Here is a 49,312-nt window from a genome sequence, read left to right as displayed (position 1 = left end):
GTTGTAGATGTATTAGCTTTGCAGGGAGCCGGATGCGGGAAAGCTGCACGTCCGGTTCTGAGAGGGGTAAGCCCCGTAAGGGACTTACCTACTTACCAAAATTCGGAGAAGTTTCCTATAGAACAAGAAAAGTGTGCGTCTTGACGCACACTTGCGCCGGAGCGCGGCTGCAGCGGATATGAAAAAATGTCGGGAAAATATGAAAAAGCGCCGGATTTGTACGATTTTAAGTAGATTGATGGTAAAAAACGTCGGGTACATATGAAAAAACTACATTCAAAAAGGGATTCCCATTGTGTATCATAGGCTTATAAGATACAGGGAGCGAACAGGAAGGACTGCCGGCCGCATGTGAGGAAGGGCGGCGGAAAAAAGAATTGACCCTGTATCAAATAAAGAGAAAGGGAATGAAGCAAATGAGTAATGAAGTAACAAAAACCCAGGCAAAGCAAGGGAAACTCGGCAAACCATTTATCTGGTTCCATGCCACATCCGTAAATGGCGGCGCAATGGCGATCGCGGCGACAATCGCAAGTTATTTTTCACTGTATGTACAGGAGACCATCGGAATCACGGCCGCGCAGTTGTCGGTTATTTTGCTGATCTGTACCCTGTGGGATGCCATCAATGACCCGATCATGGGAGTGATCTGTGATACGGTAAAACCGAGATGGGGGCGGTACCGCACCTGGTTTACATTTACACCGATCTTTCTGCTGGTTGATATGTTCCTGCTGTTCAGCAACCCGGGATTCATCCAGGGAAGCCCGATGAAAAAATGTATTTACGTGTGCATTACCTACATGTTCTATGGGATGATCGTAACGGCATATACCATGCCGCAGATGGCAATCCTTCCGGCTATGACGCTGGACGATGAGGAGCGCAATGATGTGGTCGCAAAGGGCGCTGGCGTATGTGCTCTGATGTTTACAATTGCTTCTACATTTTCCACACAGCTGGTTGAAATCTTCGGAAGCTACCGGAACCTGATGTGCTTTTACGCCGTATTCGCGATCATTTCCTTCTGGGGCTTGTACAAGACATCGGAAGAACGCTATGTCATGCCGAAGGAAAAAGGGGAAGGCGGATTGAAGCAGCTGGTTTACGTGTTCCGTCATAAAGAAATCTGGCCGGTGATGGTAGTATGGTGTCTGGCAGCGGTTTCTTATGGATTTATGTTCACCTCCTCCGTATATTATGCACAGTATATTCTGGCAGGGCAAAGAGTCGATTTTGCGACGATGGACGAGGCGGCGATCGGGGCAACGATCGGAGGCACCATTTCCACTTATATGGGATTCATCTCCATGGGCGCGCTGATTTCCATGGTAGTGCTGATGCCGATTTTCCTGAAAAAGTTCAAGACAGGATATAAGGCGATGATCATTTCACAGATTCTGACGATTATATGCTATGTAATCCTGTATTTTACAGGGCGTATGAACTTTATGTACTGCTGTATCCTGTCCTTTGTGGCAACGGCAGTAGGCTCTATGGTAAACGCGTTGGTGAATGTGCTTGTAAATGATACGATTGACTTCATTATGCTCAAGGAAGGAAAACAGCTGAACGGCATCATCTCATCCGTGAAGGGATTTGCGCAGAAGTGCGGCAATACCATTACCAATTCCGGTATGCTGGCAATTCTGGCGATCTGCGGATTCGACGCGCAGTTAGGACCGTTCGGACAGTCCCAGACGGCAGTTACGGGTACCAATATGGTTCGTTTTCTCGTTCCGGCGCTGGTTTCCGCTGCGATCCTGGTGATCATGATCTTCTATCCATTGAAGAAATATTTCCCGGAGATTGCGGAGATGAAGAAGAAAATCGCGGCAGAGCACGAAGCAAACGGAGCAGAATAGTATTGATATCCGATTGCGGATGGAAAGACGGGAATGGAGAGTATTTCACAGGGATCGACCGGTGGGATACTCTTTTCCCATATCCGCAGATTGCAGATTTGGGGAGAAGAGGAGAGGAGAAAAGAAATGCAGATTCAGGATTTAAAAATCAATGGAGTAAATAATCCGGTGGGATTCCACATGGACAGTATCATCTGTTCGTGGAAAGTAACACATGCGAAGAGTCAAAAACAGGCAAATGTGAAAATAGAGGTCAGTGCAGATGAAGATTTTTGCGAAATAATTTTCACAAAGGAAGGCGCGGACTTAAAGCAGCAGGGGGAAACCCTGTGTATGGAGCTTAAGCCCAGGACTACATATTATTACCGGGTCGCGGTGACCGGGGACCAGGGGGATTCGGCGGTCAGCGGCACATACGTATTTGAGACCGGAAAGATGGAGGAGCCGTGGAAGGCACAGTGGATCTCGGCGAAAAAAGAGGACCGCTTTCACCCGGTGCTGCGCAAAGTATTTTCCGTGGAAAAGCCGGTTAAAAGGGCCAGGATCTACGGCACCGGCGTAGGATTGTTCGAGTTGTATATGAACGGGGAAAAGCTGGGGCAGGAATATCTTGCGCCTTATGTGACCCAGTATGAGACCAACATCCAGGTGCTGACCTTCCCGGCGGAAGGATTGGCGCAGGGAGAAAACACGCTGGAATTTCTCCTTGGAAAAGGCTGGTACATGGGCGTATTCGGCCTGGAGCTGCAGAAACACAACTACGGGGATCGGATGGCGGCGATCGGGGAGCTGCACATCGAATACGAGGACGGCACAGAGGATCTCATCTGTACGGACGGAAGCTGGGAATACAGAGGCTCTATGATCGAGGATTCCGGCATTTATGACGGGGAAATCTATAATGAACTGCTCTGGGAGGGGAAGGAGAACCCATGGAAACCGGTGAATGTCCTGGAGCATCCGGAGGAAAATGAGGGGACGAAAAATCTGGTGAAGAGTCACCTCATGGATCGCTTAAGTCTTCCGGTGCTGGCCATGGAAGAACTGGCGGTACAGGAGATCATTCACACCCCGGCGGGAGAAACCGTGCTGGACTTCGGACAGAACTTTGCCGGATTTGTGGAATTTGACACAGCGTTTCCGAAGGGGACAAAGATCACGCTGGAATGTGCAGAGATCCTGCAGGAGGGGAATTTTTACCACGGCAATTACCGGGACGCAGTATCCACATTTACCTATATTTCTGACGGCACAGCGAAAAAAGTCCGGCCCCATTTTACATTTTTCGGATTCCGCTATATCCGTCTCACCGGATGGCCGGGAGAATGCAGAAAAGAAGCGTTTACAGGAAAGGTGCTGTATTCGGATATTGAGCGGACCGGTTATATCCGGACAAACAATGAGAAGATCAACCGCCTGTATGAAAATACGGTGTGGGGTTTAAAAGGCAATTTCATCGACATGCCCACGGACTGCCCACAGAGGAGCGAACGCCTGGGCTGGACAGGCGATGCCCAGGTCTTTGCGCCTACGGCAAGCTACCATATGGATACCAGGGCATTTTTCCACAAATTCATGAAAGATCTGCGTGATGAGCAGAGATTTCTGGACGGCGGGATTCCCAACTATGTGCCCAACATCGGACACAAGCCGGACTGCGGGAGCGTGTGGGGGGATGTGGCCACATTTGTCCCCTATGTGCTGTATCAGTATTACGGAACCGCCGAAGAGCTGGAGTATTGCTACCCGATGATGCGGGACTGGGTGGAGTATATCGACCGGCAGGACGCGGTCAGGGGCGGCAGGCAGTACCTGTACAACTTCGGATTTCATTTCGGGGACTGGCTGGCACTGGACGGGCCGACGCCTACCAGCTTCAAGGGCAGCACCAACGACGACTTCATTGCATCCGTTTACTATTACCGCTCCGTGCAGATCGTCCGGGAGGCGGCCGGGCGTCTGGGAAAAACGGAGGACGAGAAGCGGTATCAGGAGCTGGAGGAGAAGATCTATGAAGCGGTTCTGCGGGAGTTCTATACACCCAGCGGCAGGCTTGCCATTGATACCCAGGCAGCTTATGTGATTGCGCTGAAATTCCATGTATACAAGGATCGCCAGAAGATGATCGGCCAGTTTAAGCAGCGCTTGATGCAGGACTGCCATCAGATCAAATGCGGCTTCGTGGGGGCGCCCCTTTTGTGCACCGTGCTGGCGGAAGCCGGATTGTTTGAGCTGGCCTATGATTTTCTCTTAAAGGAAGGTTTCCCAAGCTGGCTCTACAGCGTCAACCTGGGGGCTACCACCATCTGGGAGCGGTGGAACTCTGTGGGAGAGGACGGGACCATCAGCGACACCGGGATGAACTCCCTGAACCATTATTCTTACGGCTCCGTGATGGAATTTGTATACGCTTACGCAGCCGGCATCCGTCCGCTGGAGCCGGGATTTGCAAAAGCGGTGATCGCGCCCCATCCGGACATCCGCCTGAGAAAAATGGAATGCAGTTACAATTCGGTTTCTGGAAACTATGTCTGCAATTATGAGATCTGCAGGGACGGAAAGATGTGCGTGCAGGTGGAAGTGCCGTTCAACTGTGAGGCGGTTGTGGAGCTTCCGGGCTATCAGGAAAAGAGCGTGACACTGGGGGCGGGGGTCTATGAATACTGCTATGTGCCGGAGACGGATTACCGGAAGCCATACAGCAAGGATACCACGTTGAACCGAATCGCGGCGGATGGAAATGCTATGAAAGTGCTGGCAAAATATGCGCCTGCAATTGCGGGAATCGCAGCGTCCGGCGATCCGGAGCTGGGGGCGAATACGCTGGAGGATATTTCCCATAAAGGATTTCTGCCTTTTGAGCCGGAGAAGCTGTGGCAGGCGGTTGAGGAATTGTCGGAGCTGGCTGTGGAGTGACGGATATGGGTTAGAGCCATTTGGCGCTGACTGTATATGCAATGTTTGGAACAGGATCGCTCAGGCGCTGCGCGGTTTTGTTCTGTAAAAAAGAAAAGGAGAAAAAGCGATGCAGAGTAATGTAATCTATTTATATGACGACAGGAAGGATGTTACATTGACAACATACATCTTGCAGGATTCCCCGGAGCTTCTGAACGGGAAAGACCGGCCGGCAGTGATCATCTGCCCGGGCGGCGGATATTTTAACTGCTCGGACCGTGAGGCGGAGCCGATTGCGTTAAAATTTGCCTCCATGGGATATCATGCGTTTGTACTGAGATATTCTACGTATTGTGAAGGCACGGGCGCGTTTCCGGATCTGTCGAAGCCTTTGACAGCGAAAGCACATTGTCAGAATCCTGTGCCTGTGCGGGAGATCGGACAGGCTATGCTGATCGTGCGGGAGCATGCAAGGGAGTGGATGGTGGATGTAGACCGAATCGCGATCTGCGGCTTCTCTGCCGGGGCGCACAATGCCGCAATGTATGCGGCAAACTGGCATACGGATATGATCAGCGGACATTTCGGAAAAGAGAAGGAACTGTTCCGCCCTGCGGCAGCCATCCTGGGGTATATGCTCAGTGATTATATCTACATGAAAGAGGCCGTAAAGGGCGCCAGTCCCATGGATCAGGCATTTTTTGCGGCTTCCAATACGGCGTTTTTGGGAGAGGCGGAGTCTTCGGATGAGATTCTGGCAGCAGTGAGTCCGGCAAGAAATGTGACGGAGCATATGCCGCCTGTCTTTCTGTGGGCAACGGCAGAGGATGAACTGGTTCCGGTGCAGCATTCGATCCGGATGGCACATGCGCTGGCAGACAAGAAGATTCCGTTTGAACTGCATATCTTTGAGAAAGGCCCCCATGGTCTGGCGCTTTCGGACCAGTCTTCGGCAGAATCCCTGTCGCAGGTATATCCGGACGCGGCAAAATGGGCGGATCTGGCGGGAGAGTGGCTGAAACAGAGATTTACGCTGCCGCTGCCGGAGAAATCCTCTTTCGAGAAATTGCTGGAGAATGGTGGGATATAGAGGCTGATAAAAATAGATGAAAACATTGCGCATACATTTGATATTATTAAGAACTCAGCGGATGGAAATGAGTTTTATGCCAGACAGGCAAGAAATCGTATATGGCTTATTTGTGAAGAAAAACAGAAATTACCTGAGGAGACATGCGCAGTCGGGTGCTGAGAGCTTATGGATTATTCGGAATAAGTTAGCTCTAATATTTCACTGTCCGTACAAAAAAATCCAAACTACTTTATTCAAAATCTGCACATGTAAAAGATGCGGAAAAAGTGGTTTGGATTTATACTTATATTGTGCTAAATAATTTGGGCAGCAGTCCAATAAAGCAAGTATATATGCCATGAATAGTTTCATCAAAATCAAATTACCGTTTTTTATATATTCTAACACGATCACTTTACACTGACTGAAGTTCTGCGAGTTGCTCCACTTCCGCAACGCTAAGACCTGAATCTTCAGCAATTTCCTCAACCGTCATTTTTCCTCTTTTCAGCATTCTAAGTGCAGTTTCCTTTTTTGTTTCACTTATGCCTTTGTTCAAAATTTTTCGTGCTTCTGTTTCAATCAAAGCCCCGCCCATCATATCACCTACACCTTTCTGTACATTCTCATATTTCTGCGCAATCTCTTTAATTACATCTCTGGAAAGCTCTATGATTGTCCGTTTGTCAAACGCCCCAATCACTCCCTGCTGTTCCAGTTCATCAAGCCTTTCTAAAATTTTCTGATACTCTGCTTTCAATTCTACCAGTTTCTGCTCATTACTATTATACTCTGGAAACCCTTTCTCATGTGAAAAAATATAAAACGGAATCAGCATCAACAGACCTTTTTCAAAAATATCATCCAGTGAATAGGTCTGCGCTTTCATAATCGGCACATCATACTGAACTGTTCCTCCCGGTGTGACAATCACGTATTTCATTTTGTCCGGCGTCTTTTTGTAAGTCCGTAAATACAGAACCGCCGTATTGGGAAATGTCACAGTCAGCGTTTCCTCTGTAACCTCGCCCTCGTCAAGAGCTATCTGTGCGTCATATTCAAAAAGCCTTATCGTGATTTTCCCATCTGGCAGGCTGCTTTCACACTCAACATGGTATTTCTTTGGTATCTTCCCGAAAACCGTAAAATTTGTGTCCGTAATCCGTTCCTTGTCCGCTTCGTCCTGCTGGTCTAAAAAATGTTCATTGGGAAAAAATCGTATTTCTTCATCCCCTGTATATGTTTCACCGAAAATTTCATTGATTACGGGGATAATCAGCTTACGGCAGTCATTCAGGATTGTCCGGAATGCTCCGTCATATATATTTGCCATATCTTATTTCCTTCCTTTTTGTGCCTTTATCATATCATTTTTGTATCTTAAATTCAAGAATTTCACAGCATTTCACGTGGTTTATGAACTGTTCACGTTACATGTCACACCCCGACCAGACACCATGCTGATTGGTCGGGAGGATGCACATAAAAGCTGGGATTCAGGCCGCCCATTGCCGAAGGCAATTTTAAATGGCGGCCTGAGTTACAGGGCACGCCTGGTCAAGGTGTGACCTGTAACGTGCAAGTTATACGGTTCAGCGGTTACAGGAAATCAGGTTGACAATAGATACTTCTTGTGACATGATAAAGAAAAGGGACAGCATTTATGATTTAGGCATGATAGCAGGAAGGTGATCCGGTATGTCCGCAGAATTAAAAATCAAACTGCCTGTTGGCATCGAAAGTTTTGAAGAGATCCGTACAGAAGGCTTTTATTATATCGATAAGACAAATTTGATCAGGGATTTGTTGGAAGGATGGGGAAAAGTGAACCTTTTTACACGTCCAAGGCGGTTTGGAAAGTCTTTGAATATGAGTATGCTGAAAAGTTTTTTTGAAACAGGCGCAAAAAAAGAACTGTTTGACGGCCTTGCAATTTCAGGGGAACATGCGCTGTGCGAAAGGTATATGGGAAAATTTCCAGTGATTTCCGTCACATTTAAGGGCATTGAAGGAGCGGATTTTCAGACTGCAAAAGGAATGCTGCGCTATGAATTGAAAAGGGAAGCCGAACGGTATCAGCTTCTGGCAGACAGCGACAGATTAACGGAGACAGACAAGCGCAATTATTTTGAACTGCTGAGGATGGAAACACAGGAAACGGTGATGGTGTCGCTGGCTTTATTATCCAGGCTTCTGTACAAACATTTTGGTAAAAAAACCTTGATTCTGATTGACGAGTATGATGTTCCTCTGGCAAAGGCACAGCAGAGCGGATATTATGAAGAAATGGCATCGCTGATCCGCAGTATCTTTGAGCAGGCTCTGAAAACCAATGACAGTCTCTATTTTGCGGTACTTACCGGCTGTCTGCGCGTGTCAAAGGAGAGTATTTTTACAGGGCTGAACAATCCGAAGATATTTTCTATAGCAGATGTAAGGTGCGATGAATATTTTGGATTTACGGATCATGAGGTCCGGCGCCTGCTTGACCACTATGGATTCCCGGAACAGTATGGCACGGTAAAGGATTGGTATGACGGGTATCATTTCGGCAATTCGGATGTATATTGCCCGTGGGACGTAATCTGTTATGTGGATGACCTGTGCCAGAATCCGGAAGCATGTCCGCAGGAATACTGGATGAACACAAGCGGAAATGATATCATCCATACATTTCTTTCGAAGGCAAAGCCTGCTACGGTGAAGCGGCAGATTGAGCGGCTGATGGATGGGGAAGCTGTAACAATGACCATCCAGGATAAACTGACCTATAAAGAAATGTATGACTCGATTGAAAATATGTGGAGTGTGCTGTTTATGACCGGATATCTGACACAGCGCGGAAAAGCCCAGGGTAGAAAGCGGCAGCTCATAATTCCAAATACAGAAATCAGAAATATATTTTCAGAACAGATTTTAGAACAGTTTTTTGAAAATGAGAGGCAGGATGGAAGAGAAGAACTATACAGCGCTGCTTCAGGCAAAGGGATGTAAGCCTGTTTTGAAATATGGGATTGCATGTCATAAGAAAAAATGCAGAGTCGTTATGCAGGAGCTTCTGTAGCATCTGCCTGCCGCTCAGGTTTAGATCCTGCTTGGAATCCCTCTGCGGTACGAGGAATTTCTGTCCCGCATATCCGGCGGTTCAGAGTAAAATGAACGTAACAAATTTCAATTCGTTTCAGCCGTTTTTACGCGGCAGAAAGGAGTCGCTATGGAAGCGGAACGTCTATTGTATATGTTTGCTATGATCCTTCCCGTATTTGGCCTGGCGCGGCTGGTCTGGGAAAGGAAGCTGGAGGTTTCAAGAAAAGCGGTTACCGGTACGAACGCTTTTTCCTCTACAGTGCTGGGAGGCATTGTGGGGACAGGCGCATTGTGGAAGCTGACAGGCAGTTATATCTATGCGGCCATCTATGCGGCGATTATCGTTGTATGCTACGGGGTCATTTGCGTGGTTGTGAAAAAGAAGGAATATCCGGAGGAAGAACGGTTTACGAAAGAAGAGTAATCTTGGGAAATATGGAATCCGATTAGGGAAAAAGACGAAGGCTGGTCAGAGGATGACCAGCCTCATTGCCAGATAAACTACGTTTCTTTATAATGGCCTCGACAATGTGCAATATAAATTCGTTCGTCTTCCATATGGTACACAAGGCGGTCTTTATCATTGATATGACGGCTGTATTCCCCTTGCAAATCGCCTGTCAGAGGTTCTGGTTTTCCAATTCCATTCATACAGCCATTTCGTTCAATATCCTTGATAAGCTGATTGATACGTTTTATTGTTTTTTTATCTTGTGTCTGCCAGTAGAGGTAATCATCCCAGGCATCATCAGACCATATTTTTTCACTCATCGTCCACCTCGATCAGTTCATGGGATTTCCCTTTTCCGGCTTTCAGTTCCTGTACAGATTTTTTTACATAAGCGATGTTTGCTTCAGAAAAAAAAGGATCAGGTGACTGTGTAATTTCAAAGGGAATCCGATTTTCACGTAAGACTGCTTTCACAAAAAGGTTAATAGCAGTGGAGGTATTTAAACCGACATTGGAACAAAATGTGTCAAAGCTGGTTTTATCATTTTCATCTACTCGTGCGGTTAAAGTTGCCAGTGCCATAGATACATCTCCTTTCACTCTTTATATGTCTATTATATTACTATTGTGTGCTTAAAGCAAGCGTTTGTAATACGGAAATTTTTTGATTATAGTTATAGTTATAATTCACGGCTTAACTGGATGCGATTAGTAATGAATCAGATACTAAAAGGGAATGTTTACGAAACTGGAATCTCAATCTGCGTAATATAATCCTCCATCCTCTCGATCACATTTTCATTGATCCCCATTTCATAGGAAAAGCCGTACAGCGTCAGGTTCTGCGCTTCGGCAAAATCCAGGATTTCCCGATATTTGCGGGGAATCTCTTTCCATGGCCCCTTGTGAAAAGCCTGGATATACCTGCCGGCGGACTGTATATGGAATGCGCTTTCCCGGGGGCGGGGTTCTGCGGATTCTTCCGTAAAAACCGATGCCGTGGGATCGGGAATTTCAATGAAGAGGCGGGTATAGTCCTCAAAATGCCCCCCGTAAATGCTTTCCACCGGAAGCATGGTCCCGTAGGAGGCGTCGTGCAGGCGGCGGAGCTGGCATTTTTTCGTTGCGGCGGTGATCATTTCCACCTCTTTTTCAAAAGAAGTCTCCCCGGTGATCTCAACGGTCACTAAGGCCCGTTCTTCCTTATCCACAATACGAATCTGGGACAGGTCCATAGTCAGCAGGGTCTCCATATGTTCATGATAGCTGCATAAGGTTTTCCGGAGCGACCTCAGATGTTCGATACTCTGATCCAGGGCCGTTATTTTTTCTTCCAACAGGATTTTCAGGCTGGCGGCGGAACGGTTTTTCATAAAATCCTGAATCTCGCTGACAGATACGTCCAGTTCCCGAAGCAGGAGAATGGTCTCTAAGACGGCGCTTTGTCGATAGCTGTAACAGCGGTATCCATTTTCCGGGTTGACGGCCGCCGGCCGGAACAGCCCGATCTCGTCATACCACATCAGTGTTTTCTTATTGATTCCGTGCATGGCCGCAAACTGGCCGATGGTGAGCAATTTCTCGTTTTGAATCATTTTTTAAAAATCTCCTTGACCATACAGTTACTGTACGGTCTATGATACTATATACAGATTATAAAAGCAAGGAGAAAAAAACACAATGGAAAATCAAACCTTATACGAAAAACCGGTTACATTGAAGCATATTCTGAAATTTGCCGTCCCCACCATAGCCATGACGGTATTTATGTCCTTCTACACCATGGTTGACGGCCTGTTTGTGTCCAACCTGATCGGTACAAACGCGCTCTCTGCGATCAACCTGACGGCGCCGATCATCCAGGTTGTGACCGCTGTTTCCACCATGCTGGCCACCGGAGGCAGCGCGGTGATCATGAAAAAAATGGGAGAGCAGAAGGTCTCGGAGGCAAGGGAGGATTTTACCTTTTTAATCCTGGTCAACGCGGCGGTGGGATTTGTGATGTGCGCTCTGGGCTATCTGGCGATGGGGCCGGTTTTCGCGGGGATGAATCTGTCTGCGGAGGTGGCCGGATACTGTGTGGAATACTTGAGCCGGTATCTGCTGTTTACGGTTCCGATCCTGCTGATGAACAACTTTACACTCTACATGATCGCCAGCGAAAAGGCAACGCTTTCCCTGGTATGCTCCGTGACGGGGGGCGTTTTGAACATGGTGCTGGACTATGTATTTATAGGGATGCTGGATATGGGGATCGGAGGCGCGGCCGTGGCGACAGGGATGGGATACTCTGTGACAGCAGTTGTGGGACTGGTCGTGTTCAGCCGGAAAACAAGCCTTCTCCATTTCCGCAAACCGGTGCCCCGTATTAAGGTGCTTGTAAACGCGGCGTCAAACGGATGCTCGGAGATGGCCACAGCACTTGTTACCGGGATCATCACGATGATGTTCAACTGGACGATGCTGAGATATGTGGGGGAAAACGGCGTGGCGGCGGTGACGATCATCATGTATGTGCTGATGTTTGTCAGTTCCCTGTATACCGGATATTCCTACGGGGTGGCGCCTATGATCAGCTATTATCACGGGGAAGAAAACCACAGAAAACTGAAAACGCTGATCAGGATCAGCCTGAAAGTGATCGCCTGCATTTCCGTCCTGTCGCTGGCTGCATCCTTTGCGCTGACAAAACCGCTGGTATCTGTGTTTGCAAGGCCGGACAACCCGGTCTATGACCTGGCCGTGACCGGAAACCGGATCTGTACCATAGCGCTTATATTTATCGGATTTAATATTTTTGCAAGCGGGATGTTCACCGCACTGTCCAACGGAGTGGTGTCGGCGGTCCTGGCATTTTCCCGATCCTTTGTATTCATGCTGATCACCATGCTGGTGCTTCCGCTGTTTCTGGGGGTCAGCGGAATCTGGCTGGCCACGCCTGCGGCGGAGCTGATGGCGCTGGTGCTGTCGGCGGGGATGTTCTGGAAGCATAGGAAAACGTATGGCTACCTTTGAACGATCTCAGCGTTTTCCATAGTAAGCAGATGCAGCTTTTTCTCAATCCCGCCGGCGTAGCCTGTCAGGCTTCCGTCTGTTCCCACCACCCGGTGGCAGGGAATGATCAGTGAAATGGGGTTGTGCCCCACCGCGCCTCCCACCGCCTGGGCAGACATATGGGGAAGCCCCATCTGCTTTGCGACGCGGTCCGCAATCCCGCCGTATGTCAGGGTCTGCCCGAATGGAATCGTGAGCAATAGTTCCCATACGGCTTTGCGGAAAGGCGTTGTTTCCATTTTCAGCGGCGGCGTGAAATCCGGAGCCTTGCCGCTGAAATAGATGTCAAGCCATTTCTTAGTTTCTTCAAACACAGGGAGGGGCTGTTCCTCATATTCTTTTGGCAGCGTACTGCCGAAATACTTCTGGCCGTCAAACCATAGTCCTGTGAGTTCGTTTCCAATGGCGGAAATCGTAATACCGCCCAGGGGCGAATGATAATGATAAACAGATGTCATGATATGATACCTCAAAATATATGTTATTTGCTTTGTTCACTTGTTATTTGGTTCATACTGCAATAGTATCATATATCTTGTGCGAGTTCTATCTGTTTTTCATTGGATATGATCGGAAGGCAAGGTATTGTTGCAGCCTTAAACTGGTAGATATAATATTTGAGCCGGTTTTTTGTTTACTTATGAAAATGTTAAAAGTGAAAAAATCGTTTAAAATAAAAAAAGTAGGATAAAAATAGATTTGTGGCATTGACAAAAGTGAAAAAAATACATATGGTATAAATATCAAGTATAGGAGGCGCTATAAATTGCTTATTCGATTTAATGTAAAAAACTTCTTGTCATTTTCAGAAAGAGAGGATGGAAAATCAGAAGAGTTTTCTATGATTACTGGAAAAGTAAGGAGCAAAAAGGAACATGTATATGAGGATGGAAAGATTAAGCTTCTAAAATTTGCTGCAGTTTATGGAGCAAATGCCGCTGGTAAATCTAACCTGGTAAAGGCACTGGATTTTATGCAAAGAATCGTAGTATCAGGTTTACCAAAAGGACACACCGATCATTACTGTAAAGTTACTGAGGAAAGTAAAGAGAAGGAAAGCTATTTTGAATTAGAAATTTTATTAAATAATAAATACTATGCTTATGGGTTTGAGGTGATTTTAAACCAAAGCCGATTTATATCAGAATGGTTAGTGGAGCTAACATCGGATAATAGGGAAAAATTAATTTTCAGCCGTGATATCAACGAAGGGACTTATGAACTTGGCGGAGAAGTAAAGGCAAAAGGATTAATAGAAAAATTGAATGTTTATGCAGAGGATATACAGGAGGATGGCAGTGCATTATTTTTATCAGTTATGAATCAAAATAAGAAGACTTTGTATCAACAGTTTAAGCAGGCTGCCATATTTCAGGATGTATATATGTGGATAAAAAATAATTTGGATATTAATTATCCAAACAGACCTATTTCCGATTACTCCTACATGGCGGAAACAGAAAATGTAGAAAAAATCTGTAGAATTATAGCAGCGTTCGGGACAGGGATTACAGATTTTCAGATGGTGGAAGTTCCTGTTGAGAAGGTATTAGGACATTTACCAAAGAAGATTCAAGAGGACTTGCTTGCGGATATTGAAAAGAAAATGGTGGAGATGAAGGAGGATATGGATTTAGGTGGATTTGGATTTGTAATGCGAAGTTACAGAAATTTTTTCATGATCAACATTGATAAGGAAGAAAACATTATTTGCAAAACAATTAAATTTTCGCATGAAAAAAAGAATGTTTTGTTTGAATTGTCAGAGGAATCGGATGGTACTGTAAGACTTTTAGATTTATTAGAAGTGCTGTTATCAGGTAAAAGCAAAACGTATATCATTGATGAACTGGATCGATGTCTGCATCCCAGTCTGACATATAAATTTGTCGAAACATTTTTAGAACTGGCATCCGAGAAAAATATTCAATTAATTGTAACAACTCATGAATCACGCTTATTAGATTTTGATTTGCTGCGCCGTGATGAAATTTGGTTTGTAAATAAAAGGAAATCCGGAGAAACCGATATTTATTCTTTAGAGGAATACAATGCCAGATTTGATCAGAAAATTGATAAAGCTTATTTGGAAGGACGTTATGGGGGGGTTCCGGTTTTCAATACTATATTCCCGATTCGAGAGGTATAGGGATGAGAGAGAAAAGAACATTTGCAGAGCGGACACAGGTATTCGCGTCGGATAAAACTCTAAGAAAGTATTTCCTCGTATACGAAGGTTCTGAAACAGAAGCGATCTATTTTGATGCAGTTAGTTCCCTGCGTGAAAAAATTGAGATAAACCCGTTGATTGAGATTATTCCAATTATTAGAAGCTATAGTGAAGACGGATGGAGTAATCCAAAAAAAATATTGGATCGGGTTATTGAAAACTTGGAAGAAAGCAGAACAAATCATATTTCTTATGAAACATTGCTGAACCGCATTATGGATTACTTTTATGAAATAAAAGTAATAACATCCAGTAGGATACAGGCAAGAAGCATTTGGAAAACAATGTGCAGGATTTGTGAAGAAAAATGTTTGAAAAAGCTTGATACATTTGTGGAAGATATAGAAAAGAGCTGCAATTTAATTTTAAAGGCATTACAGGAAGAATATGATCTACAGCATGTGATTGCAGATATTTCAAATATTATAAAAGAAGGCGGATTCACCTATGCAGAAGGATTTGACAGGATTTGCTTAATTATAGATCGCGACAGAGAAAGCTTTGTTTCTTCATCAAAAAATAATCAGTATCAGTATGTAATTGATAAGTGTGAAGAAATGGAATTTGGGTTATATGTTACAAACCCATGTTTTGAATTTTGGCTGTTGTTACATTTTGATGGAGTATTTGAACTGGATAGAGAAAAACTGTTGAAAAATCCAAAAGTGACAGCAAAAAGAAGGTATGTAGAACAAGAACTTCGAAGACTTTGGCCAGGGTATAAAAAGAGCTCTTATAAGGCAGAGAAATTATTGAAGGACATTGATAAGGCTATAAGTAATGAAAAGGAATTTTGTGAAGATGTTGCAGAGTTAGAAAATTGTGTAGGCAGCAATATAGGAAAGCTGATCACTGATATGCGAGCACAATGAAGGTGCCGTAAAAGAGAACTGGAATACTCGGTAGAGGATGCATCCTATGATGCCTTAAAATAAAACAAGCATAAAAGGTCTGCCGGGAAACCCCGCTGTTTCCCGGCCGCCACAGTTACAAATCAGGCAAGCGCATCTTTTGTACCTCTGCCGGCAAACGGCCACCTATGTGCTGGGGATCATTCCGCTACCGCAAGCACCGCCATATCCTCCCTGCCCGGCAGGGCAATGGTGACTTTGCCGTTGACATGCTCTTTTAGAGTCTCGCGGGTCATGTTCCAGGTATCGATCAGCTCCACACGGTAGGTATGGCTTTCGGGAAGCGTGACCGTATCCTCGGCGCAGGTCCTGGTGTCGTAGAAATACAGGTAACACTCTTCGCCGCAGTGCCCCTGGTACAGGTATTCGGCCGCGATAAAATCATGCAGGTCTTCCGCACTCATGCGGGAAACCGCTTTTACCACGTTGCGGAATATGGGCTCCGCATGGCTAAAGATCTCTTCCTGCTGCTGGGGCGGCATGGAGGCGACACGGGCAGCGCCTTCGATCTGGATTGGAAGCGCCTCCAGAGGTTCCGGAAGGCTTTCCAGAATTTCCTTTAAAAAACCGATCCGTTCCGGGCTTTCCCCTTTCAGGCGGCCGCCCTTTGCCCACCAAAGGATCTCATGCTCCGGGTCCAGGAAGGTCTCGCCGTGGGTACAGTAGGCGCCCACAGCGACCGCTCGCCAGAACCTCCGTGCCATTTCGTGGCCGGAGATGCTTCCCCAGAACATAGGCAGGTTGCCTTCATAACAGCATTCGTCCAGGATAACAGGCTTATGATACGTTTCCCGAAGCTTTGCAAGATTCCAGAACACCTTTGTCTGGATGGAGATGTGGGTAATGTTCTTTCGGGAAGCATCCCACATAGGGAAACAGTTATGGCAGGACAGAAGATGATGCCAGGGATCGTTTGCTGCCACAAATTCTTCGATTTCTTCCCAGTCCTCCAGACTTTTGCTGCTGATATCGTATTCGTTAGCAAGGCTCCACCAGATATTTGGAAATGCGGAAAGTCTTCGGATCACATAGTCCAGGTACACCAGATTGTCCTTTTGCGGGAGTGCGTCAAATCCCCACCGGTCGTAGGGGTGGAAGAGGATCAGGTCTGCTTCGATCCCCATCCTGTCGAGTTCCCGGATCCGATCTTCCAGCGCGTCCCAGAATGCGAGGCAGGGGGAATGGACATCCCAGTTTCCGTCCGCATCCTTTTCAAAAGCGTACCGCTGCGGTTCATTGTGATTGTAATCGTAGCTTTTTGGGAATACACAGAACCGGATTTTGTTAAAGGGCGCTTTGGAGAGGGAGTCCATGGTCTGGCCGATCAGCTCTTCCGTCTGGTGGACCAGGGCGTACACCGTGGTTCCGAAGGGGGAATAGGGGGTGCCGTCCTCATAGGCAAAGTGTTCTCCCCGCGCCTGAACCATGCCGTGGCGGCTGCTGTCCGCGGGCTCTACCAGAAAGGTTCCTTCCCCTTCGACACATCCAGAGACGCGGTACTGGAAGGTGCCCGCCTTTGGGGGGAGAAAACGGACTTTATAAATGCCGTTTCCGGCATAAAAGCCTTTGAGCGTTTGCTGAAAGCCCTCTCCGGTGATGACAGCGGTCACATCCACGTCTGCGCAGCTGCCCTGGGGTTCTGCGCCCCGCAGGGCAAATTCTGCGGTTTCAAATTGTTTCATGATCTTATCCTCCTATGTGATTGTAATGCATACCCGGAAACTCTGCCTGCTTTGCAGGGAAGATCCCGGGTGTGCAGGAACTTCCTCATCGGATATCTGATGTTTTACTAAATTTCTATAATAAATCAAGTGTTTATTACTGAATTAGTTCTAAATATCTTCTTATTTTGGCAAAGGGTCCCGCCAGCGGCACAATCTCCCGTTTTTCTCCAAAGTAATCATATGCAAACACAATCGGCGTCCCGTCAGGCTCTTCGAACTTCTGCTCCGGTTCAAATGCCTCCCCCAGTGTTTCCGTGCTGACAAAGGGAATCTCAAATTCCGGGAGATGCTCGTACAGGTTGGTTTCGAGACGGTATTTGCCGTTTTCCTTCTTCAGAGATACCGTGACGTGATGTTCCCTGTCAACCCGGTAATTTTCCTCGCAATCGCAGGGCTGCGCGCCGTTGAAGTACACATTCCCCCCTGTATACACCGGAAGATGGTCATAATAGATATCCTTTCCCCAGTGATCCACCGCAGATTCCGGCGTGAATCTGGAAAAATATTCCTCCGCCGTGGGATAGCCGTCATAAGGCATGGTGCCGCACACGAACTGATACATTGCGGCCATGCCGCTGTTTTCCGCATATGTGGTCAGATCCTGCCGGATCTCCTTCTGTACGAAGATGTTGTTGTAAAACCGGGCATCCCCGTGAAGGATGGTCATAAACCCGGCTACCTCCGTGCGGTGGGGCACATGGTAGGGCGTGTAGCGCGGTGTGGGAAGGCGGCGTCCCCCGTTGTCCGTCCCCTGTCCCACCCAGGTAAAGGAGCCGGTGATCAGGTTGTGGACAAACGCGATCCCCTGGGTGCTGATGCGGGCGGCGCAGTCGGAGAGCAGCAGGTTGTTGTCGATGAGAGTGGGGCCGTGGGACACTTCGATGAAAATGTCCTCCCCAAGGGCAAGTCCGTCCGCAATCTCTGTGCCCTTCGGCGGTACATTGTCGTGGAACAGATTCTGTGTAACACGGGTGCCCTGTGCCTGCCAGTCCAGCCAAAGCCCCCGTGTGCAGTGGTGGAAATGGTTGCGGCGAATGGTCACGTCAATGGCCGCATGCATTTTGATGCCCCCGATCTCGGCTCCGGCAAGGTTCTGCTTGTTGTTGATATGGTGGATATGGTTGTCCTCGATCACAGAGAACACGCCCCCCAGATGCCCCACGATTCCGGTCTGTCCGCAGTCATGGACATTGCAGCGGCGCACAATATGGGAGCCGATCCGTTCCTTCGTCCAGCCTTCCCTCTGAGCCTGGCAGATGGCGTCCCGCTCGGTCTGGGTGCCGTCCTTGTAAAGCCGGGTGGTCCATTTGTTTTCATTTTCCGGCTGCAGATATTTTCCCAGAGAAATGCCGGAGCACTTGGAATGGGAAATCTCGCAGTCCTCGATGATCCAGCCCTTTGACCAGTGAGGACCGACCATGCCCTCCTGATAGGCAGTGGGCGGAGCCCAGGTGGTGGCGGCCTGCTTTACAGCAAATCCGGACAGGGTGATGTATCCCACTCCGGTCTGATCCGGATAAAAGCAATTGCGGCGTACATTGATCTCCACATTCTCCGCATTGGGATCAGCGCCCTGGAAATTAGCATAGATCACGGTGTGATCTCCGTCCTGTTCCGTATACCATTTGTAAATCGTAAAATCCGGATCCCAGGAACTGAGATATTTGGAAGGATGGATCACGCCCTCCAGAGAGGCGGTTTCGTAGAGTGACTTTCCGTTCAGGTAGACCTCCCCGGTATGGGCCGGAGTGACCGCATTGTACCAGTCTCCGCAGATCACGGTTGTGTAGGGATTGTAGTTTCCGAACAGGCCGTTCGGAATCCGTGCCGTCCATACATTTCCTTCATATCGGGTCCAGTGCTTAACAGGCTCCGCACCGGTGATGACCGCCCCCAAAGGAATCTCGCTGCGGTATACGATCCGATGATTTTCGTCGGTGCCGCCGCGGAATGGATTCACATATTCGCGGTAGATTCCGGGAGCAACGATCACTTCATCTCCCGGGCGTGCGATTTTGGCAGCTTGGCTGATCGTGGGGAAAGGGTTTTCCTTTGTGCCGCTTCCTCGATGGGAAGCATTTGCAGATACATAATAAATCATAGATGACAACCTCCTGTCTTTGGTTTATAATATATCATGATACTGCAAGGAACGATTGTTTTAAATAAGGATACAGACAAAAAATATAAAGATTCTGCCAGAAAAGCTGTCAGACTTTAAAATCTACTTTATGGCGTTTTTTAAGGAAGGATCAGCTGGCAAAAGAGAGAAAGACTCTGCCACCAAAAACGCATACTGCAGAATCTGAGAGAGGAACAATGGAAGAGACGTCAAAATTCCAGATTGACAAAACAAAAAAAGAAAGGATCATCTACCAGAACCAGCTGCTGCACTATGGACTGTACATGCCGGAACCGGAAAAATGCTACTGGACGGACATTCCGTGGCACTGGCATGATGAGTTTGAATTTGGCTATATCGTGGGCGGCTCGATCCTGTATAAGACGAATCATCATGAGTACACCCTCCGCAGAGGAGACGGCATCTTTATCAATTCCGGTACGCTGCATTCACTGCATCGGCAGGAGGCGGCGGAAGAGATGGCGCTGTGTTCCCAGTTTTTTGACCGGTCTTTCCTGGCAGGCAGTTCCGGCAGCATATACGACCTGAAATACATGATGCCCGTGCAGGAACGAAAGCGATTGGATGCCAGGCCCCTGTATCAGGGAAATCCATCGGATGCGGTATTTTTGGAGAGACTGCAGGAGGGCATCCGGCTCAGTCAGGAAAAGGCACCTTTTTTCGAATTGCGTGTCAGAAGCCTTTTTTCCGAACTTTGGGAGACGGTGTATTCCTGGGCAATGGAAGGCAGAGAAGAAGACAGTGCATTTGATTCGGAAGAGGATGAAAGGATCAAGAAAATGCTTTCCAAGATCCGGGAGAATTACAGTGAAAAAATAACTGCGGCCATGCTGGCAGACGCGGTGCACATCAGCGAGCGGGAATGCTACCGTGTCTTTCGGAAAATACTGGGCATCACGCCCGGGGAATTTCTGGTCTCGATACGGCTGCAGAAGGCCCAGGAGCTTTTGTGGAACACAGACCAGAGTATCCTGGAGATCGCCCTGGAGACCGGGTTTGGGACCTGCAGCTATTTCTGTAAGATTTTCAAAGAAAATCATCATATCACGCCGAACCAGTACCGGCGGCTGAAAAGAAAATAAGAAACTGCCTCGGCGTTCATTTCCTCCGGGCCTGTACAATCCGCCTGGCCTTTTCGATATCGTCCTTATGGACATAGAAGATATATTCATACATCAGACCAGGATTTTCGCCAAAGCTTCCCGTACGGGCCCTGGAGCCTGCATCCGCAGGAGACGGGCTCTTTCGGTTGATCACCTTTACAGAATAGTCAATCCCGCTTTGCGCCAGTAAGCTGCGGATCTCGCTCTGCTCCTGCATGGAATAGGTGATATAGGCTTCTCTACGGTTGAAAAGGGTAATCATGGTTTTCCTCCTTATCTCTTTGCCACTTCATGCATCTTTTCATTCCAGTATAGACGGATTGGCAGAGTCTGTCAAATCCTTGCGAAGGGAGCCGGCGTTTTTATCCTGTTTGTCTTGTGATGGAACTCCGGATAAGATATAGTAAAAACAAAAACGGATAAAGTAAGGAGATTTCCCATGGCAAAACAAAAGAAGACCCCCGCAATTCAAATCCGAACCGGCGATGCCGAAATCATCTGCCGGGATTTTGAAGCGTTCTGCAAGTATCTCGTTGAACATAAGGCAAAGCTTTCTAAAACCACTGCGCATATCGGAAAAAAAGATTGCTTTGAACTGAACAGGCTTTTCCATCGAAAAGAAGAATATGAAAAAGCAACCCGGTTTCAGAAGCATTATCCTGTGATTCACTTTTTTTACTACGTTGCCTTAAAGATATGTTAGCGAATGCTTTTGTTGACAATGCAAAGGTCATGGCAAAAGGACAGGTTACAATTCCGAAAGATGTCCGTGAAGTGCTTGGCGTGGCAAGCGGAGACCGTATTTCTTTTATTGTGGAGGGTGGCACTGTCCGTATCGTTAATTCGGCTGTCTATGCCATGCAGATGCTCCAGGGGGAAATGGCAGGCGAAGCAGAGCGGGCCGGTCTCACATCTGACGATGATGTTATGGCGCTTGTAAAAGAATTGAGAAATGAGGATGAAAACGCATGAGGGTTCTGATTGATACGAACGTCCTCGTATGGCATGGCCGGAAACTGTAACAGCTTCCGACCCTGTCTTTTTACACCTGCCGCCTCCCAACGCATTTCTTACAGTGGATAAGTCCATCAGAAATCAATTCACCTGGGCCATGGGCTGGAACAGATCCTCCGCGCTCTGGTGCTTCTTTCGGTATTCCTGGGGCGACATCTGGTATTCCGAACGGAAGATCCGCGAAAAATGATCTGCCGAATTGTAGCCCACGCACTCTGCGATCTCGCTGATCTTCATTTTCGTATTGATCAAAAACGAGGTGGCATCGGCCATTCTGAGCTGCTTGATCAGCGCTGTAAAGCCGCAGCCGGTATTCTGCTTGATCAGCGTACTCAGATGGGGCTCACTGTAGTGGAAAAATTCTGCCAGCGACGCCAGCGTCAGCGTCTGGTAATTGTGCTGGATGTACTGTAGGATCAGAGAAAAATCCGTTCCAAGCTGGTAATTGTAGAACTGCACCGTTTTACTGTAATCCCGCAGCAAATGTGAAAAAAACAGGTGAATCCAGTTGATTGCGTTGCTGTTGCTGAACGTATCCTGTTTGTAGCACTCGGCCATGGCGTTTCGGACGATGATCTTCAGCCAGTGGATATCGTCGGAGTAAAACAGCAGGTAGTTGGAGTGGGCGTCCCCCTGCAGGATCGTGCGGAAAAAGTGGGAGAGCAGGTTTTTCTGCGACATCAGGGAGAAAAAAGTCGTGTTAAACGTACTCTTCCGGATCATGATCGTGAATACAACGGATTCGTCGTCATTGATGATCACGTCATGCTTAGAGGAGGGCGCAATGATACACAGCTCTCCGGCCTTTAAAACTCTCTGCTCATTTTCAAATGCCAGATCGCATTCCCCGGAGGCGACGAAGTTGATCTCAAAATAATTGTGCGTATGTTTGTACGGCCGAGTATAACGGGGATGCCGGATGATGTAGACGTCCCGTGCCAGAGGGATGATATCATGCTCCGGAACATCGGAGGAGACGGACTGGTATGGAGTCAGCGCAAGGACAAAGGAATTGACAGCCTTGTCAAATTCCTCATCCGTCAAATCTCCGAACATTTTATTCACGGGAAGCTCAGGGGGAGGAGTCTGGGACATCATCCCCTTGCGGAACAGATAGTCCGTCATCTCCGGAAACTGCATCCGGCTTCCCGTTCGTTTAAAGTAGTCTTGCAGGTGATACTGAAATTCACCGTAGGTTATATAGTATGGCATAATACCTCCCAGTTGTGTATAAGCAGAAAAAATGTGCTGCCAGTATATTTCCATTATAGCAGATGGCATCTCTTTTGCAAGGAAAAATCATTTTGCGGCTACAGAGCGCCGCCGAACCAGCTCCGTACCGAGCCGGATTTTTTCCATCGGCGCCCCCGGCTGCTCCAGCCGTGTCATGAGGCGGGAAACGGCCGCCTCCCCCATGGACTGCTTGGGCACCCGGATGGTGGTAAGGGACGGCTCAATGACGGTGCAGAAAGGGATATCGTCAAACCCGACCACCGCCACATCATCCGGAATCCGGTACCCCATCTTTTTAAAGGCTTTCATGGCGCCTAAGGCGATCCAGTCGTTGTCCGCAAAGTAGGCCGAAGCGGTGGGCGTCCCGGCCTTCAAAAGCTCCAGCATATCGCTGTAAGCGCCGTCCATGGACGGGGGCAGCCGGTGGACGATGGAGCTGGAGGTGGACAGGCCGTGGGTGCGGAGCGCCTTGTAAAAACCGTCCTGCCGTTCGTTAAAGTTGCTGATCGGATAGAAGGAATGCAGGTAACCGGGCTGGCAGCGGGTACGCTTGATCAGGTGGCTGACCGCCTGGAACGCCCCCAGGACATTGTCCATCAGTACACAGTCGCAGGCAACCCCTTCCATGGACGTATCCAAAAAGATCACCGGAAAAGGCAGATGGGAGAAATGGGTATAATCCTCCGGCGTCATCTCGGTTCCAAGCAGGATCATGCCCACACAGTCAGAGAACTGGATCTCCTCGATCTCCCGTTCCAGCTCCGAATCCTCATACAGATAAGTCACCTTCATCCGGAACTCCGCTTTTTTACAGCCGGAGGCAATCCCCTCCGAAACCTGGGAAAAGAACGGCGTGTCCCCCACCACGGCGCCGTGCTTTTTATAAATACAGAAATAGACCGTTCCGGAGGCCCTCTTTTTCTCCGAGATCCTTGTAAAATCATAGCCGTACTTTTCTGCGGCATCCAGCACCCGTTTGCGGGTCTCTGTGCTGACCCCGTGCCGGCCGTTTAAGGCAATGCTGACAGCGGCAGGCGATAAATTCAGTTTTGCTGCGAGTTCTTTTGCGGTAATCTTCATCTAAAATCTCCTTCATAATTCAGCGGCAGGTTTTCTTTGCTTTTGTTACGATTCACAGCCAGATAAAAACTGCCAATCCGCTTTTTACAAGCTGCGTTTGACGAATCTGACTGCCGTTTTTTATCCGACTGTGAATTGTAACGTGTTTTTACAATCAGTATGCATGATTTGCCTGAGAAATGCAATAGAAACACAAAAAGTTTAGAGATAATTTAGTTAAAAATACTAAATTATTGGATGCAATTTAGAAAATAATGGATTATGATTGCTTTAGATTCAAGAAGGCATTGGTTACATATTAACGGAGGAACAGAAAATGACAAGGATTAAAATCGGCTACGCACCAACAAGAAGAAGCATTTTCAGCGCGCCCGACGCGGTAAAATACCGGGGGCTGACGGCGCGGCGTCTGAAGGAACTGAACATTGATTTTGTGGACATTACGGATATCAACGAAGAGGGTCTGCTCTACGACGACGGGGACCGCATCAAAATTGCGGAAAAATTCAAGCGGGAAAACATCGACGGACTTTTCCTTCCCCACTGCAATTTCGGAACCGAATTTGAATGCGCCCGCCTTGCGAAGGACTTAAACGTACCGGTCCTTTTGTGGGGGCCTCTGGACGAGCGTCCGGAAGCGGACGGTACCAGGCTTCGGGATACCCAGTGCGGACTGTTCGCGACAGGAAAGGTACTGCGCAGGTTCAATATCCCCTTTACATACATGACCAACTGCCGCCTGGAAGACCCGGTATTTGAGCGGGGCCTGCGGGATTTCCTGGCAGTCTGCAATGTGGTGAAAACCTTCCGGAACATCCGCATTTTACAGATTTCCACAAGGCCCTATGAATTTTGGTCCACCATGTGCAACGAAGGAGAGCTTTTGGAGAAATTCAACATCCAGCTCACCCCCATTCCCATGCCGGAGCTGACCGATGAGATGAAGAAGGCAAAGGAGGAGGGCACGGAGGTAGCGGAAGTGATTCAGTACTGCCGGGACCACATGGAGATCTGTGTCAAGGACGAAGAACTGGAAAACGTAGCGGCCCTGAAGGTGGCAATGAAGCGCCTGGTAAACAAATACGGCTGCCAGGCAGCGGCCATCCAGTGCTGGAACCAGCTCCAGTCCGAGATCGGCATTATGCCCTGTGCGGCAAATGCGCTGATGAACGAGGAAGGGATTCCGGTAGTCTGCGAGACCGACATCCACGGAGCCGTCACCGCTCTGATCACCGAAGCTGCCAGCCTGGGAGAGAAGAGAAGCTTCTTTGCAGACTGGACCATCCGCCATCCGGATGCGGCAAACGGGGAACTGCTGCAGCACTGCGGTCCATGGCCCATTTCGGTGGCAAAGGAAACACCGAAGATCACCTATCCTTTGGCATTTGATCATCCCGGCAGCATCACCGCGGAGGCACAACACGGCAAGGTGAGCCTGGTGAGATTTGACGGAGACCACGGCGAGTATTCCCTGCTCCTTGGAAACGCGAAGGGAATCGAAGGTCCGAAGGGCATGGGCACCTACCTCTGGGTAGAGGTGGACAACATCAAGCGCCTGGAGGCGAAGATTGTGGAAGGCCCGTACATTCACCACTGCGTCGGCATTCATGAAAATGTAGTGCCGGTATTATACGAAGCATGTAAATATATCGGAGTCACGCCGGATCTGTACGATCCGATCGAGGAAGACGTAAAAGCATACCTGAGAGGGGAGGACGTTGTATTATGAGCAATCTGAAAGCATTGGCTTATGAAATGCGGGAACGCACCATTGATATTATCGTAGAAGGGAAAACCGGACACATCGGCGGCGACATGAGCGTCATGGAGATCCTGACAGAGCTGTATTTTGACCAGATGAATATCAGTCCGGAAAATATGGACGATCCAGACCGGGATAAATTTGTCATGAGTAAAGGCCATTCCATGGAAGCCTACTATGCGGTGCTGGCGGAAAAAGGATTTTTCCCGATTGAGGAAGTGATCGAAAAATTCAGCAAATTCGGCTCCAAATACATCGGCCATCCCAACAACAAGCTGCCGGGTATTGAGATGAACTCCGGTTCTCTGGGACACGGGCTGCCGGTCTGCGTGGGCATGGCGCTGGCGGCAAAGATGAACGGGCAGGGATACCGCACCTATACTGTGATGGGCGACGGGGAGCTGGCGGAAGGCTCCGTATGGGAAGGCGCAATGGCGGCAAGTCATTACAAGCTGGATAATCTGTGTGCGGTGGTAGACCGAAACCGCCTCCAGATCTCCGGAAATACTGAGGATGTGATGGCTCACGACGACCTTCACGAACGATTCCGGTCATTCGGCTGGCATGTCATTGACGTGGCGGACGGCAACGACATTTCCCAGCTTAAGGCGGCCTTCGAGGAAGCAAAAGAAACCAAAGGAAAACCTACGGTACTGATCGCCAACACGGTTAAGGGAAAAGGCTCCCCGGTGATGGAACATAAAGCAGGATGGCACCACAAGGTGCCGAATCAGGAGGAACTGGCGCAGATCAGAAAAGATCTGAAGGAGAGAAAGGAGGCGCTGCTCCATGAATAAGATAGCGAACAGACAGGTCATTTGTGACGTATTGGTTGAGGCGGCAAAAGAGGATAAGGATGTGGTGGCGCTCTGCAGCGATTCCAGAGGAAGCGCGTCCATGACGAAATTTGCGGACACCTATCCAGAGCAGTTCGTGGAAGTGGGGATTGCGGAGCAGAACCTGGTGAGCATTTCCGCAGGTCTGGCAAAATGCGGGAAAAAGCCTTACGCGTCCTCGCCGGCCAGCTTCTTAAGCACCAGAAGCTATGAGCAGTGCAAGGTGGATGTGGCTTACTCCAACACCAACGTAAAGCTGATCGGGATCAGCGGCGGCGTCAGCTACGGGGCTCTCGGCATGAGTCACCATTCCGCCCAGGATATCGCGGCTATGTGCTCCATTCCCAACATGCGGGTCTATATCCCCAGCGACCGCCTGCAGACAGAGCATTTATTCAAAGCATTGTTAAAGGATGAGAAGCCGGCGTACATCCGGGTCGGCAGAAATCCGGTGGAGGATGTCTACGAAGAAGGAAACGTGCCCTTTGAAATGGATCGGGCAACGGTTCTGAGAGAAGGTACAGATATTGCTATCATAGCCTGCGGGGAAATGGTAAAGCCTGCGGCGGATGCGGCAAAGCTTCTGGAAGAGAAGGGCATCCATGCCGCAGTCGTGGATATGTACTGTATCAAGCCTCTGGATAAAGCGGCCATCGTAAAGGCTGCGTCCGGGGCAAAGGCAGTGCTCACGGTGGAGGAGCATGCGCCCTTCGGAGGACTGGGCTCCATGGTCAGCCAGGTGGTGGGAAGCGAATGCCCGAGAAAAGTGGTCAACCTTGCCCTGCCCGACGCACCGGTGATCACCGGAACGTCAAAGGAGGTATTTGACCATTACGGACTGAATGCGGAAGGAATCGCAAAGAAAGCCATGGAATTGCTGTAAAGACGATCATAGATAGCCACATCAGAAGGATGCTGTCCGTAGATTCTGATGTGGCTTCAATCAAAATAGGAAGGGATGGCAGGAATCAGCATACTGGCATCCAGATGAAGGATGGGGTGAATGATGTCAGAACAATATATGATCAGCATTGATCAAAGTACCCAGGGAACAAAAGCATTATTATTCAATTCGGCTGGAAGCCTGATCTGGAGGGTGGATCAGGCCCATCGGCAGATCATCGATGAGAAGGGCTGGGTGTCCCACGACCCAATGGAAATTTACCAGAATATCATTGCGGTGACCGCCAGGCTGCTGGAGGAGACGCAGATCGACAGGGACAAGGTGGCCGGTGTGGGGATCAGCAACCAGCGGGAAACCTCCCTGGCATGGAACCGGATCACCGGGGAGCCTGTGGGGCTTGCGGTGGTGTGGCAGTGCGCCCGGGCCGCGGATCTCTGCGACCAGGTGGCAGCGGCGGGCCATGGGGAGAAAATCCGCCGAAAGACAGGCATGAACCTGTCCCCCTATTTTCCGGCATCCAAGATCGCCTGGATCTTAAGAAATGTGGAAGGCGCCAGGGAACTCTCAGACGCAGGTAAGCTTTGCCACGGAACCATCGACAGTTGGGTGATCTACAAGCTGACCGGCAAAGCCTCCTATAAAACCGATTTTTCCAATGCGTCCCGGACACAGCTTTTTAACATTTTTGACCTGAAATGGGATGAGGAAATCTGTGATATATTCGGAATCGATCCGAACAATCTTCCGGAAGTGTGCGACTCCAATTCTAACTTCGGAGAAACGGATTTTGACGGGCTGCTTCCGAATCCGGTTCCGATTCACGGCGTGCTGGGCGACTCCCACGGCGCGCTGTTCGGACAGGGCTGCCTGCAGCCGGGGATGATGAAATCCACCTACGGCACCGGATCGTCCATCATGATGAACATCGGTGAGAATCCTGTGTTAAGCACCCACGGGGTGGTCACGTCCCTGGCATGGAGCATGGACGGCAAAGTCAATTACGTGCTGGAAGGAAACTTAAATTATACAGGAGCTGTGATCACCTGGCTGAAAGACGACCTGAAAATGATTGACAGTCCCCAGGAAACACAGGCCCTGGCAGAGCAGGCGGCGTCAGACGATCCGCTGTATCTGGTTCCGGCATTTTCCGGATTGGGTGCGCCCTATTGGGACAGCCGGGCCACCGCCATGTTCACCGGAATGACCAGGACCACCGGCCGGGCGGAGATCGTAAGGGCCGGTCTGGAATGCATTGCCTACCAGATTCAGGATGTGATCGGGGCCATGAGCGAGGATTCCGGGGTGGAGGTCCATGAGCTGCGGGTGGACGGCGGGCCGACCAGAAATACATATCTCATGCAGTTTCAGAGCGACATCGCCGGAATCGACGTACAGGTGCCGGATTCCGATGAACTCTCCGGGATGGGGCCTGCCTATGCGGCCGGGCTGGCGCTTGGCATCTGGGATGAAACCATTTTTGAAAAGCTGGGCCGTACAAAATATACACCGAACATGCAGGAAAAATTGCGGAATAAAAAATATGAGGGATGGAAGCGTGCTGTAAAAAAAGTTCTGTCCTGAGCTGTGATGTAAAGTACTGTATCAAAATCGGTCCTGCTGGCTGCTTATAAAGGAATAGATGAAAATCTGTTTTGCAGATTGCTTATAAAGTAATGGATGAAAATCTGTTCTATCGATTATGTATAAAGTATTGTACAAAGAGCTGCTTTGCAGACTGCATATAATGAAAGAGGAAGAAATGATGGAGAAATTAAGGATTTCGGAAAACAGGCGTTATTTTGTCACTGCCGACGGCAAGCCGTTTACATGGATTGCGGACACGGACTGGACGATCCCCCAGAGGCTGAAATGGGACGATGTGGAATATCTGATGAAAAAGAGAAAAAGTCAGGGCTTTACCGTGCTCCAGATCGTGGCGCTGGACCCGGAGCGGGATATGGAGATGCACAGCCCGTCCGGGGAGAAGGCGCTTTTAAACGACGATCCGGACACGCCAAACGAGCGCTATTTTGAATATCTGGACTGGATTCTGGATAAGGCGGAGTCGTACGGCTTCTATGTCCTGCTCCTGCCTGTATGGGGCCAGTTGGTGGTTGGAAGCGACTGGAGCGGCTGTACCTATGAAAAGACGATTACCGAAGAAAACGCGTACCGCTACGGCCGGTGGATCGGAAACCGCTACCGGGAGAAAAACCATATCCTCTGGTGTCTTGGAGGAGACCGCCAGCCCATCCATGACGGGGTGGATTATAAAAATGTGTGGAGGCGCCTGGCGGAAGGAATCGCCAAAGGCGTGCTGGGTCAGGACTTAAAGTACAACCAGCCTGACGATGCCTGGAAGGACGTCCTGATGACCTACCACGCATGCCACGAGATGCAGACAGGGGAATGCTCCACTATGTCTTACTGGACGGACGAGGAAGCCTGGATTGATTTTATCATGCTGCAGTCCGGCCATGGCCTGACCCCGAAAAATTATGAACTGGTGGAAAAGGAATACAGCCGCAAAAAAGTGATGCCGGTATGGGATGGGGAGCCAGCCTACGAGATGATGCCCACCTCTTGGCCCATCACTCCGGAAACGAAGACGCACGGCTCCTGGATGACAAGAAAACGGGCCTACTGGTCGCTGTTTTCCGGCGCGTTTGGGTATACCTACGGGCACGCTTCCGTATGGTGCTGTGTTTCCGAGCAGGAGAAAAGCCCCATCAGCAGCCAGACATGGTATGAAGCGCTGCAGTCCGAGGGCTCTGAACAGATCCGCTATCTGCGGCAGTTTTCTGACAGCCTGCAGATCATGACCGCCCGTCCGGCCCGGGAGATACTGCCTCAGACCGAGGGGGAGGATGTGCTGGATCTGCATCTGCAGGCATGTACCTGCCTGGATGAAAGGTTTGCCTGCGTCTATTTTCCAAGCGGGGGCGGAGCCGTCCTGAACCTGGGAAATGTCTGGAATCCGGAAGCGCCCCGGGAGTTTGACGGGGAAGTCTGCCTGTGGTGGTATAATCCGAGGGACGGAAAGTTCTATACCCACGCCGGGCAGAGGGCAGAAGCAGCAGAGACTGCACAGGCAGCCGGAGGGAAACTCAGCGTATCCGCCCCAGATTCCGGCCCGGAGCATGACTGGGTGCTGATTGCGTCCAGAGAACAGACGGAGGCTCCGGTGAAAGAACAGACCTATTATAATATGGATGAGGAAAAGGCGGTAAAGAAAGTATTTGAGTGGTAAAAAAGAGTGCTGTTAAAGGCTTTACACTCAAAAATCCTTTTGTTATAATGAAACTATCTCATAGACGTATTTTCATCATAACGAAGGAGGGAATTACATGACTGAAAAAGAAATGCTGCAAAAAAATATTGAAGAGTTTTCCAGATTACAAAATTATATGATACTGTCTGAAAAAGATTCAGAAGCGTATAAAGTTATGAAAGATCGGTATATTGAATTAAAAGTAATCTTGACAGCTTGTGGTATTAATTTGACAGAGCTTGATAAGATAAAAGAATAGCTTTCATAATCTACAATTAAAAAAGGCGGGGCAGTCAGGAAATAGCTGATTTTCCACAATATATCGCGGGTCATCGAACATGCGCGGTATGTTGTGTATAAATCCTATTTCCCGGCTGCTCCTTCTTTTTTTGTTCTTCAAACCGTAAACAACAGCCAGGAAAGCTGAACGCATCCGGTCATACACTGAAAAAATGTCGGATTCAGAAAAAAATAATACATTGCATTCCACTTTTTGCAGGCGTATGCTGTATATAGAATCAGGACAAAGGGATTCTGAAAAGCATGCTGTGAGAATTGGCTGCATCGGTTAAGGAGGAAGATGAGATGTTGGATTTAAAAGCAAATCCGTTTTTTCTGGATGACAAAAAGGAAAAATGGGTCTACGACACACTGGCGGGGATGAGCACAGAGGAGAAGATCGGGCAGATGTTCTGCCCCGTCGGCGGCAATACGGAGGAAGGGTTCTTAAAGGAATTTCTGGAGGAGTACAAACCCGGCGCGATCATGTACCGGCCCATGCCGGCGGCAGAGATCCAGAAGACACACCGCTTTCTTCAGGAGCATTCCAGAATCCCCATGCTCTTCGGCGCGAACCTGGAATCCGGCGGCAACGGGATCTGCTCGGACGGGACGTATTTTGCAAGGCCCATGGGGGCGGGGGCTACCGATGACTCGGTACAGGCTTACCGCCTGGGGGCGATTGCGGGAAAAGAAGCTATGGCCGTGGGATGCAACTGGGCCTTTGCGCCCATCTGCGACCTGGATCTGAATTTCCGCAATCCCATCACCAACGTGCGGACCTTCGGAAGCGACCAGAAACGGGTCACCACATTTGTCAGGGAACAGCTAAAGGGGCTCAGTGACCAGGGCGTTGCCGCGGCGGTCAAGCATTTTCCGGGGGACGGAGTGGATGAACGGGACCAGCATCTGGTGGCCTCTGTGAACAGCCTGTCGGTGGAAGACTATGACAGAACCTACGGGGCCGTCTGGCAGGAGGTTGTGGATGCGGGGGCACTGTCCGTCATGGTGGGCCATATCCTGCAGCCTGCGTACAGCAAGTACATCAATCCGGAATTGAAGGACGAAGAGATCCTTCCGGCCACCTTGTCAAAAGAAATCCTCCAGGGGCTGCTGCGGGGAAAACTGGGCTTCAACGGCATGATCACGACGGACGCGACGCCGATGGTGGGCTTCAATACCCCCATGAAACGCTCCCAGGCAATCCCGGCCGCACTGGCAGCAGGGTGCGATATGATCCTGTTCAACAAGGACATCCGGGAGGATTACCGGTTTGTGCAGGAAGCCATCGCAGACGGCCGTCTGAGCATGGAACGGGTGGACGAGGCCGTGACCCGGATTCTGGCCATGAAGGCGGCCATGGACCTGCCCGGAAAAAAAGAAAAGGGGATCCTTGTGCCCGGGGAAGAGGCGCTGTCCGTTGTTGCCTGCGAAGAGCATCGGGCATGGGCGAGAGAATGTGCGGATAAAAGTGTGACTCTTGTAAAGGATACACAGAACCTGCTCCCGATCTCCCCGGATACATATAAAAGAATCCGCCTTTACATTCTGGAGGACCGCCTGGACGGCGGCTTCAAGGATGGAGACGGGGCCATTGGACTGGTAAAGGAAAAGTTGGAAAAGGAAGGCTTTGAGGTAACGCTGTTTGACTATTCCAGACCGGATTTTCATGAGATGTTTGAAGGCGGCGTGGAGGATATCCAAAGCAAATTCGACCTGGCGGTCTACGTGGCATGCCTGGATACGGCCAGCAACCAGTCCGTGAGAAGGATCGACTGGCTGCACCTGATGGCGGCGGACGCACCCTGGTTTTTAAACGAGGTTCCGGCAATGTTCATTTCCATTGCAAACCCATACCATCTGTTGGATGCGCCCATGTTTCGGACGTTTATCAACGGGTACACGCCCACAGAGGAAGTGGTGGATCAGGTGATTGATAAGATCGTGGGAAGGTCCGCGTTTCAGGGAGTGAATCCGGTGGATCCGTTCTGCGGGGTATGGGGAGCGGAGTTTTGAGGAAGTGCAGATGCATGACCATAAATAGTAATGGATTGGCCTAAAGAACGATCCAGCGTTGACGCTTAAATAATTTTCACAATTAAAAATAATTCCAAAGATCTTCTTTGGCAAGGGAATCAGTCAGAGTTAACCTCTGGCTTTTTCTATGTAAAGAGCTATGCTCTTACATACCAATCTTATTTAGTTTTTATCTACGCCAAGTATCTTATATAAAGGATTTAGCTGGTCTTTCACTGCGTTCGTAATCTTTTCAATATCTAAACGCTCTATCATACCGTTACTTTGTATTCCTTTGTAATAAACTTTATTGGCCTGTTTGTACAAACGTTGAAGCTTATCATATCCGTTTTTTCCAGATACTTTCGTATTTTATGATAAATCCAGTATGATATTCTGCGTAAATCAAACAAAAGGACAGGCGGTTCGGCAGAAAGCTAAAATAAACAGAAAAGTGGCCGGCAGGAGGTGCTCTGCATAGGATTTTTTAAGGCCGGGAAACAAACTGAAAAAAGGTCGGATTCTGAATAAATTACTACATGGATTCTGTCCCCGGCCGCTGTTATCATGAAAAAGTATTGAAGTGCATCTGAAAAAATCGCGAGGAGGAATTTCATGAAAACATCAGGACTGAATCCATACCTTCCATTCTGGGAGACTGTTCCGGACGGTGAACCCCATGTGTTTGGGGATCGGGTCTACATTTACGGAAGCCATGACCGGCTTGGAGGTACCTCATTCTGTGAAGAGGATTATGTGTGCTGGAGCGCGCCGGTTGAGGAGCCGGGTGTGTGGACCTGTGAGGGTGTTATCTATAAAAAAATGCAGGACCCGCTGAACGGCGCACCCTACGGAAAAAAGCTGCCTGAGATCGGAATGCCCCTGGGAACGGAGGAAAATCCGCATCTTTTATATGCGCCGGATGTGGCGCAGGGGCCGGACGGCAGATATTACCTGTACTATGCGCTGGATTTTGTAAACGTGATTTCCGTGGCAGTCTGTGATACACCCGCAGGACAATACGAATTTCTGGATTTTGTGCGCAGGGAGGATGGTACAATTCCAGATGCGGGGCGATGGTTCGATCCGGCCATCCTCTCAGAAGAAAGCGGGAATTATCTTTATTATGGATTCGCGCCGGCCCGGAAATTTCCGGGGATGGAGCATGTGATATTTCCGGGGGCCATGATGGTGAAGCTGGCACAGGACATGCATACCATCATCAGCGAGCCGAAGTGTGTGGCAAATGGTATAGATACGGCAAAGGGGACTTCCTATGAAGCGCATCCGTTTTTCGAAGCGTCCAGCATCCGGAAGCTGGGAAACCGCTATTATTTTGTTTATTCGAGCCTTCAGGGTCATGAACTGTGTTACGGGACGGCGGATACTCCCGAGGGCCCTTTTGCGTACAAAGGGGTGATCGTATCCAACGGAGACCTGGGATATGAGGGAAATACCCTTGCAGTGAATTATACAGGAAATAACCACGGCGGTCTGGAAAGGATCGGGGACCGGCTCTACATTTTCTGGCACAGGCATACCCATGGAACCGCATTTTCCAGACAGGGGTGCGCGGATGAGGTGAAGATCCAGGAAGACGGAACCATTCCCCAGATTGAGATTACAAGCTGCGGACTCCATGACGGCCCGCTGCCTGCGAAAGGGGCGTATGACTCCTGCATCGCCTGCCATCTCACTGAGGCAGACCGGGAACAGGTAGGGCAGGTCGTGATGAGCGGCCCGGGCGAGGCAGTGCCCGAACTGCCGGAGGAAATGCCGTATATCACGGAAGAGGCGGACGAGACGGGAGAGAAGGGGCTGAAACCATATATCCGCAACCTGCGTACCGGGTCGGCGGCAGGCTTTAAATATTTTCAGTTTGAAGGAACGGAATCCCGGATTACCGTGGAACTGCGGGGCCTCGGATGCCTGGAGGTGCGGGCGGACAGTCCCGATCCACAGGCGGGAACTATGGTCGGGTCGGCAGCGGTGGATTCAAAAAACTGGAAGCATGTAACGTCCGGGCTTCAAGTGGAAGCAGGAAAACATGCGCTTTATTTTCTTGTAAAAGAGGGAACGGTGGATTTTGCGTCATTTGAGATTGAGTGATTTTGCGCAGATATAGAAATTGAGTGATTTTTGTGCAGAGACGGAAATTGAGAGACTTTTTCATAGAGATGGAAATTGAGTGATTTTTTGCAGAGACGGAGATTGAGAGACTTTTATACGGATGTGTGTTGATGCACGAATATAAAATTAAGAAGGAGACAGAACATGAAGGCTTTTATTTTTGATTTGGACGGTGTGATTGTATTTACGGACAAGTTCCACTATCAGGCGTGGAAAAAGATGGCGGACAGGATGGGAATTTATTTTGATGAGGTCATCAATAACCGTCTGCGTGGTGTGAGCCGCGCGGAGAGCCTGGAGATCATTCTGGAAAAATGTGAGGAAGCGCTGACGGAGGAAAAAAAGGCGGAACTGATGGAGGAGAAGAACAACACCTACCGGGAGCTGCTGCATACCATGACTCCCGCAGATGTTTCGGACGAGGTGCGGAATACGCTGGACGCACTGCGGGGTGCGGGCTACAGGCTGGCCATCGGTTCCTCCAGCAAAAATGCGAAATTCATTCTGGAACGGGTAGGGCTTCTGGATGCATTTGACGCAATTTCCGACGGCACCAACATCACCCATTCCAAGCCGGATCCGGAGGTGTTTGTGAAAGCCGGGGAATTTTTGGGGATCGGCGCCGAAGATTGTGTGGTTGTGGAGGACGCATACGCCGGGATTGATGCGGCCCGGGCGGCAGGGATGAAGTCCGTGGGCATCGGGGACGCATCAGGGTACGGGAAGGCAGATTATAAGATCCAGGCATTCAAAGAACTTCTGGACATTGCAGAAATATAAAATTCGGCAATTGTTTTTCATGAAAGAGCGGACAAGGTCCTCTCTTGCAAATGTCCCCGTTTGATCTCCAGCACCACATCCGCCTGATTTGCTACCACGGCAGAATGTGTCACGACCACCACGCATTTTCCGAACCCATGGGCGCTCTCTTTCAAAATGGCCGTGATCTCCTCGGCAGTATCGGCGTCCAGGTTTCCGGTCGGTTCGTCTGCCAGAATGACCGGGGCATCGGAGGCCAGGGCGCGCGCAATCGCCACCCGCTGCTGCTGTCCGCCGGACAGTTTCAGCACATTACGCTGTGCTTCATCTTTTGTAAGCCCCAGCCGTTCTAAAATGGGGGCGGCATCCAGCTTGGCGGTGAGCCGCACATTCTCAAGGGGCGTCATGTAATCAATCAGGTTGTAGCTCTGAAAAATCAGCGAGATATGGTTCCTGCGGTGATGTTCCAGGCCCTTTGCCGTTATGTCCCCGCCGTCAAACAGGACGCTGCCCTGTGTTGGTACATCCAGCCCGCCCAACAGGGACAGCAGCGTAGTCTTGCCAGACCCGGACGGGCCGAGGATGGCGTACATTTTTCCGGTTTCCAGCGACCCGCTGATGTTCTGCAAAACCGCCTTGCCCTTTTCGTAGGCGTAAGAAACATTTTTTAATTCCAGTGTAAACATGATCGTCCCTCCTTCAGCTCATTTTCGACAGGATTTCACGGGGATTCAGCCGCATGGCCATGATAGACGATGCGCTGACGGCCACAATGATAATGGCAAGGCCAATCAGGCAGAGCTGCGCAAGGTTATCCAGCCCAACGGACACCTGGATGCCGTCTTCCGTGGGCAGGGGCTTCTGAATAAGGTTATCTGCACCTGCCTCGACCGCAGCGGCGGCAGTTACAAGGTCGTTATCGTCCTCCGGCTCCGTCTGCATACTCCGTTCCAGCAGGTGGTTGCCGATCTGCCCCGCTACTGCGTTGCTGGTGAAGTAGGACAGGCCAAAGGCGAGGACGGCGATCAGCAGCACCTCAATTAAATACTGCCCGATGATGGCCGTTTTTTTGATCCCCACGGACAGGAACACGCCGATTTCATGGATGCGGGTCTTTGTCCAAAGGGTCAAAAGCAGGGCCAGAATGATGGCGCTGACAACAATAATCACCACCAGCAGGGTCATGACCAATTCATTCAGCGCAGCCAGCGGAGCGGCGGCGTTTTCGTAGGTTTCATTGTCAATCTCAACGGTAAAGGCTTTCCAGTCGAAACCCGGCAGGGCTTTTACATCGGCCACCACCTGCGCCATGTCCTGCGGGTCGGATATGGTGACATGGAGGGCGGAAAAGCCGTAGTTGATTTCTCCGCCGTCAAATTTTTTCGAGGTCTGCAAGTCTACAAACACCCGGTTCTGGATTTTATCGTAGGTAGTGACGGTTTCGCCAAACTGCTCCACCGCGTTCGGGGTAAACAGTCCGACGATCTGTACCTTGATTTCCTGCCCGGTAAAACCCTGATCTTCCACGCTGTAACTGAGGGCGGTAAGATAGTCCCCAATTTTCAGCTCGTTCCGCTCTGCCAAGTCCTGGCTGATGATTGCCGCATGGGTATCATCGGTGGAGATATGCCGCCCCTCTGCCAACGTCAGTGTGCCGGTGGTGAAAAGTTCATCATCCTCCGTGCTGCAGACGCCCAGCACCTTTGTATAGCCCTGATACTTCGCATCTGTTGAAATCGTGCCGGGGAAAAGGGAAAGCCCGTCAAACGGCAAAAGATTGTCCTGCCTTGCACTGCAATACTTTACGCCGGAAAGACCTTTGATTGCCGCAATGTTCTCCGGGGTAAGCTGTACGGTGGAATACATGAGAAAGCTGCTTGATGTCTTGCCGGTTTCCTCGTCCACTTCGTCTTTGACGGGTTCTTTCACTACATAAGGGCTATTGTTCCAATCCACGAAAACGTCAAATTTGCCGCCCAGGCTCTGCCGCAAATCAAATTGTACGGCCTCGGATGCTTTCCAGATAGAAAGCCCCGTCAGGACAAAGGTTGCCATAATCATCAGGATAGTGAACAGGAGAATGGTTTTCCCTCGTTTTCGTGTGACGTATAGAAACGCCCTCTTGAAAATGCTCATGGCTCGATACCTCCATATCGTGATGCTGTTCTTCCGAACGCACCCGCAGAATAACACCCCAATGTGGAATGGGTATGAAACGTATATGGAATTTTTCTGGAAATGAAAAACTCCCCGGCCAGGGAGTTTTCCGCATTTATAGCTGAATTGTAAAACACATCCCAGGCGGAGATTTCATAGGCGCAAAGGAATAGGGGATATTCATAGAGGTCAAGAGCGTATCCACGATATAGAGGCCCAGGCCGTTGCCGCCGCTTATCCGGCTTCGGGAGAAGTCTGGACGGTAGAATGGCTCAAACAGACGGCGAATTTCATCGTCAGGGATAGGCCTGCACTCATTTTTTACCATGAGGCTGCGCCCTTCCATGCAGACGGAAACGGCTTTCCCGGCCTCCGTATAGGCGACAGCGTTTGCGAGAACATTTGATACCGCCTTGCTAAACCGACCAGCCGGAAGTTTCGCGGGAAATTGTTCTGGCAAATCAAGTGAGAAGGTGATCTGATGTGCTGCCGCAATCATCTGATACGGCGCACACAGTTCCGCCATCAGTTCCGCTATGTCAATCGGTTTCGCTGGTTCATCGGTGGTGTTCAGCCTGGAGGTTTCCAAAATTTCATGTACCATCCCGGAAAGCTGCTCCACCATTTCTTTACACTCCGGGAGGTAGGCAGCATAATCCTGATACTTCCCAACGCCTAAAATCATATTTTCCAGGGTGGCGTTCAGAGCCGTCACAGGGGTTTTCAGTTCATGGGATGCCGCCCGCAGGAAGTCAACCTTGGCCCGCTCCATATCACGCACAGCGTCCTTTTCCCGCTCTAAATGTTCAATCGTGGATAGTAAATCAGAATATAGATCATTGACGTTTCGCGCCAGCGTACCAATTTCATCCTTTGTATGAATAGGGCAGTTCACCCCATGGTCTAATTTCATCATCTGCTCGGTTGCCGTCGAAATCTTCTTAATAGGGTCAGTAATCGCTTTAGAAAACAGGAGAGAGCAGACAACGGAAATCAGCAAAGAACAGCTCAAAGAGACGGGCAGGGCCTTTTCTACTGCCTCGGTCACAAATTGCTCCTGTCTGATGCTGACAACAACATCATCCGGGGTACTCACCGCAAGCTGCAGCTGTGGGGCAAGGAGATAGATCAGCCCATGTGTGACCGCAACGACAAATAGCATGATACTCATGGTATACAGAAATATTTTTGGAAATAATTTTAATCGTTTCATGGCTGTACCTCGTATTTATAACCGATCCCCTTAACGGTTACGATACAGTCAAGTCGTAGCTTCTTCCGCAGATTTTTGATGTAGGTGTCCACGGTTCGGTCGATGATCGGGTAGTCAGCCCCCCATAGTTCGTCCAGAATCTGCGAACGGGTCAGCACCAGCCCTTTATGTTCCACCAGCAGTCGGAGCAGATCAATTTCCTTGGGCATGATGTCGATTTTCCCGGCGCTGTCGCTGGCGGTGTAGCCGGAGAAATCGACGGTCACATCACCAAAGGCTATAGTTTGGGGTAACGGGGCCTGTCCACTTCGCCGCAAGAGAGCGGTGATCCGCCTCCCCAGCAGTACCATAGAAAAGGGTTTTGTCATATAATCGTCAGCCTGCTCGTCAAAACTCATGACCTGGGTATATTCGTCCTCAATAGCAGTGAGCATCAGAACGGGCGTTGTGCTTGTCCGCCGTATCTCGTGCAGGACGGACAGACCGCTGACATGGGGCAGCATAATGTCCAGCACAACAAGATCGATGCTGTTCTCACGGAAAAACTGTAACGCATCCCCGCCATTATAGGCCGGGATAACCTTGTGGCCTGCGGGCTTTAGGTATTCACAAATTGCATCGTTGGTCTTGCGGTCGTCCTCAACTACTAATAGTGTTGCCATTGTAGCACCTCCTTGGGGACAGTGTAGCATGGGAATGTGGAATGGGTATGAAATTTTCTTTACAATTTGATTTTATACTGCCAGCCGATACATTTTCTTACGGTTCTTCACGTGTCGATATGCGTACCAAATTAGAACATATCCCCACAAAATCACGGAAATATGGGCAATATATATATAGCACCAATACTGTTCGTGCATCCCTTTTCCCACAAAATATGATTTCACCAATTTTGCACCACCCTGATGCAAAATTTCAATTGATTCTTTTTTCTATATCTTCAATTGATGGCAACTTGTCTTGTAATTCTTCTGAAACACGATTGGAAAGTTTGTATTCACTTACTCCCATTGGTTTATTTACATCTTTCAAAGCATATTCCGCTACCATTTTATCTTTACCCTTACACAACAACAAACCAATTGTAGGGTTATCATTCGACGATTTCAATTCTCCATCGACTGCTGATAAATAAAAAGATAACTTTCCAGCAAACTCTGGTTCAAATTCCACTGTTTTTAATTCTACCACAAAATAACAATGCAATTTCACATTATAAAATAATAAGTCGATGAAAAACTCTCTTTTTCCAACTTGAATCGGATACTGCCGCCCCATAAAAGCAAAGCCTGACCCAAATTCCAACAGTAACTTTGTTATTTGTTGGACAAGGGCATCTTCTAACTCAATCTCTCTAAGTTTTTTCGCATTCGGTATAAAATCAAAAATATATGGGTCTTTAATAATTTCTTCTGCTTGCTCACTGAATGGATTAGCTAACTGTTCCTTAAAATTTGTTGTTTTATCTGCTAATACCTGTCTGTAATACAAACCGCTTTCTATCTGATGTGAAAGCACTGTACTAGACCATCCATTTTCCAGACATTGCTGTGTATACCACATATGTTCCTCTAAATTATCCGTCTTATCTATCAGCAATTTTATTGCACGCCAACTAATTTTTGCACCACCCTGATGCAAAAATTCTTCAGATGGTATTCGTCGTGCGAACTGCTTCATATAATTAAGATTTCTAACGGAATATCCTTCTCTGCTAGGATAAGTCATTCTCAAATCTTTTGATAACGTTTCAACAAATTTATTTCCCCATTGGCTGTACTGAAGAATTACCTTTCCTATGTTCCAAAACAAAATATTGCGTTCAACATTTGCATTTGTCATCACCTGATACTGTGCTTGTGTGATTCTTTCTTTTATCTTTTCCAAAACATCAATATATTCGTCCATGACTATCTCTGCTCTTTTCGCCATTTCATTCACCTCCTTCGCATCACTTCTTATCGTGCCATTTTCCCGGAAGCCCTGGAGGAGAGCCTTAGATATTCTCCGTATATCGACAGTCCGGATACCCGCTGCATCCCCAGAAATCTCCGAATTTTCCGCTGCGTTTTTTCAAAAGCTGGCCGCATCTGGGGCAGGTTTTCAGATTTTGCGCTGCCTTCGGAGAGGAGAGCTCCTGGCCCAGCTTTTCGAAAATCTTCTGATTCATGCTGCAGTCGGCAAGGGCACGGTGGGCTCCGTCTGTGGAAATATGGTAATAAGAGGCCAGATCCGTCAGCTTGTAGTTGGAAAGCTGGGGCAGGCACTGTCTGGCCAGGGGCAGCGTGTCGATGTAATCATTTGCAAGGGTCTTTCCCCAGTATTTTTCCGCGTCACGCCAGAGAAACCTCATGTCAAAGGTATGGATGTTGTGTCCCACCAAAATCTGGTCTCCGATAAACGCGTCAAAATCAGCCAGCGCTTTTTCAAATAAGGGCGCCTGCGCTACCATGTCATCATAGATATGATTCACTTTTGAAGCATGATAGGGGATGGGTCTCTCCGGATTCACCAGCGTTGAAAATTCATCCGCGGTTCTGCCGTTTTGCACCAGTATCGCAGAGATCTCGATGACCGCATCATTGTATGCGCTGGTTCCGGTGGTCTCCAGGTCGAAAACTACATAGTCTGCCGTATATTGATTCCGTTTCTTTCCTCTTTTGTCTCCAAGCATGTTTCTCTTTTCCTCCGCCAATGTATGTGGTGCGCAGTTAGGATTTGCAGTAACGGCGCATATTGCAGCAGGTCCTGAACCGCTGCACAGATTTCATTATAACAGAACTTTTCGCGCCGCGCCATATGTTTGTGGCTGCCGCAGATTGTACCGGAGAAGCCTCCTTTGAACTGCCGTTACCTGAGATAAATATAGACAAAATATATGGCATACATCAACAGGAAGACGAACCCCTCTTTTTTGGAAAGCACCCCCTTGCTCCTGGTAAATACATAAGCAATGCCGCTCATAACGATCAGGAGCAGCATATCAAAGATGGCTTCTCCATCGACTGTGATGGGGGAGATGGCCGCGCTCATTCCCAGGATCAGAAGGATATTGAAAATATTGGAGCCGACCACATTTCCAAGAGCCAGGTCATTTTCACCCTTTTGGGCGGCGACCATGGAGGTGACAAGCTCCGGCAGGGAGGTTCCCATGGCGACGATAGTGAGCCCGATGAAGGACTGGCTCAGCCCATACTGCAGGGCGATCTCGCATGCGCTGTCCACGACCAGATCTCCGCCCAGGATGATTCCGGCCAGCCCGACGAGGACAAGAAGGACGCTTTTCAGGGGGGACATGGTTTCGTAATCCTCCCCGGATTCATCGGTCCGGGCCTTCAAAGCGCCTCTGACCTGTGAAACTAAAAAGACAAGGAATAAGACCAGAAGCGCCAATCCGTCGATCCGGTTCAGATGAAAGCTGCCTGTGCCGTCGAAGAGTCCGCCGAAGGACAGGCCGGTACAAAGCAGTGCAAGCACGGCCGTGATGAGGATGGAAAAAGGAAATTCCTTTTTCAGAACAGTGGGGCTTGCCTTCAGGGGACGGATCACAGAGCAGAAGCCAAGTACAATCAGAAGATTGAAAATATTGGAGCCCAGCACATTGCTCACGGCCAGTCCATTCTGCCCCTTGAGAGCGGCGGTGACGCTGACAGAGGCTTCGGGCATGCTGGTCCCGAACGCGACCACAGTCAGCCCGATGATGATCGTCGGGATCTTCAAAAGCTTTGCCGCGCTGGAGCTCCCGTCTACAAAAAAATCCGCGCCTTTGATCAACAATACAAATCCCAGAACTAAAAATACATATACCATTTTTCTCCTCCCTTTGTCTGTGTGGCCTGCAGCAAAAAAAGACTTTTACTGCAGAGTTACAACTGTTATGTAATCCTGCAATAAAAGTCTTGCTAATTGACAATACGAACCGGATCATATCAGGAATGAACGTGGTGACGATTTCGTATCACACTGAGAACGAAAAGGCAGGGATGTGAAAAAACAAAGGCCCTGGTGCTGTTCTCAATGGAAGCTACTCCCTTTTATTGAGCACAATACCTGCATGGAATATGCAGGAAAGTTTATGCCATTGCGGATAGTTTAACTCTGTTTTATCCAAAAGTCAAGGAAAAATTGTGGTTCACGGCTCAACCGTAAAAAAGGAGGTTACTGTTCACATGGTGTCGTGCACCCGGGTTTTCGACAGTTTCAAGTATGAAAAATTGTTCTAAAGCCTTATTGTAGGCGTATTTTATTGTCAAATTTTTCTTATTTTTATGTTGTATGTGCTGTATGTTTGTGATATAATGTTTTTGAGGTGATGTTCTATGAAGCTTTACTTTGATAAACGTCTCAAGGATCCTACCTATTACGCACAGCAGGGAATCCGAAATGGGAAAAAAACTACCACTCGAAATATCAAAAACTTCGGGAAGCATTCTGAACTTCTCAAAGTAACAGACGATCCGGAAGCATATGTCAGAGAAGAAATCAGAAAAATGAATGAAGAGTACCGCGTTGGTAAAGTCACTTTTAATCTGACTGCCGATTTTAACGAAAAGGTGAAATCTACAGAGCTTGAAGCCTCTTCCTCCAACTGGGTCAACATCGGATATTTCTTTCTTCAGAATATTATGAAACATCTCAGCCTTAAAGAATTCTTTCGCCAGAAAACGGACACCCGGAGAGTTACATATGACTGTTTTACAATCTCACGTTTCCTTACCTACGCGAGAATCCTGGATCCCAGCTCTAAGCTTGCCACCTGGAATCGCCGGGATTCCTACTACGAGCAGCCGGATTTCGATTACCAGCACATCCTCCGGTTTATGGATCTTTTAGAAAATAATTATGACGATTACCTGATGTGGCTTTTTAAGTATAGCAATTCGATCGTCAAACGTGATACTTCTGTCCTTTATTATGACTGTACGAATTTCTACTTCGAGTGCGAACAGCCCGACGAAGATATCGTGGATGAAGTGACCGGTGAGGTGATCCATGGATTGAGAAAATATGGCCTGAGCAAAGAACACCGCCCGAACCCGATTGTAGAGATGGGACTTTTCATGGACAGCAGGGGCATTCCCATCACCATGTGCCTCCATTCCGGTAATACCAGTGAACAGCTTACGGCAATCCCTTTAGAAAAAGAAGTCCTTAAAATGATAGATGGTTCCAAATTCATTTATTGTGCGGATGCCGGCCTGGGTTCCTATAACATCCGTAAATTTAACAGTATGGGGGGCCGGGCCTTTATTGTGACCCAGTCCATCAAAAAACTTAGTAATGCACTCAAGCAAGCGGTATTCAATGACTGCGATTACCGGCTGCTGTCCAACGACACCTTGATAAAAATAGAAGATATGAAGGGCTTTGACAGACACAAGAAAGAAAACCTGAAACTATATAATGATTTCGCGTATAAGGTAGTCCTTGCAGATAAGGTCATTGATCTTGGGCTGTACGAAGAAAAAATATTAAAAAATGGCAAAGTCAAACGCGTGAAAGCAACCGGCACTCTCAAACAGCGCCTGATCATAACGTTTTCAAGAAAAATGATGGAATATCAGAGAACTGTACGTGACCGCCAAATCGAACGTGCACGAAAGCTGTTAGAGAAAAAAGATCCGGAAGAAATAAAAAAAGGGCCAAATGATGTAAAACGATTTTTGAAGCGGGTCGCTCATACAAAATCTGGCGAAAAAGCAACCATTGAATATGTTCTCGACGAATCGAAGATTGCAGAAGAAGAGAAATATGACGGATATTATGCCGCAGCAACAAACCTTTGTGACCCGGCCAAGGAAATTCTGGCAGTTTCACACAAGAGATATCAGATAGAGGATTGTTTCAGGATCATGAAAACGAATTTCACCGGAAGACCTGTAAACCATCGATTGCCGAATCGTATCAGGGCGCACTTTCTGATATGCTATACGGCATTGCTGGTATATCGCTTGCTTGAGGCCAGGCTGGATGATCAGGGGACACATGTCACTCCGGAGAATCTGATCACCACATTGAAAAACATGAATGTAACGAATATACATGATGTCGAGTATATGGCACTCTACAATGGCAGCAAAGCACTTGATGCACTGAACCAATTAACATCTTTAGATTTGGATAGACTTCATTACAAACCAACGGAACTGAATAAAAAAATAAAAAAAATTTTAGGATAGCGATTACATACAACATTTTTTGCCAAAGAAAACTCCGGCAATCCCAGTATTTATAAGGATTATCGGAGTTTTTAAATTTTCAAAGTGTCGAAAACGGGAGTTTAACTCTGTTTTATCCAAAAGTCAAGGAAAAATTGTGGTTCACGGCTCAACCGTAAAAAAGGAGGTTACTGTTCACACGGTGTCGTGCACCCTGCTGCACGGCGACCGGCCAATAAGGTGACATTTGCCATAATATCCAGCCCCTCGCTTCTTAATCAAGATTGTATCCCATAGATTTTAGAAAATGTAAAAACGATAGGTTATTCATCGCTTACAATGATGCTTCCTGTACTGCCCTGATGTGGTACAAATTAGAAGGCTGCGAGCGGGATTGTGCGTATCATGAAAAAACTGGAGAAGGAAGGGCGGAATAGTTTTTCCATCAGCCCGGTATACAAAGGAGGAGCTGCCTACGGAAGTGGCCCGGCAAAACCCGGAAGCTCCGGGAATTTTTCAAGCTTACGGGATTGAACTTCCAACCGGTGAAAACTTAGAGGCAGAGTTGGATGGAGAATGGAAAAAAGGAAAGTATGGGTTCCAATTGGATGTTTCCTATTTTCATGTGGATATCCCCCAAACCGCAGACGGAATCGAAGCATACCTTTCATCCGATATGATTAAGGGGATTGGGCCGGTGCTTGCACATTGTATTGTAGAGAAGTTTGGAAAACGCTCCCTCTATGTGTTAGACCATACACCGGAGAGGCTGCTTTACATCCATGGCATTTCAGAAACGAAGCTGGAAAAGATACAGGAGCATTTCGGGACAGGGGCTTACCATATCATCCGTGAAAATCCATTCCGGCTCTGTGAGATTAAGGGATTTGGGTTTTTGACGGTAAGCGATGAATAACCTGCCGGTTTTACATATTCTAAAATCTGCGGGATAATCTTTTTGATGGATAAGTGATTGACCGTATTCAAGATCTGTTCATAATAAGTTCTTAATAGAACCGAAGTATATTAGATTTATAAGTTTAAAAACGGAAAAAGGCTCCATAGCCTCCTGGAACGATAAACAGGATATCGCTTTTTATCAGCGATTGTTTTTTATCACAAATAAGGGGCAGCTATCACAGTGGTATCTGCCCCCGGTTCTCCGGCGTTTCTGTTTCCGTGTCCATCACCTTGGAACAGCGTTCCTTTATAAAGTCACTCCACGGCATCATTGCTTCCACGCCTGCGGGCTCTTCCTTATAGTCCGGCATGTAAAGCAACAGGGTGTAAAGGTATTGGAACACGTTCAGGTGGTTTGCTTTCGCGGTTTCTACCAGGCTATAGATGATGGCACTCGATCTCGCGCCGTTTACGGTATCGTGGAAAAGGAAGTTCTTTCTCCCGGTCGCATAGGACTTTGCACATCGTTCCGCCCGGTTATTCGAAATCTCACATCGCCCATCCAGCAGGTAGTTGCCCAGAAGTTCCCGATGGTTAGACGCATAGTTTACGGCTTTTTCCAACAGGCTGCCGCCCAGCGGCTCTACCGTTGCAAGCCAGGACCAGAAGCTGTCCCAGACAGGGACTTCCAACTCCAGGCGTCTGGTCTTTCGTTCTTCCGGGGACATCGCTTTTAGTGTCCGCTCTATACGAAAGAGTTGGTTGCAATAGCAAAGTCCGACCTCTGCTGGAATCCTCTGTTCTTCCTTTGCTTTTTCCGGATCAGCCGCATCTCCCGGGATTTCTTCCGGTGAGTTGATGTCCAGCAGTTTTACTCTCTTTCGGCGGGCTGCCGGAATTGCTTCGAAGAAATATCTCCGGCAATGGGCAAGACAGCATACCAGGGTCACATTCTCCACGCTGTTGTAGCCGGTATAGCCATCACACTCCAACAGTCCGGAGAACCCTTCCAGGAAATTTTTCGCATATTCACCTGCCCTCCCGGGCTGGTAATCATAAAGGATGATGGGCGGCTGGCCGTCGTTGCCGGTGAGATATATCCACAGATAAGAGTTTGAGGATGCCGCTTTCCCTTCCTCATGGAGGACCTGGCAGACGGTCTCATCCGCATGGAGGAGATCCCGTTTGATCAGGTATCCATGGAGCAGGTTATAAACAGGCTCGAAATAGGCCAGCGCGCATTTGATACACCAGTTTGAGGTCGTCTCCCTGGCAAGCGGGGCACCCATTTGGAGCCAGTCCATTTCCTGGCGGTAAAAGGGAACCGAGTTCAGGAATTTCTGGTACATGACAAAGGCTGCCATAGACGGGGAAGCCGGGCTGTGTGCCAGCAGGGCAGTCGGTACCGGCGCCTTGACGATCGTGCCGGTATCTTCCTCACGGCAGACCGGACATGCAAGGACTTCCTGCATATATCGGATCCGTTCTACCTTTGCGGGCGTAATCCGCAGTTCCTCACGTACAAACTGCCATCCGATGGTCTCCATCGCAGCGTCACAATCCGGACAAAGCCTCTGGTCTTGCGGCATCGCACAGTGTACTTCCCTGACCGGCAGGTTTTTGTAGAGATCTTCCCGCTTGGCTTTTGGTTTCCGGCGGGTATGGCTGCGGACAGTGGATTTCTCCGTCGGCTCTTCCTGCCCTGCTTCCTCCTGGGCAGCCCTGCCGGCGGTCCTTTCCCTGGAAGTGCCGAAAAATTTCCTCTGGAATTCCGCAATGGTTTCATTCAGGTTCGCAACCGTAGCGTTTAGTTCCTGGATGGTTTTTTGGAGCTCCTGGATCTGTGCATTCTTTTGTTCAATTGTTTTTTGCAGGAATTCGATCAAATCGTCTTTATATTCCTCCACAGTCTGACCCGCCTTTCTGTTTTCGTTCCCTTTATTATAGAGGAAAACATGGAAGTCTGCAAACTGGCCCGGATACGTCCATCGGCATTTTGACGGACTTCTGATGTGTGGATCACTTCTGAAAATGCGGACTTATCCACCAAATGGCAGGATCCTTATTCACAGAAATTGTCCGTCAGGCAGCTATTTGTGGATAAGCCTCCTGAAAATCTGCCGTTGTGTGGATAACCTTTCTTTTTCCGGCTCCTAAGAGCAGAAAAAAGAGTTTTAAATTCTCTGTTTTTCACAAATACGGTCTAGAAATCCCTTTTTTGTGATGGACGTAACGCCCTGGGCTGGTCAATGGAAAGCCCTTCCATAAGCCATCGGTATTCCTGCCGGGTAAGCATCCGTGATTCGGAGGCATTACGCGGCCATTGAAAACGGCCGGAGTCCAACCTCATATAAAGCAGAACAAAACCGTTTTTATCATGGTACAGTGCTTTGAGCCGGTCTGTCTTCCTGCCGCAAAAAAGATACAGTGTGTTTGCGTAAGGATCCATTTGGTAATGATCCCGGAGGATCGACATAAGGCCATTGACCGAAAGCCTCATGTCTGTACGCCCTGTGATAAGGCAGAGCTTTGATACTCCGGAAATATCGCCTAACACAGGCTGCGCAGCGCAAGAAGGGTATTTTCGATGGTTTCTCTCGCCGCGTGATTAGAAATCTCAATGGGGATTCCCTGGAAATCGAACCGGAGCGCAGCCCCATTGGCAGTGAAGGGATTCGGTGATGAAATTTTTTCCTGGCCTGAAAATAAGCTTTTCGAAATATCCAGACAGATAACTTCCTGTTTTTCGTAGGGGATGGCCTGGTGTATTTTTCGCGGGATCGTATAGCCCTTCTGGCGGAGACGCCGCGAATGGTAGTCAATGGCCTTTTCCGTAATCCCATGCTGTTCACACCAGATTTTAACTTTCAAGCTGCTGGTCTTACAGTCCTTGATCAGGTCGAACCATTCCTGGTCGGTACGTTTGATACGTTTTTGAGCCATGTAAGCTCACCTCTTCTTAGAGGGGTCTCGGAAACCTAATAAGCATTTGAGAAAAATAGGGACGCAATAAAAAGGCAGAGGTGTTAGAAATGATATAGAGGGGAATGAAAGACGGA

42 protein-coding genes are annotated in these 49,312 nt (G+C 48.6%); 22 read left to right on the top strand and 20 right to left on the bottom strand.

Going from position 1 to position 49,312, the window contains the following annotated elements:
• Positions 1–407: 407 nt before the first annotated feature.
• The 3 genes from ACTOY7_RS15605 (at position 408) to ACTOY7_RS15595 (ending at position 5,853) form a co-directional block, all read left to right on the top strand.
• Positions 408–1,865 carry an MFS transporter gene (locus tag ACTOY7_RS15605; protein ID WP_394683665.1) on the top strand — a complete coding sequence of 486 codons (1,458 nt, stop codon included), beginning with the start codon at positions 408–410 and terminating at the stop codon, positions 1,863–1,865.
• A 33-nt stretch (positions 1,866–1,898) separates the two neighbouring features.
• Positions 1,899–4,781 carry an alpha-L-rhamnosidase gene (locus ACTOY7_RS15600; protein ID WP_482672235.1) on the top strand — a complete coding sequence of 961 codons (2,883 nt, stop codon included), beginning with the start codon at positions 1,899–1,901 and terminating at the stop codon, positions 4,779–4,781.
• A 109-nt stretch (positions 4,782–4,890) separates the two neighbouring features.
• On the top strand, positions 4,891–5,853 hold the full coding sequence (locus tag ACTOY7_RS15595; protein ID WP_482672234.1) for an alpha/beta hydrolase: 963 nt from the start codon (positions 4,891–4,893) through the stop codon (positions 5,851–5,853).
• 397 nt (positions 5,854–6,250) lie between these two features.
• On the opposite strand, the gene ACTOY7_RS15590 is transcribed toward ACTOY7_RS15595, so the two are convergent.
• Positions 6,251–7,168, bottom strand: a complete 918-nt coding sequence (locus tag ACTOY7_RS15590) for a nuclease/transposase family protein (RefSeq protein ID WP_482671053.1) — start codon at positions 7,166–7,168, stop codon at positions 6,251–6,253.
• A 365-nt stretch (positions 7,169–7,533) separates the two neighbouring features.
• On the opposite strand from ACTOY7_RS15590, the gene ACTOY7_RS15585 reads away from it, so the two are divergent.
• Together ACTOY7_RS15585 and ACTOY7_RS15580 are read left to right on the top strand one after the other, a co-directional pair.
• On the top strand, positions 7,534–8,829 hold the full coding sequence (locus ACTOY7_RS15585; protein ID WP_482671052.1) for an AAA family ATPase: 1,296 nt from the start codon (positions 7,534–7,536) through the stop codon (positions 8,827–8,829).
• Between the two features lie 220 nt (positions 8,830–9,049).
• Positions 9,050–9,346 carry a hypothetical protein gene (locus ACTOY7_RS15580; RefSeq protein ID WP_482671051.1) on the top strand — a complete coding sequence of 99 codons (297 nt, stop codon included), beginning with the start codon at positions 9,050–9,052 and terminating at the stop codon, positions 9,344–9,346.
• A 77-nt stretch (positions 9,347–9,423) separates the two neighbouring features.
• On the opposite strand, the gene ACTOY7_RS15575 is transcribed toward ACTOY7_RS15580, so the two are convergent.
• The 3 genes from ACTOY7_RS15575 to ACTOY7_RS15565 all read right to left on the bottom strand — a co-directional run bounded on the left by ACTOY7_RS15575 (position 9,424) and on the right by ACTOY7_RS15565 (position 10,968).
• Positions 9,424–9,693, bottom strand: coding sequence for a Txe/YoeB family addiction module toxin (locus tag ACTOY7_RS15575; RefSeq protein WP_160283358.1), 270 nt, complete (start codon positions 9,691–9,693; stop codon positions 9,424–9,426).
• Positions 9,686–9,955 (bottom strand): type II toxin-antitoxin system RelB/DinJ family antitoxin, encoded by a 270-nt coding sequence (locus ACTOY7_RS15570; RefSeq protein ID WP_016296914.1) that lies wholly within the window; start codon positions 9,953–9,955, stop codon positions 9,686–9,688. Before ACTOY7_RS15570 ends, ACTOY7_RS15575 begins: the two co-directional genes overlap by 8 nt.
• Before the next feature lie 158 nt (positions 9,956–10,113).
• Complete coding sequence (locus ACTOY7_RS15565; protein ID WP_482671050.1) at positions 10,114–10,968, bottom strand: MerR family transcriptional regulator; 855 nt, start codon at positions 10,966–10,968, stop codon at positions 10,114–10,116.
• An 85-nt stretch (positions 10,969–11,053) separates the two neighbouring features.
• Here ACTOY7_RS15565 and ACTOY7_RS15560 point away from each other — a divergent pair, with 85 nt between their 5' ends.
• On the top strand, positions 11,054–12,388 hold the full coding sequence (locus tag ACTOY7_RS15560) for an MATE family efflux transporter (protein ID WP_482671049.1): 1,335 nt from the start codon (positions 11,054–11,056) through the stop codon (positions 12,386–12,388).
• Here the strand turns inward: ACTOY7_RS15560 and ACTOY7_RS15555 are convergent.
• The gene (locus tag ACTOY7_RS15555) at positions 12,379–12,885 is read right to left on the bottom strand and encodes a methylated-DNA--[protein]-cysteine S-methyltransferase (RefSeq protein ID WP_482671048.1); all 507 of its coding nucleotides are present in this window, start codon (positions 12,883–12,885) and stop codon (positions 12,379–12,381) included. The genes ACTOY7_RS15560 and ACTOY7_RS15555 overlap by 10 nt on opposite strands.
• A gap of 308 nt (positions 12,886–13,193) precedes the next feature.
• Between ACTOY7_RS15555 and ACTOY7_RS15550 the strand changes: the two genes are divergently transcribed.
• Both ACTOY7_RS15550 and ACTOY7_RS15545 read left to right on the top strand, forming a co-directional pair.
• Complete coding sequence (locus ACTOY7_RS15550) at positions 13,194–14,576, top strand: AAA family ATPase (RefSeq protein WP_300885231.1); 1,383 nt, start codon at positions 13,194–13,196, stop codon at positions 14,574–14,576.
• Between the two features lie 2 nt (positions 14,577–14,578).
• Positions 14,579–15,529 (top strand): RloB family protein, encoded by a 951-nt coding sequence (locus ACTOY7_RS15545; RefSeq protein ID WP_300885230.1) that lies wholly within the window; start codon positions 14,579–14,581, stop codon positions 15,527–15,529.
• A 179-nt stretch (positions 15,530–15,708) separates the two neighbouring features.
• On the opposite strand, the gene ACTOY7_RS15540 is transcribed toward ACTOY7_RS15545, so the two are convergent.
• Both ACTOY7_RS15540 and ACTOY7_RS15535 read right to left on the bottom strand, forming a co-directional pair.
• Complete coding sequence (locus tag ACTOY7_RS15540) at positions 15,709–17,250, bottom strand: DUF5605 domain-containing protein (RefSeq protein WP_482671047.1); 1,542 nt, start codon at positions 17,248–17,250, stop codon at positions 15,709–15,711.
• 136 nt (positions 17,251–17,386) lie between these two features.
• Positions 17,387–19,393 carry a right-handed parallel beta-helix repeat-containing protein gene (locus tag ACTOY7_RS15535; protein ID WP_482671046.1) on the bottom strand — a complete coding sequence of 669 codons (2,007 nt, stop codon included), beginning with the start codon at positions 19,391–19,393 and terminating at the stop codon, positions 17,387–17,389.
• Positions 19,394–19,611: 218 nt separating this feature from the next.
• On the opposite strand from ACTOY7_RS15535, the gene ACTOY7_RS15530 reads away from it, so the two are divergent.
• On the top strand, positions 19,612–20,517 hold the full coding sequence (locus ACTOY7_RS15530) for a helix-turn-helix domain-containing protein (RefSeq protein WP_482671045.1): 906 nt from the start codon (positions 19,612–19,614) through the stop codon (positions 20,515–20,517).
• 16 nt (positions 20,518–20,533) lie between these two features.
• On the opposite strand, the gene ACTOY7_RS15525 is transcribed toward ACTOY7_RS15530, so the two are convergent.
• On the bottom strand, positions 20,534–20,800 hold the full coding sequence (locus ACTOY7_RS15525) for a hypothetical protein (protein WP_482671044.1): 267 nt from the start codon (positions 20,798–20,800) through the stop codon (positions 20,534–20,536).
• A gap of 177 nt (positions 20,801–20,977) precedes the next feature.
• Here ACTOY7_RS15525 and ACTOY7_RS15520 point away from each other — a divergent pair, with 177 nt between their 5' ends.
• The gene (locus ACTOY7_RS15520) at positions 20,978–21,241 is read left to right on the top strand and encodes a hypothetical protein (RefSeq protein ID WP_300885225.1); all 264 of its coding nucleotides are present in this window, start codon (positions 20,978–20,980) and stop codon (positions 21,239–21,241) included.
• The gene (locus tag ACTOY7_RS15515) at positions 21,235–21,510 is read left to right on the top strand and encodes an AbrB/MazE/SpoVT family DNA-binding domain-containing protein (RefSeq protein WP_300885224.1); all 276 of its coding nucleotides are present in this window, start codon (positions 21,235–21,237) and stop codon (positions 21,508–21,510) included. Before ACTOY7_RS15520 ends, ACTOY7_RS15515 begins: the two co-directional genes overlap by 7 nt.
• 123 nt (positions 21,511–21,633) lie before the next feature.
• Here the strand turns inward: ACTOY7_RS15515 and ACTOY7_RS15510 are convergent, their stop codons facing one another.
• Both ACTOY7_RS15510 and ACTOY7_RS15505 read right to left on the bottom strand, forming a co-directional pair.
• Positions 21,634–22,764: an AraC family transcriptional regulator gene (locus ACTOY7_RS15510; RefSeq protein ID WP_300825290.1), complete on the bottom strand. Its 1,131-nt coding sequence runs from the start codon at positions 22,762–22,764 to the stop codon at positions 21,634–21,636.
• Between the two features lie 87 nt (positions 22,765–22,851).
• Positions 22,852–23,865 (bottom strand): LacI family DNA-binding transcriptional regulator, encoded by a 1,014-nt coding sequence (locus ACTOY7_RS15505; RefSeq protein WP_482671043.1) that lies wholly within the window; start codon positions 23,863–23,865, stop codon positions 22,852–22,854.
• 316 nt (positions 23,866–24,181) lie between these two features.
• Here ACTOY7_RS15505 and ACTOY7_RS15500 point away from each other — a divergent pair, with 316 nt between their 5' ends.
• From ACTOY7_RS15500 to pgmB, 9 genes are all read left to right on the top strand, one after another.
• A complete protein-coding gene (locus tag ACTOY7_RS15500; RefSeq protein ID WP_394684647.1) occupies positions 24,182–25,594 on the top strand; it encodes an L-fucose/L-arabinose isomerase family protein in 1,413 nt (470 codons plus the stop codon).
• The gene (locus ACTOY7_RS15495; protein ID WP_004068960.1) at positions 25,591–26,424 is read left to right on the top strand and encodes a transketolase; all 834 of its coding nucleotides are present in this window, start codon (positions 25,591–25,593) and stop codon (positions 26,422–26,424) included. The genes ACTOY7_RS15500 and ACTOY7_RS15495 overlap by 4 nt, the downstream gene beginning before the upstream one ends.
• Positions 26,417–27,346: a transketolase family protein gene (locus tag ACTOY7_RS15490; protein ID WP_004068958.1), complete on the top strand. Its 930-nt coding sequence runs from the start codon at positions 26,417–26,419 to the stop codon at positions 27,344–27,346. The genes ACTOY7_RS15495 and ACTOY7_RS15490 overlap by 8 nt, the downstream gene beginning before the upstream one ends.
• A 123-nt stretch (positions 27,347–27,469) precedes the next feature.
• Positions 27,470–28,948 carry an FGGY-family carbohydrate kinase gene (locus ACTOY7_RS15485; RefSeq protein WP_482671055.1) on the top strand — a complete coding sequence of 493 codons (1,479 nt, stop codon included), beginning with the start codon at positions 27,470–27,472 and terminating at the stop codon, positions 28,946–28,948.
• 178 nt (positions 28,949–29,126) lie between these two features.
• Entirely contained in the window at positions 29,127–30,617 is a 1,491-nt protein-coding gene (locus ACTOY7_RS15480; protein WP_482671042.1) for a glycoside hydrolase family 140 protein, read from the top strand.
• Between the two features lie 97 nt (positions 30,618–30,714).
• Positions 30,715–30,897, top strand: coding sequence for a hypothetical protein (locus tag ACTOY7_RS15475; protein ID WP_004068952.1), 183 nt, complete (start codon positions 30,715–30,717; stop codon positions 30,895–30,897).
• A 326-nt stretch (positions 30,898–31,223) separates the two neighbouring features.
• Positions 31,224–32,933: a glycoside hydrolase family 3 protein gene (locus tag ACTOY7_RS15470; protein ID WP_482671041.1), complete on the top strand. Its 1,710-nt coding sequence runs from the start codon at positions 31,224–31,226 to the stop codon at positions 32,931–32,933.
• Positions 32,934–33,548: 615 nt separating this feature from the next.
• Positions 33,549–35,042: a family 43 glycosylhydrolase gene (locus tag ACTOY7_RS15465; protein WP_482671040.1), complete on the top strand. Its 1,494-nt coding sequence runs from the start codon at positions 33,549–33,551 to the stop codon at positions 35,040–35,042.
• A 165-nt stretch (positions 35,043–35,207) separates the two neighbouring features.
• Entirely contained in the window at positions 35,208–35,843 is a 636-nt protein-coding gene (gene pgmB, locus ACTOY7_RS15460) for a beta-phosphoglucomutase (RefSeq protein ID WP_482671039.1), read from the top strand.
• Positions 35,844–35,860: 17 nt separating this feature from the next.
• Here the strand turns inward: pgmB and ACTOY7_RS15455 are convergent, their stop codons facing one another.
• The 7 genes from ACTOY7_RS15455 to ACTOY7_RS15425 form a co-directional block, all read right to left on the bottom strand.
• On the bottom strand, positions 35,861–36,508 hold the full coding sequence (locus ACTOY7_RS15455; RefSeq protein WP_482671038.1) for an ATP-binding cassette domain-containing protein: 648 nt from the start codon (positions 36,506–36,508) through the stop codon (positions 35,861–35,863).
• Between the two features lie 13 nt (positions 36,509–36,521).
• A complete protein-coding gene (locus tag ACTOY7_RS15450; RefSeq protein WP_482671037.1) occupies positions 36,522–37,958 on the bottom strand; it encodes an ABC transporter permease in 1,437 nt (478 codons plus the stop codon).
• A 136-nt stretch (positions 37,959–38,094) separates the two neighbouring features.
• Complete coding sequence (locus tag ACTOY7_RS15445) at positions 38,095–39,027, bottom strand: sensor histidine kinase (RefSeq protein WP_482672710.1); 933 nt, start codon at positions 39,025–39,027, stop codon at positions 38,095–38,097.
• A gap of 161 nt (positions 39,028–39,188) precedes the next feature.
• The gene (locus tag ACTOY7_RS15440) at positions 39,189–39,854 is read right to left on the bottom strand and encodes a response regulator transcription factor (protein ID WP_004068935.1); all 666 of its coding nucleotides are present in this window, start codon (positions 39,852–39,854) and stop codon (positions 39,189–39,191) included.
• Positions 39,855–40,110: 256 nt separating this feature from the next.
• Positions 40,111–41,127 (bottom strand): PDDEXK nuclease domain-containing protein, encoded by a 1,017-nt coding sequence (locus tag ACTOY7_RS15435; protein WP_004068934.1) that lies wholly within the window; start codon positions 41,125–41,127, stop codon positions 40,111–40,113.
• Between the two features lie 64 nt (positions 41,128–41,191).
• Positions 41,192–41,869, bottom strand: coding sequence for a 3'-5' exonuclease (locus tag ACTOY7_RS15430; protein WP_004068932.1), 678 nt, complete (start codon positions 41,867–41,869; stop codon positions 41,192–41,194).
• Positions 41,870–42,045: 176 nt separating this feature from the next.
• On the bottom strand, positions 42,046–43,005 hold the full coding sequence (locus ACTOY7_RS15425; RefSeq protein ID WP_482672233.1) for a calcium/sodium antiporter: 960 nt from the start codon (positions 43,003–43,005) through the stop codon (positions 42,046–42,048).
• 509 nt (positions 43,006–43,514) lie between these two features.
• Here ACTOY7_RS15425 and ACTOY7_RS15420 point away from each other — a divergent pair.
• A complete protein-coding gene (locus ACTOY7_RS15420; protein ID WP_004068927.1) occupies positions 43,515–45,374 on the top strand; it encodes an IS1634 family transposase in 1,860 nt (619 codons plus the stop codon).
• A gap of 460 nt (positions 45,375–45,834) precedes the next feature.
• Positions 45,835–46,269, top strand: a complete 435-nt coding sequence (locus ACTOY7_RS15415) for a helix-hairpin-helix domain-containing protein (RefSeq protein ID WP_004068925.1) — start codon at positions 45,835–45,837, stop codon at positions 46,267–46,269.
• A 220-nt stretch (positions 46,270–46,489) separates the two neighbouring features.
• Here the strand turns inward: ACTOY7_RS15415 and tnpC are convergent, their stop codons facing one another.
• From tnpC to tnpA, 3 genes are all read right to left on the bottom strand, one after another.
• Positions 46,490–48,160, bottom strand: a complete 1,671-nt coding sequence (gene tnpC, locus ACTOY7_RS15410; RefSeq protein ID WP_004068924.1) for an IS66 family transposase — start codon at positions 48,158–48,160, stop codon at positions 46,490–46,492.
• A gap of 296 nt (positions 48,161–48,456) precedes the next feature.
• Positions 48,457–48,810 carry an IS66 family insertion sequence element accessory protein TnpB gene (gene tnpB / locus ACTOY7_RS15405; RefSeq protein ID WP_369123241.1) on the bottom strand — a complete coding sequence of 118 codons (354 nt, stop codon included), beginning with the start codon at positions 48,808–48,810 and terminating at the stop codon, positions 48,457–48,459.
• Positions 48,804–49,196: an IS66 family insertion sequence element accessory protein TnpA gene (gene tnpA, locus ACTOY7_RS15400; protein WP_004068922.1), complete on the bottom strand. Its 393-nt coding sequence runs from the start codon at positions 49,194–49,196 to the stop codon at positions 48,804–48,806. The genes tnpB and tnpA overlap by 7 nt, the downstream gene beginning before the upstream one ends.
• Positions 49,197–49,312: the final 116 nt, after the last annotated feature.

Source organism: Schaedlerella sp. (assembly GCF_056796775.1).
The sequence above is the reverse complement of the archived record's forward strand: the minus strand, read 5'-3'. Positions and strand labels throughout refer to the sequence as shown.

Coding starts and splice junctions, on each gene's coding strand:
- ACTOY7_RS15605 (WP_394683665.1), top strand. CDS start 408: ATGAAGCAAATGAGTAATGAAGTAACAAAAACCCAGGCAAAGCAAGGG.
- ACTOY7_RS15600 (WP_482672235.1), top strand. CDS start 1,899: ATGGAGAGTATTTCACAGGGATCGACCGGTGGGATACTCTTTTCCCAT.
- ACTOY7_RS15595 (WP_482672234.1), top strand. CDS start 4,891: ATGCAGAGTAATGTAATCTATTTATATGACGACAGGAAGGATGTTACA.
- ACTOY7_RS15590 (WP_482671053.1), bottom strand. CDS start 7,168: ATGGCAAATATATATGACGGAGCATTCCGGACAATCCTGAATGACTGC.
- ACTOY7_RS15585 (WP_482671052.1), top strand. CDS start 7,534: ATGTCCGCAGAATTAAAAATCAAACTGCCTGTTGGCATCGAAAGTTTT.
- ACTOY7_RS15580 (WP_482671051.1), top strand. CDS start 9,050: ATGGAAGCGGAACGTCTATTGTATATGTTTGCTATGATCCTTCCCGTA.
- ACTOY7_RS15575 (WP_160283358.1), bottom strand. CDS start 9,693: ATGAGTGAAAAAATATGGTCTGATGATGCCTGGGATGATTACCTCTAC.
- ACTOY7_RS15570 (WP_016296914.1), bottom strand. CDS start 9,955: ATGGCACTGGCAACTTTAACCGCACGAGTAGATGAAAATGATAAAACC.
- ACTOY7_RS15565 (WP_482671050.1), bottom strand. CDS start 10,968: ATGATTCAAAACGAGAAATTGCTCACCATCGGCCAGTTTGCGGCCATG.
- ACTOY7_RS15560 (WP_482671049.1), top strand. CDS start 11,054: ATGGAAAATCAAACCTTATACGAAAAACCGGTTACATTGAAGCATATT.
- ACTOY7_RS15555 (WP_482671048.1), bottom strand. CDS start 12,885: ATGACATCTGTTTATCATTATCATTCGCCCCTGGGCGGTATTACGATT.
- ACTOY7_RS15545 (WP_300885230.1), top strand. CDS start 14,579: ATGAGAGAGAAAAGAACATTTGCAGAGCGGACACAGGTATTCGCGTCG.
- ACTOY7_RS15540 (WP_482671047.1), bottom strand. CDS start 17,250: ATGAAACAATTTGAAACCGCAGAATTTGCCCTGCGGGGCGCAGAACCC.
- ACTOY7_RS15535 (WP_482671046.1), bottom strand. CDS start 19,393: ATGATTTATTATGTATCTGCAAATGCTTCCCATCGAGGAAGCGGCACA.
- ACTOY7_RS15530 (WP_482671045.1), top strand. CDS start 19,612: ATGGAAGAGACGTCAAAATTCCAGATTGACAAAACAAAAAAAGAAAGG.
- ACTOY7_RS15525 (WP_482671044.1), bottom strand. CDS start 20,800: ATGATTACCCTTTTCAACCGTAGAGAAGCCTATATCACCTATTCCATG.
- ACTOY7_RS15520 (WP_300885225.1), top strand. CDS start 20,978: ATGGCAAAACAAAAGAAGACCCCCGCAATTCAAATCCGAACCGGCGAT.
- ACTOY7_RS15515 (WP_300885224.1), top strand. CDS start 21,235: ATGTTAGCGAATGCTTTTGTTGACAATGCAAAGGTCATGGCAAAAGGA.
- ACTOY7_RS15510 (WP_300825290.1), bottom strand. CDS start 22,764: ATGCCATACTATATAACCTACGGTGAATTTCAGTATCACCTGCAAGAC.
- ACTOY7_RS15505 (WP_482671043.1), bottom strand. CDS start 23,865: ATGAAGATTACCGCAAAAGAACTCGCAGCAAAACTGAATTTATCGCCT.
- ACTOY7_RS15500 (WP_394684647.1), top strand. CDS start 24,182: ATGACAAGGATTAAAATCGGCTACGCACCAACAAGAAGAAGCATTTTC.
- ACTOY7_RS15495 (WP_004068960.1), top strand. CDS start 25,591: ATGAGCAATCTGAAAGCATTGGCTTATGAAATGCGGGAACGCACCATT.
- ACTOY7_RS15490 (WP_004068958.1), top strand. CDS start 26,417: ATGAATAAGATAGCGAACAGACAGGTCATTTGTGACGTATTGGTTGAG.
- ACTOY7_RS15485 (WP_482671055.1), top strand. CDS start 27,470: ATGTCAGAACAATATATGATCAGCATTGATCAAAGTACCCAGGGAACA.
- ACTOY7_RS15480 (WP_482671042.1), top strand. CDS start 29,127: ATGATGGAGAAATTAAGGATTTCGGAAAACAGGCGTTATTTTGTCACT.
- ACTOY7_RS15475 (WP_004068952.1), top strand. CDS start 30,715: ATGACTGAAAAAGAAATGCTGCAAAAAAATATTGAAGAGTTTTCCAGA.
- ACTOY7_RS15470 (WP_482671041.1), top strand. CDS start 31,224: ATGTTGGATTTAAAAGCAAATCCGTTTTTTCTGGATGACAAAAAGGAA.
- ACTOY7_RS15465 (WP_482671040.1), top strand. CDS start 33,549: ATGAAAACATCAGGACTGAATCCATACCTTCCATTCTGGGAGACTGTT.
- pgmB (WP_482671039.1), top strand. CDS start 35,208: ATGAAGGCTTTTATTTTTGATTTGGACGGTGTGATTGTATTTACGGAC.
- ACTOY7_RS15455 (WP_482671038.1), bottom strand. CDS start 36,508: ATGTTTACACTGGAATTAAAAAATGTTTCTTACGCCTACGAAAAGGGC.
- ACTOY7_RS15450 (WP_482671037.1), bottom strand. CDS start 37,958: ATGAGCATTTTCAAGAGGGCGTTTCTATACGTCACACGAAAACGAGGG.
- ACTOY7_RS15440 (WP_004068935.1), bottom strand. CDS start 39,854: ATGGCAACACTATTAGTAGTTGAGGACGACCGCAAGACCAACGATGCA.
- ACTOY7_RS15435 (WP_004068934.1), bottom strand. CDS start 41,127: ATGGCGAAAAGAGCAGAGATAGTCATGGACGAATATATTGATGTTTTG.
- ACTOY7_RS15430 (WP_004068932.1), bottom strand. CDS start 41,869: ATGCTTGGAGACAAAAGAGGAAAGAAACGGAATCAATATACGGCAGAC.
- ACTOY7_RS15425 (WP_482672233.1), bottom strand. CDS start 43,005: ATGGTATATGTATTTTTAGTTCTGGGATTTGTATTGTTGATCAAAGGC.
- ACTOY7_RS15420 (WP_004068927.1), top strand. CDS start 43,515: ATGAAGCTTTACTTTGATAAACGTCTCAAGGATCCTACCTATTACGCA.
- tnpA (WP_004068922.1), bottom strand. CDS start 49,196: ATGGCTCAAAAACGTATCAAACGTACCGACCAGGAATGGTTCGACCTG.